The organism is uncultured Dialister sp. (genome assembly GCF_900538805.1).
GTDB lineage: Bacteria > Bacillota > Negativicutes > Veillonellales > Dialisteraceae > Dialister.
Genome location: NZ_UPZP01000003.1, coordinates 1 through 52,937, shown reverse-complemented (window position 1 = coordinate 52,937; position 52,937 = coordinate 1). Strand labels below are relative to the sequence as shown.

Sequence of the window (52,937 nt, the reverse complement as noted above, 5' to 3'; positions counted from 1 at the left end):
CCTTTAGGAGAAAGGTGGTGCTTCAGCACGAAAAGGGGTGCATTTTATCGCCCACAGGGCGGTTTGCCTGTTTTCCTTCGCCCGCCAGGGCGGTTGTAAAGGTTTTATAGAAACTTGCGGCGCAGCCGCCTACCTTCACCCTTTGAACCTTCTGAACCTTTTGCACCTTTTGAACCCTCACGCCCGCAGGGCGTGTCCATAAAGGCGCCCACCACCCCCTCAGCGGCGAAGCCGCTGTCAAACTTTAGAACCCTCAGCCGTGAAACGGCTGTCCCCATTTTCCCCTGCGCCCTTCCCCTATTTGTGTTAAAATAGGAACGGTAAATTCGTTGATTTGTATTTCATTGAGGGAGGCCATTATGCAGATTCATATTATCGATCATCCGCTGATTCAGCACAAGCTCACCATTATGCGTTCCAAGGACACCAGTTCCGGGGAGTTCCGCCGTCTTTTGAAGGAAATCACTCTTCTCATGGGCTATGAACTCACCAGGGATCTGCCTCTGGAAGATGTGGAAATCGAAACGCCCCTGGAAAAGGCCCGGGGCAAGAGGGTAGCTGGCAAGAAGGTGGGTATTGTCCCCATTCTCCGCGCCGGTTTCGGCATGGTGGACGGTCTTCTGGATCTCATGCCTTCTGCCCGTGTAGGTGTCATCGGTCTCTACAGGGACCCGAAAACCGCAAAGCCCGTGGAATACTACTGCAAGCTGCCGGATGTAGAAAACCGCGATTTCATCCTGGTGGATCCCATGCTGGCCACCGGCGGAAGTGCCGTGGCTGCCATCGACATGATGAAGGCCCGGGGCGTGAAGAATATTAAGTTCATGTGCCTGGTAGCTGCTCCGGAAGGGGTGGAAGTGGTAAACGAAGCGCATCCTGATGTGCCCATTTTCACCGCATCCCTGGACCGCCAGCTGAATGAACACAAGTACATTCTCCCCGGTCTTGGCGACGCAGGGGACCGCATTTTCGGAACGAAGTAAATCTGTATCATGAGAAAGCCCGGCGTGCCGGGCTTTTTTCACCCCTGTTTTTGCAGAAGGAGGGATATGCATGCCTTTTTTCATTTCACGGGATGATATTACCACCATGAAAACCGATGCCATCGTGAATGCAGGGAATCGGGAGCTTCGAAGGGGCGGCGGGGTGTGCGGCGCCATTTTCAAAGCGGCCGGCGCTGAGGAGATGGAGAAGGCCCTTCAAGGCCTGGGACCCATCGACACCGGCGATGCGGTGGCAACGCCGGGATTTGCCCTGCCTGCCCGGTATGTCATTCACACGGCAGGCCCCATTTATCACGGAAAAAAGGAAGAGCGGGAGCTTCTGGCATCCTGTTATCGAAACAGTCTCCTGCTGGCGGAAAAAATGCACCTTGCATCCATCGCTTTCCCCCTGATTTCCTCCGGCATTTACGGCTATCCCGTGGAGGAAGCGGAGCAGGTGGCATTGGATGCCATCCTCAGCTTTCTGGAAACCCACGACATGACGGTGTATCTGGTCATCCTGAAGGAAAGGGCCCGAAAGGATATGGTCTACAGCAGGCTGTCCTATTTCCTGAAATCCCATGAGGACATGGAGCCATCATCCGGAATTTCTGTCCCTTCCAAAGCGCCGGCCGTTGAGCGGGATGTCCTATGCATGGATGCACTTCACGATGAAGCGCCGGCGCATAGGACTCGCCGCCGGAAAAAAGGGCGCAGCAAAGCACCTGTCCATGACCTGCCCCTCCCTGCGTCCGAGCCCATTCCCGATGAATTTCTTCGTCCCGAAGAGTCCTTTTCCCATGCCCTTCTCCGTATGATTGATGAGAAGGGGCTCACGGATCCTGAGGTCTACAAGGGTGCCAATCTGGACAGAAAGCTTTTCTCCAAAATCAGGTCAAATGAAAACTACAAGCCCCGGAAAAATACCATCCTTGCCCTGGCTGTTTCCATGGACCTTTCGGTGGAGGAAACGGAAAATCTTCTGGAAAAGGCGGGCTACACCCTATCAAGAAGCCTCACGGGAGACCTCATCGTCCTTTTCTACCTGCAGCGGGGAAAACCGGATATTTATGAAATCAATGAGGCCCTTTTCCACTTCCACCAGCCCCAGCTGGGAAGTGCGTTATAACAAAAGGACTGTGAAAAGATGATTCCCATTTTTTCACAGTCCTTTTTTATGAAATTTCCTATACGGCATGAAGCATAAGCATATACTTCATTTCGCCGCTGGCCCCAGCTGCCAGGGACGAATTGACACAAGGTCTCTCTCCGCCTCATTGTCATTTCGACTGCAGCGAAGTGAAGTGGAGAAATCTCACTCCCGAGTGGGACAAGCCCCATGGTGGCGGGAGATTTCTCGACTCAGAGTTTCAATAGAGCTCATGTACCTTTCCCTTCATATCGACATGCAGCCCCGCTCGAAATGACAGGGAGCAGAAAAGCACCGTCCATCATAGCAGCAGGAAACTGTTTGCGAAAGGTTTCCTGTCCGGCATGAGACGGTGGTGCTTCACCGCGGCAGGAAACTGTTCTCGAAGGGTTTCCTATCCGACATGAAACGATGGCGTACCATTGCGACAGAAAACTATGAGCGAAGGGTTTCCCAACCGACATTAGACTGCTGCGTATCACCGCCACAGGAAACTGCTTCCACTGACCTATTTCATCCCTTTCCGTATGGCTTCCAGGCACTCGTCCACAATGACCATGTTTTTGGCAATGCCCGCCGGGGTGCGCTGGAAGGCGTAGGCGCGGTCTTCATCAATGCCCATGCGGTCTGCCGTTTCTTTCACGTCAATGTCGGCACCGGAGAAGATGAAGGTCCAGCCCATTTCCTTTCCTTTGCTGATGAGCCTATGGATATCCTTCCAGCTGAAGCGGGTACTTGCGTTTTCATAGCCGTCGGTGGTGATGAAGAAAACCACATGGTCCGGGCGGGCATCCTTCGGTTTGTGGGAAAGGAGCTTTTCCATTCTCCGGATACTGAGCCCCACGGCATCCAGCATGGCGGTGCATCCGCCTGCCACATAGTCCTTCATTGTCATCGGCGGCACATGGCTGATATCTTCCCGGTCGTAGACCATATCCATGGTCTGGTTGAAAAGAACGACGGTCAGATAACAGGTGCCGGGAAGCTTCTTCTGCTTTTCAATCATGCCGTTGAAACTGCCGATGGTGTCCGATTCAAATCCCGACATGGAGCCGCTCCTGTCAATAATGCATACCAGTTCTGTCATTTCCTGCTTCATAATTCTCAGTCCTTTCTGAAATATTGGTATCTCTGAAATTATGATAGCAGGAAAAAAGGCACCGGTGGTCGCCTGGAAAGCGACATTTACCGGTGCCTTGAAAGATGATGGGGCCTGTCCGGCATGGGGCGAAAGTTTCCTATTCGACGTGAAACGATGGCATATCATCGTAACAGGAAACTGTTGGCGAATAGTTTCCCATCCGAAATGAAACGATTCCGTACCATCGCAACAGGAAACTGTTGGCGAAGGGTTTCCTATACGGCATGAGGCAGTAGCGTATCATTGCCACAGGGCACAATTCGACCGGGGATTTCTCGACTCTGCTTCCGACCCTCGAAATGACAGGGCGACGTGGTGACGATGGGATTCATATCAGCAGGAAACTGTTTGCGTATGGTTTCCTACTCGACGTGAAACGATGGCGTATCATTGCCACAGGAAACTGTTGGCGAAGGGTTTCCTATACGACATGAAACGATAGCGTATCATTATGACAGGAAACTGGTTGCTAATGTTTTCCCATCCGTCATGAATCAATAGCATAACCTCTCCCCAATTATTTCTTCAATACTGTCAATGTGTGTCCATTGGTCACGATTTTTCCATTGTTGTGAAGGGTGGTGACGGTGGAGTCGGCGGTGAGGTTCCAGGTGGCTCCTTTTTCGATGGTGAGGTCCACGCCTGCGTCTTTGGACGCTCCCTTATCGTTTTCTATCTGCAGGAGGGCGCCTTTCCAGTCGGTGTTTTTGCCAAGGGTCATGGTGAGGTGGGAGATGGAGTCCACCAGTATATTTCCTTCCATTTTCTGGTTCTCTGCAGTGAACACTGCTTTTCCTCCATTGGCTCCTGCCCTGCCCCAGCCACGGGAGGCGCTGTTTCCGGAGACGCAGAGGAAGGCGCCGGCGGGGTCTTCGTTTTTGATTTTCACATTGGACAGGCCGATGGTGCAGGCCGTGTTGGTGACGTAGAAAATGTCGCCTTTATGGGAGAGGAGGCTGCCGCCTTCCATGGAGAAGGAGGAGGTGCCTTCTTCCGCATCGCCGCTCATGGACTGGTAAATCATGACGGTGTGCACGTTTTCTTCCTTGATGGTCTCACTGCCCATGACGCGGGTGTCCGCCATATTTCCTTCAAGGCTGCAGTCCTTCAAATCAATGCTGTTCTTCCCTTCGATGACGGCCCCTTCGGAGCGGAATGCAGAGAGGGCTGCGCCGGTAACGGAAATCCGGGCGGTGGAGTAAATGGCGGGGGAGCCATAGCCGACGGTGCGGAATGTGCCGCCTTTGACCGAAACGGTGCCGCCGCCCCGGTCGGAGCGGATGGCGGCGGAGGAATTGCCGGCGGTGGAAACGGTGACGTTCTCTGCTTCAGTCTCAGCGCCGCCGGTGGTCTGGAGGCCGCCGGAGTTATGGCTTTCTGTGGTAATGGTCACGTTCTTTGCGGAAATCTTCGTGCCCTTGCCGTAGCTGAAAAGGCCGTTGCCGTTGGGAGCGGAGCTGTGGACGGAAGAGTCTTCTATGATCACCTGGGCGCCGTCGGTGGCCAGAAGGGCGGCATTCATGCCGTAGAAATCGCCGCCTTCGGTGCTGGAGGAGTTTCCTTCCTGTTTCATGATTTCCACATTTCTCAGGGTAACGGCGGCGCCGGTAATGCGGAGGGCGTTTTCATCGCTGCCGGTGGAGCCGAAGACCTGGTCCTCCAGTGTGCCGCTTTCCGTCACATTCCTAGCAGCGGTGCCCTGGGTGATGTGGTCCGGAGGATTGAAGCCGTCGGGCGGCGGGTTCATCGGTCCTTCCCCTGCCGGCTTGGGGGGCAGGTTTTCTCCGGAAGGCTGCCCTTGGGAAGAATGATCCGCCGGAACCGCCACTTTGGTAATGGTAATATCTTCCGGACGGTTCTGGAGGTTCCAGGTCATGGCATCGGAAAACCGCTGGGACAGTACATTTTCCTGTTTTTTATCCGCCGCCTGCACGGAGCCGGCGCAGAGGAGAAGAGCACAGGCAAGGGCTGCTGTTTTTGTATATTCCATGGAGATTCCTCCTTATTTTAAGTAACTAACTATGGGTTGTTTCTATTATAGCACACCGACGGCTGCATGCAGTTATGCCCGTTTTTTCCAAACCTTTTTCCATTTCTTTAAAATGATTGAATAGGCAGTCTGCATGTATTCAAACTTTTCGAAGAACTGCCATGGTGGTATACTATTGCATAGAAAAACTTAGATGAAAGGTTGATTATATTGCAAAATCGAAAGAAAGGCCTTCTGGCTGCTCTTGTCTGTTACTGTCTCTGGGGCATCCTCCCGCTGTACTGGAAACTGCTGGAAAGCGCCAGCGCCTATGAAATCCTGGCCCACCGCATTATCTGGTCTCTTCTATTTATGATTATCCTTCTCGCCCTCTTCCGTATGGGTGGCATTTTCCGGGATACCGTGAAGGACCTGATTTCCCATCGTTTGAGGGGAGCCCTCATGATTGCCGCCTCCTTCCTCATCACCGCCAACTGGTGCATTTTCATCTGGGCCGTCACCCATGACCATATCGTGGACTCCAGCTTCGGATACTACATCAATCCCCTGGTGAATGTCTTCCTGGGTGTCCTCCTTTTCCATGAGCGGCTGTCAAAGCTGAAGTGGCTTTCCATCATCATTGCCCTGATAGGTATCATCGGCATGTCTGTAGAACTGGGGCGTCTTCCCCTGGTGTCAGTGAGCCTGGCCTTCACCTTCGCCCTCTACGGCGCTGCCAAGAAAAAGCTCCACATCAATCCCTTCGTCAGCATCACCCTGGAAACCCTTCTGGTAATGCCCCTGGCCCTGTGGTATGCCGGCAGCCTGTATCTTTCCGGAGAAGGCCATTTCCTTATGGGAAACGCCGCTATGAACTGGCTCTTCATCGGCGCCGGCATCGTCACCGCCATCCCGCTGGTTCTCTTTTCCACCGGAGCCAACAACCTCCCCTTAAACGTGCTGGGCTTCTGCCAGTACCTCTCCCCCAGCCTCTCCCTCCTCCTGGGCATCTTCCTCTACCACGAACCTTTCACCACGGTGCAGCTCGCAGGATTCTCCACCATCTGGATTTCCCTGGTGCTTTTCACTATTTCCGACTTCAGGGAACAGAGGTATATGGCGGGAAAGTGAGACAGTGGGACAGTGGACTAGTGGGCTAGTAGGCTAGTGGGCTAGTCGGAGTCACTATCGGCGCGTGCCGAGATTCTTCGCCTTCGGCTCAGAATGACGGCTGGGGGCGGGAAGGTAAGTACGTTACGCAGGCTCCTCCCCCAGAAAGGAGCTGGGCGATAGCCCTGAGGAACACCGAAAATCAGCATAGAATGACGGTGCCCATTGGGAAGCCAGCAGCCGACAGCGGACCACAGATAGCGGATATATGCTACAATATAGACAGCTTCAAATCGTGTTCATTGAAGGAGGTCTTGCTTATGTCTAAGATTCTTGTTGTGTCCGGTCATCCCCGTCTTGCCCAATCCCTGGCCAATCGGACGATCCTTGAGACTTTGAAGGAAAAGGGGCCCGATTTCACCCTGCTTCGTTTGGATGAGGAGGGCTGGGAGCCTCAGGTGGAGAAGGACCAGGCTCTTTTGAAGGATGCGGATGTCATCGTTTTCCAGTTCCCCATTTTCTGGTATTCCTATCCGGCCCTCATGAAGCATTGGGTGGAGGATGTATTTGCCCATGGGTTCGCCTACGGCACGGCAGGAACGGCGCTGAAGGGCAAGAAGTTCCAGATTTCCTTTACCACCGGTTCTCCGGCCAGCGCTTACAGGGCAGGCGGCCCCAATGGCCATGTGATGGAGGATTTCCTCTTTAATTTCCAGCAGATTGCAGCGCTCTGCGGCATGGAGTATGAGGAACCCATTTATACCAATGGCTGTGCCTACATTCCCGGCGTGAGTCCGGAATTTGTGAAGGACCGGGTGATTAAAGACTGTGAGGCCCATGGAGAAAAGCTGGTAGAAAGGCTGAAAGCGCTTTCGAAATAGGACCGTATCGAATCCCTGAAATATAGTACAAGCCGCATGACTGCAGGAGATATCCCGTCCTAGGGAAGCACTGATTAATTCGCAGAATCGAATTTCATATGTATTTTTATCCAATGCGGCGGCATACAGTCATTTGGAAGATTTTCAAGAAAATTCAGGAGTAACAAAATGAGGCTGTGAAAAATGTCAATCATTTTTCACAGCCTTTTTTGTTCATGCTCCTTTGGATTCTGCTTCATGCAGGGATGCAGGGGAGCGATGAGTTTCTATCACTTTTTTCGCCTTCACCGATTCCCACAGTTTGTCTGCCATAGGCGCCCACTGTTTCGCATAGGGCATACATTTGGCGCAGAGTTCGTCTGCCGATTCGGGAGCCAGAAGGTCCGTGGATTTGGCGCCGCAGCGTTTGACCATTTCTGCCAGGGCCGGCGGATTTTCCAGCATGGGGCAGGGACGGAGATGGTTACTGTTGAAGGGCTGTCCTTTGGCGTATTCTTTGAAGAGCGGCTGGGAGAGGCAGGTGAGCAGGTCGTCTTTCTTGATATTGGCGCTGGAGTAATGGATGAATACGCAGGGTTCCACATCGCCGTTGGGGTTGATATGGCAGTAGTTCCTGCCGCCGGCGATGCAGCCGCCGATGTACTGGCCGTCGTTCTGGAAATCGATGGCCATGAAGGGCTTGCCCGTTTCCAGTTCACGGATTTCCCGTACTCTCTTCACCATGTAGGCCCGCTGCTCCCTGGTGGGCAGGAGGTCCAGGGATGCGCCTTTGCCTACAGGCATGTAGTGGAAGTACCAGGTGTACCAGGCGCCTTTGGAAATGAGCATGTCGATGAAATCATCGGATGTGACGGTTTCCAGGTTCTTCCTTGTGTAGCAGATGGATGTGCCGTAGACGATACCGTACTTATGGAGCAGGTCCATGGCGTGCATGACCTTGTCGAAGTGACCTCTGCCCCGGCGGCTGTCGTTCACTTCCCGCCAGCCTTCGATGGAAATGGAGAAGGACAGGTTTCCTGCCTTACATACTTCTTTACAGAAGTCTTCATCAATAAGGGTGCCGTTTGTGAAGGCGTGGAATTCGCAGTCCGGATGCTCATGGCAGAGTTTCAGGATGTCCGCCTTCCGTACCAGCGGTTCGCCGCCGGTCATCATGTAGAAATGGATGCCCAGCGCCTTTCCCTGGGTGACGATTTTATTCATATCATCGTAGGAAAGGTTCAGCGTATGTCCGTATTCGGCAGCCCAGCAGCCTATGCAGTGGCAGTTGCATGCGCTGGTGGGATCAAAAAGGATGACCCAGGGAATATTGATGCCGTATTTCTCCCTGTTTTCCCAGCGTTTCTTATTTCCATAAAAAGCCGCTTCAAATCCCAGGTCCATGACAGCGGTCTTGATGATGTGGGGATTCAGGGTGTCCAGGGCGCGGTTCAGGTATTTCCACCATTTATGGTTGTTGCAGAGAAGCCAGCGCACCTTTTCAAAGGTGGACCGTTCAAACATACCGCCATACACTTTTTCAATCATGTAGGACAGACGGATGAGGGACTTTCTTCGCTCTTCTTCGTCTTTGATGGAAATAATGTGGTCTACCAGTCTGCTTACCGCTTCTTTTTGAACAGCATGTGTCAGTTTCATCGTTATTACCTTCTTTGTGAAATACTGAATTCATGGAAATACAGGTTCCTGCCGCTTCCGGCATGTATCCATCGCCGTTCTCACTTCTTTTTCTCCCTTTCCTGTAATAATTATACATCCGTTTAATTCATAATGAAACCACAATACTTTATTAATGAAATGTTTTAGTTTTTGTCCTCCTGCTATGAAATCATGTCAATCGTTCTCAATATCATTGACAGTCAAAGGGAATTATTCTCAATTATTTCCATCCGATTCCTCTTCTTATGACTTTTATAGTTTAGGCAGATGATATAAAATCATGGTTAAATAGAAAATCGGGGTATAGAATTTTATAATAACTGCCTATAAAAAGATGGCAGGGTTTGCTATTTCTTTTCCTTTTCAGGGCACAAAAAAGAGCCCCTTTTCAGGAGCTCTTTTTTATTGGCGGAGATTATTTTGTAATCTTAGCTACAACGCCTGCGCCAACGGTACGACCGCCTTCGCGGATAGCGAAACGCTGGCCTTCTTCCATAGCGATCGGGGTGATGAGCTTAACGGTCATTTCGACATTATCGCCAGGCATGCACATTTCGGTGCCTTCCGGCAGGGTGATGTCGCCGGTTACGTCGGTGGTTCTGAAGAAGAACTGTGGACGATAGCCGTTGAAGAACGGGGTATGACGGCCGCCTTCATCTTTGGTCAGTACATATACCTGGGCGGTGAATTCGGTGTGCGGATGAACGGTGCCCGGTTTAGCAAGAACCTGGCCGCGAACGATGTCCTTACGGTCAATGCCGCGGAGCAGGGTGCCGATGTTGTCGCCTGCCATAGCCTGGTCCAGAGTCTTTCTGAACATTTCTACGCCGGTTACAACGGTTTCGGTCGGTTTATCCTGGAGGCCGACGATTTCAGCTGCGTCGCCAACTTTAACGGTGCCGCGTTCTACTCTGCCGGTAGCAACGGTGCCGCGGCCGGTGATGGTGAATACGTCTTCGACAGGCATCAGGAACGGTTTATCGGTATCGCGCTGAGGAGTCGGGATGTATTCGTCAACAGCCTTCATGAGGTCGCGAATCTTCTGTTCATCTTCCTTGTTGCCGTTGAGAGCGCCGAGAGCGGAGCCAACGATAATCGGCACATCATCGCCCGGATAGTCGTAGGAGGAGAGGAGATCTCTGATTTCCATTTCAACGAGGTCGATCAGTTCGGGATCATCGACCTGGTCAGCTTTGTTCAGGAATACTACGATAGCCGGAACGCCTACCTGTTTAGCCAGGAGGATGTGTTCACGGGTCTGGGGCATGGGGCCGTCAGCTGCGGATACTACGAGGATAGCGCCGTCCATCTGAGCTGCACCGGTAATCATGTTCTTTACATAGTCAGCGTGCCCTGGGCAGTCAACGTGTGCATAGTGACGTTTTTCGGTTTCATATTCAACGGTGGAGGTGTTGATTGTGATGCCACGAGCTCTTTCTTCCGGTGCTTTATCGATGGAAGCATAGTCGAGGAAGTTTGCTTTGCCTTCTTCAGCCAGTACTTTGGTGATAGCAGCGGTCAGGGTTGTTTTGCCGTGATCGACGTGGCCAATGGTGCCGATGTTAACATGCGGCTTTGTTCTTTCGTAATGAGCTTTTGCCATTTTGGTTTCTCCTTAAAAATTATTTATTTCCGAGTCTTTCTTCCGTAATCTTCTGGGAAATAGCCTTCGGAACTTCTTCATAGTGGTCGAATGTCATGGTGAAGGTACCACGGCCCTGGGTGGAGCTGCGGAGAGCGGTTGCATAACCGAACATTTCAGACAGCGGAACGAAGCCTTTGATTCTGGATTCGCCGTTTTCTGTTTCCATGCCTTCAATGCGTCCACGGCGGGAGTTGAGACCGCCGATAACGTCGCCCATGTAATCTTCCGGAACATCGACTTCTACGCTCATGTATGGTTCGAGGAGGACAGGATCCGCTTTCTTGGCACCGTCTTTGAATGCCATGGAACCTGCAACTTTGAAGGCCATTTCGGAGGAGTCGACATCATGATAGGAACCGTCGTATACAGTAACCTTGATATCAACCATCGGATATCCGGCTACAACGCCGTCCTGCATAGCAGCTTCGACGCCGGCCTGAATCGGGTTGATGAATTCCTTAGGAATGACGCCGCCAACGACTTCATTTGCGAATTCAAAGCCCTTGCCTGCTTCCATCGGTTCAAGACGGAGCCAGCAGTGGCCGTACTGACCATGACCGCCGGTCTGACGAATGAATTTGCCTTCGGATTCGACAGATTTACGGATGGTTTCACGGTAAGCAACCTGAGGTTTGCCTACGGTGCAGTCTACGTTGAATTCACGACGCATACGGTCGACGATGATGTCCAGATGGAGTTCGCCCATACCGGAAATGATAGTCTGGTTAGTTTCCGGGTCTGTGTGTACTCTGAAGGTCGGATCTTCTTCTGCCAGTCTCTGGAGGGCATTGCCCATCTTTTCCTGGTCAGCTTTGGTCTTCGGTTCAACAGCAACGGAAATAACGGGATCCGGGAATTCCATCTTTTCAAGGATGATCGGGTTGTCCGGGTCGCAGAGTGTATCGCCGGTGGTAACATCCTTGAAGCCTACTGCAGCGGCAATGTCGCCGGTGTAAGCTACATCGATTTCCTTACGGTGGTTAGCATGCATCAGAAGGATACGGCCAACACGTTCTTTCTTGTCCTTTGTGGAGTTGAGAACGTAGGTGCCCTGGTGCATTTCGCCGGAATATACGCGGAAGTATGCCAGTTTGCCAACGAATGGATCTGCCATGATCTTGAATGCCAGGGCTGCCAGCGGAGCGCTGTCGGATACCGGGCGTTCTTCTTCTTCGCCGTCCAGGGATGTGCCCTTTACCGGAGGAATATCCAGCGGGGACGGGAGGTAATCAATGACAGCATCCAGAAGCATCTGGATACCTTTGTTTTTGTATGCGGAGCCGCAGAATACGGGGAAGAGCTGGCATGCCAGTACCTGCTTACGGATGGAAGCTTTGATTTCATCGATGGAAATTTCTTCGCCTTCCAGGTACTTTTCAGCCAGTTCATCGTCGCCGTCACAGGCAGCTTCGATAATCTTTTCACGGTATTCTTCTACCATGTCTTTCATATCATCGGAAACAGGTTCCTTATGATATTCTTTGCCGTCATCGCTGTCGTAGATTTCAGCTTCTCTTGTCAGCAGGTCAATGATGCCTTTGAAGGTATCCTGGGCGCCGATGGGGAGCTGCATAGCAACAGCCTTGGCATGAAGACGGGTGTCGATGGTCTTTACTGCATGCAGGAAATCTGCACCGACTGTATCCATCTTGTTGATGAATGCGATACGGGGAACATGGTAGTGGTCTGCCTGTCTCCAAACGGTTTCAGACTGGGTCTGAACGCCATCCTTAGCACTGAATACAGCTACGGAACCGTCGAGTACGCGCAGGGAACGTTCAACTTCTACAGTGAAGTCTACGTGCCCTGGGGTGTCGATGATGTTGACACGATAGCCTTTCCAGTGGCAGGTGGTAGCAGCAGATGTAATGGTAATACCGCGTTCCTGTTCCTGAGCCATCCAGTCCATGGTAGCTGCGCCATCATGAACTTCGCCGATCTTGTGGTTTACACCGGTATAATACAGGATTCGTTCCGTGGTTGTTGTCTTACCTGCATCAATGTGTGCCATGATGCCGATGTTTCTTGTTTTTTCAAGCGGAAATTCTCTGCCCACGATTGTTTCTCCTTATTAAAATTACCAGCGGTAATGAGCAAAAGCCTTGTTGGCTTCAGCCATTTTATGAGTATCTTCTTTCTTCTTTACTGCTGCGCCCGTATTGTTGAAAGCGTCCATGAGTTCTCCTGCAAGACGTTCTTCCATGGTACGTTCGCTGCGCTGGCGGGCATAGTTGACCATCCAGCGGATACCCAGAGTCAGACGGCGGTCTGCCCTGACTTCAACCGGCACCTGGTAGTTGGCGCCGCCTACACGGCGGGCACGAACTTCCAGAACCGGCATAACATTATTGAGAGCCTGTTCGAAAATTTCGATTGGTTCTTTGTTGAGCTTGCTGTGGCAGATGTCAAATGCGCCATAAACGATTTTTTCAGCGACACCCTTTTTGCCATCCAGCATAACCTTGTTGATGAAACGGGTTACTGTCTTGTTTCCATACACGGGATCCGGCAGCACGTCACGTTTCGGAACAGCACCTTTTCTCGGCATTGTTAATTTCCTCCTTAAAACGTTCTTTGTTAGTCACATTAGTGAAATGGTAAATCAATTATTTCTTTTCGCGCTTAGCGCCGTATTTGGAACGGCCCTGCTGACGACCGGATACACCTACGGTATCGAGTGCGCCGCGGATAATGTGGTAACGAACGCCTGGAAGATCCTTAACACGGCCGCCTCTGATGAGGACGACGGAGTGTTCCTGCAGGTTATGGCCTTCACCAGGAATGTAAGCAGAAACTTCGATTCCGTTGGTCAGGCGTACACGGGCTACTTTACGAAGAGCAGAGTTCGGCTTCTTCGGGGTAGCTGTGTAAACTCTGGTGCAGACACCACGTTTCTGTGGGGACTGTTTCAGAGCCGGGGTCTTCGCTTTGGTAGCCAGAGTCTGGCGGCCTTTACGAACCAGCTGATTAATTGTCGGCAATATGGGCACCTCCTTTCTTCAAGAGTAAATTTATAATTGATCCTCCAGGGCATAGCCCCGAAAGATATTACCGGGATTTAAGAAGAGCGGCGGATGCGGCCTTCACTTTGATACCGCAGGCACGGCCTATCTCTTTTTTAGTGAATCCCTGTTCCACAGGAATTCCTGACGACTGGCAGGCTTCCATGAGGGGATTTGAAATTCTTTCATCGCAGTCAGAAGCAATAAATACACATGCCGCTTCCTGCTTCTCAATAGCCCGCTCAGTTTCTTTCATTCCGACCACAAATGTGCCGGATTTCAATTCTTCCAGTGTCATTCATTCTCACCTGATTTGCAGCACACTAAATCCACGCAACATTGGAATTATATCATTACAAGCCTTCCATGTCAAACTTTTTATTGCCTTTTTTCTCCGTATTTATGCATAACTTTTTTACCACGGTTCCTGGCGTGTCATTTGATTCAAAATCCCCCGTTCGAGACGATAGAAGCTAGCTGATAGAAGATAGATGATAGATGATAGAATGGTAACGACAAGAAACAAGCAGCAAGCCTCCCCCCATGTCTATGATACAATAAAAACAGCACCATTCCATATCGTTATCGTAAAAAGAAGGAAAAACTATGTCCAAATATACAAACATCGTGGTCTACTGCGGTTCCCATTTCGGAAACAATCCAGCCTTTGCCTCCCTGGCCGGAAGGCTGGGCGAAGCCCTGGGGAAAGGGGGCTTCCATATGATTTACGGCGGCGGCACCGTAGGCCTCATGGGCCTTGCCGCCGATGCTGCCATGGCCGCAGGCGGCAGAGTCACCGGCATCATCCCCCAGGTGTTCATTGAAAAGGAACAGGCCCACCGGGGCATTACGGAGCTTTTGGAAGTGCCGGACATGATTACAAGGAAGCAGAAAATGATAGAAGCCGGCGATGCCTTCATTGTCCTTCCCGGAGGCATAGGCACATTGGAAGAACTTTCCGACACCTTCAGCCACTACCGCATCTACAAAGCTCCGCAGGACCGACCGCCCATCGTCATTGCCAACATAGATGGCATATACGACCCCCTGAAATTCCTTTTCAAAAACTGGCTCACCCTTGGCTTCATCGAAAAGGAAGACCTTGCTTCCATCCATTTCTGCCGAGCCCTTACTGAAATCATGGAAGTGCTCAAGGGTTGATGATTAATTTTATATATGTATATAAGGGATTGCAAAGAAGTGATTTACATTTCTTTGCAATCCTTTTTGTATCCCCGCTCTTCGGTTATTTCCATAGTATCCTATTCATTTATCTATGAATTTAATGGAAAAATGGCACAAATTTCTATAGCTTTAAACGGTCGTTTTAAAGTTCTCCGATTGTCGTATTTATCGAAGAGTGTTAAAATATAACTGAACGAATCAATCATATGATTATAAACAACAGTACATCTTTCGTAACACAGTACTTTTTAAATGTTTTTTAATGGTCTGCGGTACTGCCGCCGGCCTTGGGAGGTATTTCATGAAACCAGTCATTCATGTAGGAATCGATGTGGGCTCCACCACGGTGAAGGTGGCTGCTTTATCGCCTTACCTGAAGCTTCTTTTCGGGCGGTACCAGCGCCATATGTCCGATATCCGGAGCGCCACCATGTCTCTTTTGAAAGAGCTTGAGCAGAAGTTTTCCGGTTACCGCATCACCGCTTCCATTTCCGGCAGCGGCGGCATGGGGCTGGCCAAGCTCATGGGTCTTCCTTTCTGCCAGGAAATTCTGGCGGAAACGAAGGCGGTTCAAACCTTCCATCCCGACACCGACGTGATTATCGAACTGGGCGGGGAAGATGAAAAAATCACCTATCTTAGGAACGGCGTGGACCAGCGAATGAACGGCGCCTGCGCCGGCGGCACCGGTGCCTTTATCGACCGCATGGCTTCCCTCCTTTCCGTGGATGCGGCAGGACTGGGGAAGCTGGCTTCCAGGGCAGAGCGGATTTATCCCATTGCCTCCCGCTGCGGTGTATTTGCAAAGACCGATATCCAGGCCCTTTTGAACGAAGGCGTTTCCCATGAGGATATTGCCCTGTCCGTTTTCCAGTCCGTGGTGAACCAGACCATTTCCGGCCTCACCTGCGGCCGTCCTGTCCACGGCAAAGTGGCCTTTCTTGGCGGCCCCCTCACCTTCCAGCCCATGCTGCGTGAGCGTTTCCAGAAAACCCTGGACATTGCAGATGAAGACATGATTGTACCGGAGCACGGGGAACTGTATGTAGCCATCGGCGCCGCCGTGTCCGCCCGCCACGACCGTCCCATGGATCTGGACAGCTGGCTCTCCAAAGTGGAAAATGCAAAGGACGTGGACCTTGGCACTTCCAAAACCCTGCCGCCCCTTTTTGCCAATGAAGAGGAATACCGGGAATTTACAGAGCGGCACAGCCGCTTCCATGCGCCCCGGGGCGATATTTCCAAAGCCAAAGGTTCCGTATGGCTGGGCATTGACGCCGGCTCCACCACCATCAAGGCGGTGCTTCTGGACAAAGAGGGCCGCATTCTGTATGAATATTACAGCAGCAACAAGGGCACACCCCTGGCAGGGGCGAAAAAGATTCTTTCCGACCTGTACAGCAAACTGCCGGAAGGGGTCACCATTGCCGGTGCCGGCGTCACAGGCTACGGCGAAGAGCTCATCAAAAGGGCCCTGCAGGCGGACGTGGGAGAAGTGGAAACCATGGCCCACTATCGGGGCGCCAAGCATTTTCTTCCCGACGTGACCACCATTCTGGATATCGGCGGACAGGACATGAAATGCTGCCGCATTAAGGACGGCGCCGTGGATGACATTCTCCTGAACGAAGCCTGCTCCTCCGGTTGCGGTTCCTTCCTGGACACCTTTGCCCAGTCCCTGGGCATGGATATCAAGGAGTTTTCCCGCATTGCCCTGAAAGCCCCCCATCCGGTGGACCTTGGCTCCCGCTGCACCGTATTCATGAACTCCCGGGTACGGGAAGCCCAGAAGAACGGCGTATCGGTGGCAGATATTTCCGCCGGCCTTTCCTACTCCGTCATCAAAAATGCCCTCTACAAGGTTATCCGCCTCCGCAAGGCGTCGGACCTGGGAAATAAGGTAGTAGTGCAGGGCGGCACCTTCTACAACGACGCCGTACTCCGGGCGCTGGAAAAACTGCTGGACTGCCATGTCATCCGTCCCGATGTGGCAGGCCTCATGGGAGCCTACGGCATCGCCCTCATTACGAAGGACTCCTGCCCCGAAGGCCATGTATCCTCCCTGGTGACGCCGGAGGAACTGAAATCCCTTACCTATACCAATGAAATGAAGCGCTGCCCCGGCTGCGGCAATCACTGCATGATTACCCTCACCCGTTTCAACGACGGCCGTGCCTTCGTTTCCGGCAACCGCTGCGAAAGGGGCGCTGCCATCATGCTCACCGGCAAGACGGCACCCCACTCCACACTGCCAAACATTTACCGCTGGAAATACGATAAGATCTGGCACCGCCGCCCCCTGTCCCCGAAAGACGCCAAGCGGGGCACCGTAGGCATTCCCCGCACCATGAACATGTATGAAGACTATCCCTTCTGGCATGCCTTCTTTACGAAACTGGGCTACCGGGTCATGCTTTCCAGCGAGCAGCTCCGGGACATTCCTACGGAAGCCATGGAAACCATTCCATCCTATTCCGAATGCTTCCCGGCCAAGCTGGCCCATGCCCATGTGTACGACCTGGCCAAAAAGCACGTGGACTTCATCTGGTACCCCTGCATCGACAAGGGCCCCGACGAAGGCAGCACCAACAGCTACAACTGCCCCATGGTGGCTTCCTATCCGGAAAACATCCAGGCCAACATGGACGAAGTGCTTTCCCGGTACAAAGCCAAGCTGTACCATCCATTCCTGCCCCTTCACTCCAAGGCCATTTTCGGCAGGCTGAAGAAATTCTTCAAGCCCCTGGGCATTCCGGGAAGTGAAATCGAATCCGCCATTTACGCCGGACAGGCGGCGGAAGAAACCTACCGCCGCGAACTGTACCAGGAAACGAAACGAATTCTTGCGGAAATCAAAGAAAAGCACCTCATCGGCATCGTCCTTGCCGGCCGTCCCTACCATGTGGACCCCACAGTGAACCACTCCATCCCCGACCTCATCAACCAGCTGGGCATGGCGGTGCTCTCCGAAGACGGCGTATCCATGGTGGGCGGCCAGTTCCCGAATCTCCGCGTCATGAACCAGTGGACCTGGCACAGTCGCCTCTACAAGGCCGCCGACTACGTCACCCGCCACGACAACCTGGAGCTGGTGGAACTGAATTCCTTCGGCTGCGGTCTGGACGCCGTGGTGACAGACCAGGTGCAGGAAATCATGAATAAGAGGGACCGCCTCTACACCTGCCTCAAAATCGACCAGAGTCTGAACCTGGGTGCCGTGCGCATCCGTCTGCGCTCCCTGAAATCCGCCATCAAGGAAAGGGTGGAGGAAAACACAAAGGCAGAGCCCATCCTTTATCCGAAATCCGCCTTCACCGAAGACATGAAGAAGGACTTCACCATCCTGGTGCCGGAAATGTCCCCCATCCATTTCCCCCTCATCGAAGCAGCTGCCAGAAGCGGCGGCTACCATGTGAAGGTGCTTCCGCCGATTCGTGCAGACATTGACGAAGGCCTCTCCTCCGTCAATAACGACGCCTGCTATCCCGCCATCATCACCATCGGCTCCCTCATGAGAGCCCTGAAATCAGGAGAATACGACCTGAACCGCACAGCGGTCATGATGTCCCAGACCGGCGGCATGTGCCGTGCCTCCAACTACATCGGCTTCATACACAAGGCCCTGGACGAGGAAGGCCTCTCCCAGATACCGGTAATTTCCCTCAACACCCACGGCTTTGAACCCCAGCCGGGCTTCAAATTCACCCCGGGCCTGGGTATCAAGCTCATCCAGGCCGTGGTGTACGGCGACGCCCTGCAGCAGTGCCTCTACCGCACCCGCCCCTACGAAAAGGAACCGGGCAGCGCAGAGACCCTCTACCGCTCCTGGCAGAAAAAGGCGGCAGAAGCCATCCTGAAGGGCGAATCCTTCCATCAGTACAAGAAGAATATTTCATCCATCATCAAAGACTTCGACCGCCTGCCCCTCTCCGACGTGCCCCGCCGGCCCCGCATCGGCATTGTCGGTGAAATCTACGTGAAATTCAGCCCCATTGCCAGCAACGACATCGTCCACGCCATCGAAGCCAACGGCGGCGAAGCGGAAACCAGCGGCATGCTGGACTTCTTCCTCTACGGCTCCCTGGACAGCCATTTCCAGCGAAAGGAAATGGACGGCACCTTCAAGGACGACCTGAAGGGCACCTTCACCCGCTACCTCATCGAATGGTACAGGAAGCCCCTGGAAAAGGCGCTGAAAAACTCCAAGCGCTTCCATGAAATCACCAGCATCGGCAAACTGGCCAAACGGGCCTCCCAGTACCTTTCTCTGGGCAACCGGGCCGGTGAAGGCTGGTTCCTCACCGCCGACATGATCGACCTCCTCTACCATGAATGCCGCGGCGTGGTATGCCTCCAGCCCTTCGCCTGCCTGCCCAACCATATCACCGGCGAAGGCATGATTCACAAACTCCACAGCGCCTATCCGGAAGCGGTGTTCCTGGCCCTTGACTGCGACGCCAGCGCCAGCGAAGTGAACCAGGCCAACCGGCTGAAACTGATGATGAATGCATTGACCGAAAAGAAAGAAACACAGGACGACCTGTCCTTTGTTAGAAAGACCATGAACATCAGAAAGGGTACCACATTATGAGTGCAAGAAAATTAACAGGAAAAGGTGAAAAAGTCCGTGAAAAAATGATTGCCACCACCGTGCACATCCTCCAGCAGCAGGGATTCAAGAAAGCCACAGTCCGCACCATTGCCAAGGAAGCCAACGTAAACATCGCCTCCGTGCGCTACTACTTCGGCTCCAAGGAAGAACTCATCGGCTGCGCTCTGGAATACATGATGGGCAATCTGGAAAATATCGTTTCCTACCTGGATGACACCCGCTTTACCGCCAGGGAGCGGATGAAGAAATACATCCTCGCCTACTTCCACCTGGCCCGCCAGCACCCTGCCCTCTTCCGTTCCATCTCCAACCCCTCCAGCGAAGACGCCAAGGACACCTACTTCATCTACCTCTCCCTCCTCCACAGCCAGTGCTGGGAAAAGGTCATTCGCAACGTGGCGGAAATCACGGGATACACCAATGAAAAGGACCTGGAACTCAAGGCCATGCAGATTTTCTCGGCCGTGGAATTCCCCATCATCCTGGAAAGCAACCGCAGCAACTCCTTCATCTCCGGCTACACCGACGCCGACACACTGGACCGCTACGTGGATATCCTACTGGACAACCTGGACGAAAAGAAGGAAACCAACCAGTATTTAAAGGAAATCCTGCAGGGAGCGAAATAAAAGGGCCCGCATTGCGGGCCCGGGTTCAGAGGGTTCCGCGCCCTTTGGGCGCGACAGGTTCAGAAGGTTCAGAGGGGGAAGGTTCTTAAGATTGACGGCCCCTACGGGCCGAAGGTTCTAAGGTTTGACAGGCGCTCCGCGCCTGAGGGTTGTGGTGGCGGCTGCCGCCGCAATTTGATAAGAGCCGCTTTGCGGGCCCCGGTTCAGAGGGTTCAGAGGGGGAAGGTTCTTAAGATTGACGGCCCCTACGGGCCGAAGGTTCTAAGGTTTGACAGGCGCTACGCGCCTGAGGGTTGTGGTGGCGGCTGCCGCCGCAATTTTATACGGCCCGCCAAAGGCGGGCCCGGGTTCAGAGGGTTCCGCGCCCTTTGGGCGCGACAGGTTCAGAAGGTTCAGAGGGGGAAGGGTTGACGGGGCTTTGCCCCGAAGGTTCTTAAGGTTCTAAAGTTTGACGGGCCTTGGGCCCGAGGGTTGTGGAGACCGCTTCGCGGCAATTTTATAGGGCCCGCTTTGCGGTGGCACTATGGACGCTAAGCATAGTTTCATATATGCAAGGCAGTCGGCGGTAAGCGGACTGCCTTCCCCTGTCCCCCTGTCCCCCTGTCCCACTGTCCCACCAGCCCCCCAGCCCACCAGCCCACCAGCCCACCACCCCACCAACCCACCAACCCCCCAACCCCCCAACTCACTAGCTCACCAGCTCACCAGCCCACCAGCCCACTAACTCACTAACTCACTAACTCACTAACTCACTAACTCACTAGCTCACCAGCTCACTAGCTCACTAACTTCGAAAGGACACCATGAAATCCTATCCTGTTTTTCTCTTCGACCTGGACGGTACCATTTCCGAATCCGCTCCGGGTATTGTGAAGGCCGTGCAGTATGGCCTTTCTTTTGTGGGTATCCATGAAAGGGATCCCCGAAAACTTGAAAGCTTTATCGGCCCGCCGCTCAATGTGCAGATGAAGAAGCTCTATCACATGAGTGATGAGGACATCGTTACGGCGGTAAACCGGTTCCGGGAGGTCTATGAAACGAAGGGCATCCTGGACTGCCGTCCCTATCCGGGGCTTGACGCCCTTTTGGAAAAGGCGGTATCCCAAGGCCATACCCTGGCGGTGGCTTCCAGCAAACCGGAGCCCTTTGTGAAGGAAATCATAAGCCACTTCGGCTTTGCCTCCTATTTCTCCGTCATCTGCGGCAGCGACATAGGAGATGAATTGAAAAAGCGGGCCACCAGGGACCAGAAGGCCCGGATAATACAAAAGGCCCTCGCCCTTCTGGAGAAGAAAGGATTTTCCCCTTCTTTCCTTGCCGGCAATACGGTGATGATAGGAGACACCTTCTACGATATAGAAGGGGCAAAGGAAAACCACCTTCCCTCCGTCGGCGTCACATACGGCTATGGCAGCCGGGAGGAACTGGAAGAGGCAGGAGCCTATGCCATTGCTTCTTCCACGGAGGAACTCTCTTCTATCCTGCTTTCATGAAATAAAAAGACTGTGAAGAAATCATCTCTTCACAGTCTTTTTATTCTATGAAAGTCCATCAGTCCTTCCTTCATGGGAGCGCCGCTTTTCCCGGTACATGCGGTGTTCCGCCTCCTTCATGCCCCGCAGCAGGGCGGAGGCGTTCGGCATCCATTCGCCGCCGGCGGCGGCGTGGATGGAAAGGGCTTTGGCCTTCTCCTTCAGGCGGGCGAAGGTTTCTCCGAAATCTTCTTTGCTTATATCCTCCAGAAAGGCCACAAATTCATCACCGCCCAGGCGATAGATATCATCGGTGGGGCATACGGATTTCATCATGGCTGACATATTCCTAAGACGGCTGTCACCCACGCTGTGGCCGTAGGTATCATTTGTCTGTTTCAGGTTATTCAGGTCCATGTAGATAATGCCCAGGGGCCGGTTTCCTGCTTCCAGGGCGGAAAGGCGGCTGTTCATGGCATTCCTGTTATGGACGCCGGTTAAGATGTCATTTTCGCTGAGATAGCGGAGGCGCCCCATGAGGTCATGGATATCCTTTTTCAGGGAAAGGTATACCGCCATATTTTCCAGAAGAGCCTTCAAATCCGCCGTGTCCTTTGTGCCGTAATTGTCCACGCCCAGCCAGCCGGACAGGTTGTGGTCATGGTACATGGGCGCTTCCATGAGGGAGTGGATATTCTGCTTCTTCAAGCAGTCATAGGTAATGTAATCCGTATGGCGGATGGCTTCAATGTCCGGAATGATGACGCTGCTTTCTGTCTTCAGGTACCGGTCCCATACGCCGACGTATTCTTCATAGTTCAGATCCTGGAGATGGTCCATTTCCGGCTTTACCCCTTGCCTGCACCATTCAAAGGTATTGGAAATCCGATCGTCCTTCTTTTCAAATATGTACACCCTGTCGCAGGACACAAGGCTGCCGATTTCACGGAGCACCCGGTTCACCGTTGCTTCATAGTTGGATGCGGTCAAAAGCATGCGGGTGAGGCGGAGGATCTGGTGCTCCGTGGAAATATGGACGGGCTGCTGCTTTGCTTCTTCGCTGCTGCCCAGGAGCATGAGGACGCAGCTTCCCCGCCAGGGGCCCGGCGCCACGATGTAGCGCACCGTTTTCTGTATGCGGGCCACATACTTTTCTCCGTAAACCGTATGATTTTCATAGGCCGCTTCATAGGTCTTCTGTGCCCAGGTATAGTTTTCCTGGTTCAGGAGGTTCGTGAAATGGCGGCTCAGTTTTTCATCTTCCCTGAGGCCTGTGGCCCGGCTGCAGGCTGCATTGTGGTAGCGGCAGATGATTTCTGATATGCCGCCGTCAACTCCCATGGGCACATCCAGCAGGGCATAGGGGAGGGGCAGTGCATCAAAGAGGGCGTCCTTATCCATCCACCGGTCCATTTTGTCCCGGTATCCATCATCACCGCTGCGCATCATGCCCACGGCCTCCCTTATGAGGCGGCCGGTGGTAATGCCGTCGGAGCCGTAGGTGATGATGATTTCTGCTGTCACGGTGCAGCTGTTGCCTTCCACTTCATGAATACCGGAAACCGCTCTCCTCAGTTTCCGGCACAGGGCAGTCACTTCCGTCTGGTCCTCATAGTGGAAGAGAATGACGAAACCGGCGCCGTCCAAGCGTCCTACGGTGCCTCTGGTGCCCATGATGCCGCGGATTTTATCGGCCGATGCTTTCAAAAGGCCGTTGGCCGTCTTTTCCCCATAGGTATGAAGGATTCGCCGATACTGGGGAATGGCCAGGAAGAGCATGGCATAGTCGCTGCCGAAGCTGCGATAGGCCTCCTGGCAGCCGATGAGGGATTCGATGACGCCCCGGCTGTTCATGACGCCGGTCACCTTATCCGTCACCGTCACCGGCTGGCGGCCGGTATCCTTTTCCAGCTGTTCCGCATCCTCAAACCACCCTAGAACGCCGATAATTTCCCCGTCCCTGTAAATGGGCGCTTTGCCATAGACCACGGTTTTCACCATGCCTTTCACAATGATATCCGTGGGCTGGTTGACTAAAGCACCGCCGGAAAGGACATGTTTTTCCACTTCCCTGATTCCATGGCTGTCCATAAGCCAGCCCATGTCCGGCGATGTTTTACCTCTGATGTCATTGACGGAAGAAAGGCCGGTGTACTTGAGGAATGTCCGGTTGGCTCCCTGGTAGCGCCCTTCTCGGTCTTTCCAGAAATAGGCCCTTCTGGTGCCGTTAATGACGGCATCCCATAGGTCCCTTGCCTGGAAACCATCCTTCTCCCCTCTGCTTTCTTCCACTGCAGAGCCGCAAAGTTCTTCAGGGAAATCGGACTTATTTCCGGAAATCCGGTGAATGCAGTGGAGCACCTGTCCGTAATGGGTCCGGGGAATGGGAAGCAATGTGTGAATCATCCAGATGAACCGTCCGTCCTCCACCCGGGTGCGGAAGAAGCCGGAAAGGAAGCCGGTCTTTGCCTTGCGGATACGCTTTTCCAAGGTATCCATATCCATGAAGGCCAGATACCTTTCATAATCGTCGGCATAAATGGAGCACAGGGCAAAGTGGCGGTTATAAAGGCGGGCATGGGAAATTTTTTCATGCTCCGACCAATCTCCGTCGCTTACAGCCAGAGGCTCCAGGGTGTCCTTTTCCCGGTCCTGGAGGAAAATGCCGTCATACACGGCATACACATTATGAAGTACATGGTACACCCGCTGCTGCTCCTCATGGGTCATACTGCCGGTAATGTCGGACATCCTGATTTTCACGCAGGCTTCACCGTTGCACTGGGCAATACAGCGGCCAGCGGCCTTCATGAACTGATTCCGCACAAGGTAGACAATCTCATGCATCTTTCCGTCGGCCACGCATTTGTCCAGACACTTCCGAAACGAGGCGGAAAGCTCCAGGGTGGGGTCATTGATATACTGCTCCGCTTCCTTCAGGTCCTGGTCCCCCAGGGAACGGATCATGGCAAGGTAGGCTTCATTGGCGAAGAGATACCGGATGGTATGGCCGTCATAGGCCAGGAGAGCCATGGTTTCATCGGTCTGGAAATTGACCATGCCGATGGCATCATAGTAAGCCTTCCAGGCCCTGGTCTCAATCTTCAGTCCCTCCTTCATGCAGTGTTCCAGGCTTTCCTCATAGGGCATGGGCTTTCCGAAGAAATAACCCTGCACCTTTTCGCAGCCTTTGTTCTTCAGAAACTCAAACTGTTCCTTCGTTTCCACCCCCTCCGCCAGGCTGCGGGTGCCGATTTTCTTGTCCATGGAAATGATGGAGCTGATAATGTTTCTGGCCCTTTCGCTAGAGCTTCCCAGAAAGGCCATGTCGATTTTCAGCACGTCAAAGGAATAGTCCTTCAGCAGGTTCAGGGAAGAATAGCCGCTTCCGAAATCATCCATCCAGATTTCATAGCCCGCCTTCCGGAACCGCCGGAGGCCCTGCCGTATGTGAGCGTCCCTGGCAGTGAGCAGTCTTTCCGTGATTTCAATATGAATCATGTCCCGGGGCACATTGTACTCCAGCACCCGGTTCTCCACTTCCTGGAAAATATCACACTGCAGGAAATCCAGGCGGGACAGGTTCACCGATACCGGCACCACCGGACGCCCCTCATCCATGCAGCGGGCAAAATTCACACACACCTGCCGAATGATTTCCAAATCCAGCTTATGAATCTGCCGGCTGTCCTCCAGGGCGGAAATGAAATCCGCCGGCTGGAGAAATCCCTTCTCCGGATCCTCCCACCGGGCCAGGGCCTCCATGCCGCAGAGGGCGCCGGAAACGGTCCTCACAATGGGCTGGTAATAGGCTTTGATATATCCTTTTTCCACGGCTTCGTCCATATGGCGGGACACATAGTCCTTCAGCTCCACCTTCTTGTCCAGGTCGGCGGTGTAATAGGCCATGAAACGGTCAGCGCTGTCGTGGATGCTGTCACAGGCAATCTTCACCCTGGTCACTGCCTGGCTGGGGTCGGCTCCCCAGCAGCCAAGCTGGTAAATGCCTGCCTTGCAGTCCACCTTGGCGGAAGGGCGGATGGAGAGGATACGGCTGTGGGCCTCTCTGATCTTTTCCTCCAGATTCCGGTTCTCCGCCAGCACCATGAAATGATCCACATCAATGCGGGAAATCACATGGCCCGAAAACACTTCCTGGAGGCAATGGCCAATCTGCTGAAGGAAGGCGTCCCCCTCCGAAATACCATAGGTCACATTGAAAAGCTTGAAATGAACCACATCAAAAAACAAAAGGGCATACCTTTCCGGATGGCCGCTGTCCTTCACAATCCTCTCCGCCTCCGCCAGGAAGCGCCGCATGCCTGGAAATCCGGTGATGTGGTCCATCTCATAGGCCGGCAGCCGTTCATCCAGCGCCGTCACAAAAAGGAAGACCAGAGGATTTCCTGCCTCGTCCCTTCCCCTCTGGCCCACCATATCCACCTGCCGCCGGCTTCCATCTTCTGCGGAAAGAGAACAGGCCAGGCTGAACCGTCCGCCGGACACACGCATCTGGTCCGCCATATCCTTTTCCACCGCCGCATCATCCTTTTTGAGAAGCCCCGGCAGCCTTCCACCGGTAAGCGCTAGAAATTCCTCTTCATTCCTGCAGCCAAGGATACAGTAAAGTTCTTGATTTCCATATACAATTTCCTTTTTCTCATCATCCCGGTATGCCATGACACCGCCGGGGAAAAGGTCACTCAGTGCCTGCATGAAAGATGTTTTGTGTTCCATCCTGTTTTTCACTCTATTCCAGCCAATTCTATTTCCTGATTCCGGAAATCGAATCATAATCATTCTAAAAAATTTATAAGCTTTTGCTGGTACATAATGTATACCTAAAACCATTTAAAGTCAATTCATATATTTTACAGGTAAATACTGCTTTCGGCGGCTAAGAAGAAACATACTCCCATGAAAATAAAAAATGGGGCTGTGAAAAAATGTTTAAGCATTTTTTCACAGCCCCTTTTCCGCTTCGTTTATAGATTCAGAAAACTGCAAAAAATGACTGTAAGCTGTTCCCCGCATTGTCATCTCGAGCGGAGCTACATGTCGATACGAGAACAAAGGTATTCGGCTCTATTGAGACTCTGAGTCGAGAGATCTCCGCCCCAATGCGGCTTGTATCATTGGGAGAGGGAGATTTCTCCACTCCGCTTCGCTTCGGTCGAAATGACAATGAAGCGGCGTGAGTGTTTGTGTTAATTTATTCCTTGCAGACCAGTGATAAGGCGTCTGTTGCCAAATTGTCTAACCATCCGGGGAGAAATCAATCATTTTTTCACAGCCCCATTTCCATTTCCTTATATCTTTTTCAAATCCTCATCAATAATGCGGCTCTTCAGGTCCTGCAGCTTATCCGACAGGTTCACTTCCATAATGTTCGGATTCAGGAGCCTGGTGTATTCCGGCCACAGAGTTTCCATCTGTCTGTTGGCATAGGCAATGGTTTCATCAAGGCTCGGAAGCGGAGCTGCCTCTCCGTGAAGGATGACAGGCTGTAACATATCCACGCAGGTATAGGTGCCGGCCTTCAGTTCCTTCTTCCTCCACTTGGCGGATTCCGTGACCAGGGTGAAATCGCCGCCGTCCGGGAAGGGCTCGTCTGCCAGGCACACCAGATCCGTAATCATCTTGCCGGTGCCTTTCTTATAGAAACGGCGCACCGCCTTGATGCCGGGGTTTGTCATCTTGCTCACATCATTAGAAATCTTCATCACCGGTTCAAAGGCGCCGTCCTTTTCACGGGCGCTCATCTTGAACACCCCGCCCAGGGCGGAGGTGCCGTCGGCGGTAATGATTTTTGTGCCCACGCCCCAGCTTGTGACGGTGCAGCCCTGTTCCTTCAAAGACTGGATAAGGTATTCGTCCAAATCGTTGGAACCGGAAATAATGGCATCCGGGAAACCGGCTTCTTTGAACATGCGGGACGCCTCCCGGGACAGGTATCCCAGATCCCCGCTGTCGATGCGGATGCCGTATTTTTTCGGAAGCTGTCCCTTAGCCTTCAGTTCCTTGAACACCCGGATGGCATGGGGCACGCCCATTTCCAGCACATTATAGGTATCTGCCAGAAGGATGAGGTTGTCATGGTACTGCTTCACATATTCCTCAAAGGCCTCCAGCTCCGTGTCAAAGCTCATGACCCAGCTGTGGGCCATGGTGCCCAGCACGGGAATGCCGAAAAGCTTCCCTGCTTCCACATTGGAAGTGCCGTTGAAGCCGCCGATCATGGACGCCCTGGCTCCCCAGAGACCTGCTGAATGGCCCTGGGCCCGGCGCAGGCCGAACTCCATCAATGCATCCTTCGGCGCCACTGTCCGCACGCGGCGGCACTTGGTGGCAATGAGGCTCTCATGATTCATAATCATGGAAAGCCCCGTTTCCAAAAGCATGGCTTCCGTGGTGGTGCCTTCAAACCGGAGAAGCAGCTCCCCCGGGAAAGCCACCGTGCCTTCGGGCATGGCATAAATATTTCCGGTGAAATGGAAATGGGACAGATAATCCAGGAATTCCGGATAAAAAATATGAAGGCTTCGGAGATATTCTATATCCTCAGCGCTGTAGGTAAAGTTCTTTACAAAATCCACCAGATGGGACAGCCCTGCCACCACGGTATAGCCGCCGTTGAAGGGATTCACCCGGTAAAAACGGTCAAAAACAACCTTTCTCTCATGCATGCCCTTCTTGAAAAGAGCATTGGTCATAGTGAGCTGATACAAATCAGTTACAAGTCCATTGGATGCCATAATATCCCCCTTTATTTTTTCATTGTCAAGACAATGGATAGATTGAATCCATTATAACACTTTATGCCGTTAGCATCACATTAAATCGTACTTTTACAAATCAGGGGAATCAGGCATGAAACTGTATTCCCAAAGGTGCCTGTCATTCCAAAGCCAGCTCCTTCTCCCTTCCCTCATTCCTGTCACGAAGGTACACGGAGCCCCCGTGAAGGCTCAAAACTGCCATATCCTCTTTGTCCACCAGGCCCATGTCCTCAATGTCATCCCGGCAGGCCTTCAGCATGGAGTCTTTCGTTTCCTTTTCCGTTTCCTCCTTCAGCCAGCCCCGGATGGAAATCCAGGACTTATCCGGATGCACCGCACTGATTTCCACATGGCGGTTCACCGTGATTTCATGATACAGATGGGACGACCGGGCCAGAAGGAAACAGAGCTTTCCCTCCACCTCGCACACCCCGCTCATGGGCCGCACCCGGGGCTCCATGCCGTCCACCGTGGCCATATAAAATACTTCGCATTCCCGTAGATATTCCAGTACCAGCTTCACAGAATCCATCATTAATTCCTCCGTTCACTCCATTTTTCTATCATTATTGTACACGCAGGGAAGGGGAATGGAAAGGTGTTAAAGAAAGTTGACGGCCCCAAAGAGCCCGAAGGTTGTGGATTGCCAATGGGGGCCACAAAGTGGTCCGGGTTCAAAGGGTTCAGAGGGTTCAGAAGGTTCAAAGGGTGGTGGTATCGCCCTGTCGGGCGATGAGTATAAAGTCAGCGTTACGGGATTACCTTCCCGTCTCCATCTGTCATCCTGAACGCCAGCAGCAGAATGACCGGTAACCAGTCCACCAGCCCACTAGTACACCAGCACACCAGCACACTAATGACCACGCAAAAAACTTCCTGGAATCCAAAAGCGGGGCGCGTCATAAGCCGCTTCAGGCTTTGCCTTTGCATTGCCTTTAAGGATTTCAGGAAGTTTTTTATTTTTTCAGCCGGCTGATGGAGAAGGAAGGAGAGGACATTCCCTGCTCTTCCGCTTTCCATGGATGGGCCCCAGCGAAATCTATTGAGCATGATTCCCTGTTTCTTCGCTTCTCTATCCACATAGTCTAAAAAGGCCTTGAAAATTCTTAAAATGACTGTAAGCGGCTCACCGCATTGTCATCTCGAGCGGAGCTGCATGCCGACGTGAGGGCAATGGTGTCTGCGCTCTATTGAAACTCTGAGTCGAGAGATCTCCCACCGCAATGGCTTATTTCTTTCCGGAGCGAGATTTCTCCGCTCAGGCTTCACTTTCGTCGAAATGACAATGGAGCAGGAAGGAATTCATTCTTTATTAAGAGGGGCGCTCGGAAGAATTTACAGCGTCTCAATCATTTCTTCGCAGCCCCTTACTCCTCCTTCAGCGCCTCTTCTCTATCGGAAAGGATTTTGACCTTCACGTCCGGCAGGTGGGTGAGGACGTCGATGACGGTGTCCCTGGTGTCTTTGGTGGAGTTAATCTGGCAGGTGGCTCTTTTGGCGTTCAGCGTGGTCAGCACTCCCAGGTATTCGTAGCCTTCGATAATGCGGTTGATGTAGTTCACTTCTTCCGGCGGGATTTCGATGTATACCCTTGTATCTTCCGTCATTTCTTTGCGCGCCTCCTCAGAATGGAGAAGGCAGGAAGGACTGCGTCTCCTGTCATGGTGAGCTCTTCCAGCGGATGCGGCGCCTTGTCCACTTCTTCTCCCTCTCCGTTCACCAGTTTTGTAATTTTGATGAGCCCCACGTCACCTTTAGGCGTCAGGTATTCCAGGATTTCTCCCACTTTGAAATGGTTTCTCTGCTGCACCCGGTTCGTGCCTTCTTCTACGCGGGCCGGAAGGATGAGGCCTACGAAATCATAGGGCTGGTCCGGCTGGGATTTCACGTATTCCTGGGCGCTGTGATCCGGGTTCTGGAAGGCAAAGGCGGTGGTGTAGGGACGGTGGGATACCTTTTCCAGTTCTTCCCTCCATTCCGGACGCACCTTGTAGGCGCCGCCTTCGGCGTAGTAGGCGTCGATGGCCTTCCGGTAGGCTGCCACCACGGCGGCCACGTAGTACACACTCTTCATGCGGCCTTCGATTTTAAGGGAGGCAGCGCCCCCTTCGATGAGTTCGGGAATGTGGTCAATCATGCAGAGGTCTTTGCTGTTGAAGACATAGGTGCCGTGCTCATCTTCCTCCACCGGCCAGTACTGGCCGGGCCGGGATTCTTCCATAACGGCGTAGCGGAAGCGGCAGGCCTGGATGCATTCGCCCCGGTTGGACTGTCTTTTTCCGTTGGTGAAGAAATTGGAAAGAAGGCAGCGGCCGGACCAGGAAATGCACATGGCGCCGTGGCCGAAGACTTCCAGATCAATGTCCACTTTTTTGCGGATTTCCGCCATTTCCTTCACCGACACTTCCCGGGCCAGTACCACCCTTTCGGCGCCCAGGTCCTTCCATACCTTCACGGTGCGCCAGTTGGCAGAGCTTGCCTGAGTGGACACGTGGATGGGAAGGTTCGGCGCCACTTCCCGGCAGAGGGAGAAGACGCCCAGGTCGGAAATCAAAGCAGCGTCCACATGGATGCTTTCCAGATATTTCAGATAGTCGTCCAGTCCCTCCAGATCTTCATTCCGGGGAATGATATTTACCGTAACATACACCTTTTTCCCCATGCTGTGGGCATAGGAGACCGCTTCCTTCAGCTCTTCCATGGAGAAGTTGCCGCCATAGGCACGGAGGCCGAAGACCTTGCCCGCCAGATATACCGCATCCGCCCCGTAAAGGAGGGCCATTTTCATTTTTTCCATTGTTCCCGCCGGAGCGAGAAGTTCCATTTTTTTCATGTATGTTCCTTTCTAACGGAAACGGCCAGACCGTCTCCTTCTACATATATATGAGTTTCATATTTCTCATTCACATAGTCCAGGTACTCCCGAAGCCGCATGACCAGAGTGCGGTAGCGGTGAGGCACGGGGCCTTCCTTTTCCACCAGCCCCCGGAAAAGGACGTTATCCGCCGCAATGACCGCCCGGTCCGACAGAAGAGGTTCGACAGCCCGAAGTTCCCTAAGGTACTGTCCCTTAGGTCCGTCAAGGAAGAGGAAATCGTAGGGGCCGGAAAGGGTGGGTATCACTTCTCCCGCATCTCCCAGATGGCAGTGCACACGGCCGGAAAGGCCCGCCCTTTCCATGACTTCCTTCGCCCTGTGATGGCGCTCTTCGTCAAGCTCCACCGTATCGATTTCCGCCTTCGGAAACCGCTCCGCCATAAGAAGGGCGGAGTAGCCGATGGCGGTGCCTATTTCCAATATGCGCCGCGGCTCAGCCAGCGCTGCCGAGCGAAGGAGAAGCTCCCGCTCCGGCCCCCGGATAATGGGCACATGATTTTTCTCCGCATAGTCTTCCAGTTCCTTTTTCAAAGGCTGCCAGTTATTTGCCATAGATATTCTCCGTCTCCGCCTGATGCTCTTCATAGGATTTCGTGAAAACGTGATGGCCGTCGGCCTGGGCTACGTAGTACAAATACTCTCCCGGCTTAGCCTCCAGCACCGCTTCAATGGCATCCATGCCGGGGCTTCCGATGGGTCCCGGCGGCAGGCCGTTGTGGGTATAGGTGTTGTAGGGGGAATCAATCCTTGTATCCGCAATGGTGAGCTCCTCCTTCGGGCTGCCCAGGGCATACTGGATGGTGGCGTCAATCTGGAGGGGCATGCCGATTTCAAGACGCTTCAGCATCACCGATGCAATGGGCACCTGGTCTTCCTTGAAACGGGCTTCCCTTTCCACCATGGAGGCCAGGGTCATCAAAGCATGAAGGGTCAAATGCTTTGCTTCCGCCTTCTTCCGGATGTCCGGCGTCAGCATGGAGTCGGTCCGCTTGTACATCATATCGCATATCTGCCGGGCCGTATACTCCTTGGGAATATTATAGGTGTCCGGGAAAAGGAATCCCTCCGCCTTTACCGGCACCGGCAGGGGACCGTACTGGTATTTCAAAGGGCCGTAGGAAGCAGCTTCCTTCTCAAAGTCCTCCGCCCCCTTCACGCCTGCATCCTTTAGAAGGGAGGAAATTTGGCGCACCGTGTAGCCTTCCGGCACCGTCACGAAGACGGACTCCGTCTTGCCCGACCGGAGCTCCGTCATGGCTTCCTTGATGGTGAGGCCCTGTTTCATCTTGTAAGTCCCGCTCTGGAGACTTTTGCCGCTTCCGAGAATGTGGGAATAGAGCCTGAAAAGGGTACTGCTCCGGATGATGCCCTTCTTTTCCAGGGTATCCGCAATATCCCGACCGGTGGAATTTCTGGGCACATCCACCATGGCGCTGCCATGAAGGTCCACCCTGTCGAAGGCATAGAAATAAATGCCTGCCGTAAGGAGGATCAGGAAGGCAAGACCGCCGGCCAGGGCGGACCATTCTTTCCGGCCCATTTTCTTTAAGGAAAAGGGCGCTCTTTCCGGTTCTCCGGACTCTTCTGTCTTTCTTTCTTGCAAATTGCACCTCTCAAACAATGTCAAGGGAAGTAAAATGTGGAAATCTCTTTCTGAAAAGATTATTCTATAATTATATCATATTGTATAAAGAGCCTTCAGCACTAATCTATAGAGGCTGATAACAGGCATTGATGCAAAGGAGCATACCCATGATAATCAAAGGAATCACCGCACAGATTACAAGAACCATTACAGAAGAAGATACCGCAGAAAAGGTAAAGAGCGGGTCCCTCCCCGTGCTGGCCACGCCGGTGCTGTCGGCGGCCATGGAAGAAGCGGCCGTAAAAGCCCTTGCCCCCTTCCTTTCCGGCCATGAAACCACCGTAGGCGGTTCCATTTCCCTCATCCACAAAGCGCCCACCCTGCCGGGGCATACTATCACCGTCACCGCCACGGTGACGGAAGTCAGGGGAAAGAAGATTTCCTTCCACATCACCGCCTCCGATGAAAACGGAGATATCGGGGAAGCGGACCATGACCGCTTTCTGGTGGACAGCGTAAAGTTTATGGAAAAGGCGGAGAAAAGGAATGAAAGAAGGGAGTAAGGAAATTTCCATCCGCCAGGCATCACCGGATGACGTCGCCGCCCTTCTTGCTATTTACAAGCCCTATGTGGAGAAGACGGCCATTACCTTTGAATACGAAGTGCCTGCGCCGGAAGAATTCAAAGAACGCATAGCCCATACCCTGGAGAAATATCCCTACCTTCTGGCAGAAGAGGAAGGCCATATCCTGGGTTATGCCTACGCCGGTCCCTTCCATCCCAGAAAGGCCTATGAGCACTCGGCGGAGCTTTCCATCTATCTTGCCCCCAAAGCCCGGCACCGGGGAATCGGGAAAAAACTCTATGCCCGAATGGAAGAGATTCTCCTGAAGCAGCAGGTGTTCAACCTGTACGCCTGCATTGCATTTACAGAAAAAGAGGACCCCTTCCTTCCAAAGGACAGTCCTCTTTTTCATGAACATATGGGATTTAAGACAGCAGGCCTCTTCCATCACTGCGGATATAAATTCCACCGCTGGTATGACATGGTGTGGATGGAGAAAATGATAGGAAAAAGACCTGAGAAACCTGGAGATTTTGTGGCATTTCAGGGGCTGTAATGCAATGTCACCCACATGCAAAGGTTCAAAGGGTTCAGAGGGTTCAGAAGGTTCAGAGGGTTGTGGTGGCGCCCTATCGGGCGCATTATAAAATGGTGCCGAAGGCTCCTGCATTGCCTCCACGGAGTGGGCTTTATAAGTTCCCTTTGAACCGGTCCGGAAGGCGAAGCCATTCCCGGGCCGAACCGGCCGCCTAGGGAAGCGCTGATTAAATCGTTATCGGATTTCATTCTTGGATTTTTATTCAATGCAAGGAATCAGTCGACGCGAATAGCGAGCTATTTAAGGAGACTGATGACGCAGCATTGGATAAAAATACATATGAAGTTCGATTCTGCGAATTAATCAGTGCTTCCCTAGGGCGAAGCCCGGTGGCAGCCTGCCCCCTTGACCCCGACTGCGCTCAGGATGACGGCCTCCGGCAGGAATCAACACTCGGTCAGAGGACAGCAGCGAGGGAGGATAACTGCCCCACTGTCCCACTAGCACACCAGTACACTAGTACACTAGTACACTAGTACACTGTCCCACCTATTCTCCCTTCAGCACCCCCGTACCATCAAAGGCGGGAATGAACATTTTGTCGGAGCTGGCTTTCTGCTGGACGTAGCCGTCTTCGATGCCCAGTTCTTCCATATAGCTTTCGCATTCTTCGTATTCCTCATCCGTAATGGGCCGGTTGATTTCAGGGTACTCCGCCGCCCTGCCGCAGGGGACGTACTGGCGCATGAGGCTGAAGAGCACTTCGCCGGGAGCGAAGGTTTCCGCCACATATTCCAGCACTTTCTTCGTATTTTCCACCTGTCCCGGCAGGATGAGGTGGCGGATGAGGACGCCCTTCTGCAGGATGCCGTCACTGTCCATTTCATAGGGCCCTGTCTGGCGGTACATCTGCTCAATGGCAGCCGTGGCTTTTTCGAAATAGTCCGGCGCATCGCTGTACTTAGCCGCGGCGCGGCGGTCGGCGTATTTCAAATCCGGCAGCCAGCACTGCACTTTTTTCCGAAGGAAGGCCACGGTGTGCACGCTTTCGTAGCCGCCGCAGTTATACACCACCGGCACGGGAAGCGGGTCCCGGAGGCTCTGGAAGATGGCGTGGGTGTACTGGGTAGGGGTCACCAGGTCAATGTTATGGGCGCCCTCTGCTATGAGTTCGAAATAGATTTCCCGAAGTCTCTCCACCGACACTTCGATGCCCTTCCTCATTTCCGATATTTCATAGTTCTGGCAGTACACGCAGGACAGGTTGCAGCCTGCAAAGAACACGGTGCCTGCGCCGCGACTGCCGGCGATGCAGGGTTCCTCCCAGTGGTGGAGGGCAGCCCTGGAAATGACGGGAAGCATGGCTGACCGGCAGTAGCCCACATTTCCTTTGTCCTTCACCGACAGTTTTCTTTCTATTTTGCATGCCCTGGGGCATATGTTGCATATACTCATGATGTACTCCTTTTTCGCCGGCTCTTTGCCGGTATCTTTTTATTGTAGCACACAGGGTCTTCCTTTTCCTCATGGAAGAATGACATATCCGCATTCCATAAATCCATAAATTTCATTGATTCAATCTGGTAAAAATCTTATAATAAAGGCGTAAAAATCGTTCTGCCCGGATAGGGCAGGAAACTTTTCAATTCGAAAGGAGTTTTCTCATGGAAAACAACGCAGGTCTCATGGAGAGGATTTTCCATCTCTCGGAAAGTCATACCACCGTAAGGACCGAAATCATGGCAGGAATTACCACCTTTATGACCATGGCCTATATTCTTGCCGTCAACCCCAGTATCATGAGCACCACAGGCATGGATAAGGGAGCCGTCCTTACCGCCACGGCGCTGGCAGGCTTTCTGGGCACCATGTTTATGGCGGTTTTCGCCAATTACCCCTTTGCCCTGGCACCGGGCATGGGGCTGAACGCCTTCTTTGCCTTCACCGTGGTGAAGCAGATGGGCTATTCCTGGGAAATGGCACTGGCTGCGGTTTTCGTGGAAGGTATCATTTTCATCATTCTTTCCCTCACCAATGTCCGTGAAGCCATCTTCAACGCCATCCCCATTAACCTGAAGAAAGCGGTGTCCGCAGGCATCGGCCTTTTCATCGCCTTCATCGGACTGGGCAGCGCCCAGATTATCGTGGCCAATCCTGCCACCAAGATTTCCCTTTTCTCCTTCAAAGGAGCCATGGCAGCCGGAACCTTCCATACCACCGGTATTACGGTGGTGCTGGCCATTATCGGCGTCCTTTTCACCGCCATCCTCATGGTGAAGAAGGTAAGGGGCAACATTCTCTGGGGCATCCTTTTCACCTGGCTTCTGGGTGTTCTTTGTGAAATCTCCGGTCTCTACGTACCGGATCCTTCGGTAGGCGCCTTCAGCACACTGCCCAATTTCTCCGGCGGCCTTGCTTCCTTTGAACCGAAGAGCATCGCCCCCATCTTCATGCAGCTGGATTTCTCCCAGATCGGCACCTTCAATTTCGTAGTGGTGCTCCTGGCTTTCCTCTTCGTTGATATTTTCGATACCATCGGCACCCTCATCGGCGTGTCCTCCAAGGCAAACATGCTGGATGAAAACAACAAGCTGCCCCATATCAAGGGCGCCCTCATGGCTGATGCCGTAGCTACCTCCGTAGGCGCCGTGCTTGGCGTTTCCACCACCACCACCTATGTAGAAAGTGCCTCCGGCGTTTCCGAAGGCGGCCGCACCGGCCTCACCGCCGTCACCGTGGCAGTGCTCTTCCTCCTTTCCATGTTCCTTTCCCCTATTTTCATGGCCATTCCTGCCTTTGCCACGGCACCGGCCCTGATTATCGTAGGTTTCCTCATGTTTACCGCCGTCACGGGCATTGACTTCGATGATCCCACCGAAGCCATCCCCTGCTACTTCACCATCATCGCCATGCCCTTTGCCTACAGCATTGCAGAAGGCATTTCCTTCGGCACCATCACCTACACCCTGATTAACCTGCTCACAGGGCACAGGAGCAAGGTAAGCGTCCTCATGATGGCATTGACCGTGATTTTCATTCTGAAGTATATTTTCCTTTGATTGTTTCAACTCCGGCCTGCGCCATGCGGCGCAGGCTTTTCTATTGAAAGGAATCCCCTATGGCCTATTTTCTCATGTTCTTTGCCATTGCCATGGAACTCACCGGCACCACCTTCCTTAAAATGTCCCATGGCTTCACCCTCATCCTGCCCACCGCGGGCTGCCTCATTTCCTACGGTCTCTGCTTCTTCTCCTTCTCCCGGGCCCTCACGTCCCTGAACCTGGCTCTCGCCTATGCCACCTGGAGCGGCGTGGGCATCCTGGCCACCACATTGATTTCCTGGTTCTTCTTCGGCGAAAAACTGACAGCCACCGGAATCTTTGCCATCTTCCTCATCATCGCAGGCTGCATCCTGCTCAATCTCTTCGGTGCAGAAAAATAAGGAGATATTCATGAAATATAAATCCATCCTTCTTGCTTTATCCTTCACCATCACCTGCCTTCCCGCCTATGCCGCCGTGCCGGATATCACCGCCGACGCCGCCGTCATCATGGACGCCGCCGGCGGCCGGTTTCTCTATGAAAAGAACGGGACAAAAAAGGAATATCCCGCCAGCATGACGAAAATCATGACCTGCATCCTCTCCATAGAAAAAGGAAATCCCTACAAAACGGTGTCCGTCAGCTCAAACGCGGCGGACGTGGAGTCCACCGCCCTCACTGGCGGGGAATGGCTTTCTCTTGGAGACCTTCAAAACCAGATGATGATGCTTTCCGACAACGGCGCCGCCACGGCCATTGCGGAAAACACCGCCGGCAGCCTTCCCGCCTTTGCGGACATGATGAATGAAAAGGCCAAGGACATCGGCATGACCGGCACCCATTTCGTCAATGCCAACGGCATGCCTGATGAAAATCACTACTCCACCGCCGAAGACATGGCCCGTCTTGCCCGGTACGCCATGGAAAATAAAACCTTTCGCCGCATCGTTTCCACAAAGAGGAAACAGATACGCTATATCCGGCCCGCTGAAATCTTCACCTGTGAAAACAGCAATGAACTCCTCTACACCTACCCCGGAGCCACAGGCATCAAGACCGGCTGGACCCGCGCTGCCGGAGGATGCCTGGCCGCTTCCGCCATCAGGGATAACCATGAACTCATCGTTATCGTCATGCATTCCAGGGATACGGACAGCCGGTTTGCGGAGGCCGCTGAGCTTCTGGACTACGGGTTTGAACTGATAAAAGAAAAAAGGACCGACGGGAAATAGCCGAAGCCCTATCCGGCAGCCAGACAATCAGACTTCCGGCTTCCGGCTTCAGACTACGGGCGGGACTCTGTCATTTTGAGCGAAGGGCAGCAGCGGGCAGCCTGCTGTCATTTTAAAAGTCCAGAAGAGTGCATGGGTAATGGAAAAGTCCGAGAAAAATGATTCACATTTCTTTTCGGACTTTTTACATCATTGCTTCCTTAGCCGGGCATCACCGGCTCTACTCCCCCATCATTCCACAAGTACCATGCCGTACACCGATACTTCCTTCACCGGCCCGGTGAGAACCCGGGTGTCGAAGCCGTTGTCACGGGCCAGGGCAAATACGTCGATACCGCAGGCTTCCAGGGAAGGCCGGGCAGATTCAGGGTGGATGCAGTGCTCCAGATTGCACACTTTGCACAGGCCGCAGCGTCCGGCCTTCAGGGCAAAGGCTTTATAGTAATTTTTCATCATCGCCGCTTTTTCCACCTTCAGCAGGATATCCAGCAGGCCATTGGTGAGGCGGATGTCGAATTCCTGCCAGTCCCTGCACTCCTCCAGCTTGATGGGCATTGTGTGCTTCACCAGGATGCCCAGGGTGTATTCATTGAGAAATTCATTCATCTGTGACAAATCCGGCGTGTATGGCGGGCAGCAGAGACATTTTCCGTACTGGGGACAGCCGAACTGGCATTTCATCCTTGGCCATACGCCCCGCTTCACCTTTGTCACGTCCACCATTTTGACGTCCGCCGCACCGGCCTTCCGTGCTTCCTTCATCAGTTCCACCATATCTTCTCTATTCATAATGATCTCCCTCCTATGATTTCCATGAAGTTTCTATGATATGATTGTATCACGTTCTGCCCTAGGAAAGCACTGATTAATTCATAGAGTTTCCTTTTATAAGAATTTTTATGCACTGCTTCGTCATGGGCTTCCTTAAATAGCTCGCTATTCGCGTCAGCCCATTCCTCGCATTGCATAAAAATTCAAGAATAAAAGCAAACAATGATTTAATCAGCGCTTCCCTAGAAATCGGTTGCTCTTCTCTATCCGGTTTATTAAAATAGATAAAGGAAATCTTTTTGTAAATCTCATATTTCATGAGTTTAAAATCATATTTTCTCAAAGGAGTCTTTATGAAAAAAGTCCTCATCTCTTTATCCCTCCTTCTATCCCTGGGCTTTACCGCCTCCGCCGCCCTGCCGGAGGAAGGGGTGTACCTTGACAAGGATGGCAGCCCCATTACGGAAGAGCAGATGGTGCCGCCTTCTGTGAAATCGACTAAAATGCTGCCCCAGTCCGCCGCCGTCCATGACGCTCTCTCCCAGCTGCCCCACTCCGCCGCCACGGTGCTCATCATTTCCATCAATGAAGACGGCGCCGTAACCCATGAGGAAGTGTCCGAAAGCTCTTCCTCCCTCATTCTGGACCAGTACGCCGCTTCCTCTGCCGAATCCTGGACCTTCCGTCCCGCCCGCCGGGGAGAGAAGGCGGTGCCCTTTACCGTCCGCATTCCGGTCCGCTTCGTTTCCGCCATGATCTCCGTGCCGCCAGCACCGGAAAAACAGGTGATGGCGGATATGACAGACAAGGAGCAGCAGGCCGCCGAAAGGAGCGGCCACCCCACCTTTTCAGTGAAGCTGTCCATTGACGGGGAAGGGAAAATGACTGCACCGCCGGAAGTGCAGAAGGAAGGGCTTACCCTCAGCGATTCCGATTTCAAAATCCTTTCCCGCTACATAGAACGCTCCCTCCGCCAGTGGACCTTCTCCCCCGCCAGAAATCCCGATAATGAGGCCATAGAAGCGGAAACTGCGATTTCCATAACGGTGTAAAAAAGAGGTTTCCTGTAGTAGTGATACACTTTGGGCAAGCCTGCCGACAGGAAACTATTGGCAAAGGGTTTCCTACTGAGGTGAAACACTTTGGTATTCATGCCGACAGGAAACTATTGGCGAAAAGTTTCCTACTATGGTGATACACTTTGGTCCAGCATTCCAACAGGAACCTATTCGCGAAAGGTTTCCTACTGAAGTGATACACTTTGGTTAGGCATACCGACAGGAAACTATTCGCAAAAGGTTTCCTACTGTGGTGATACACTTTGGGTAGGCATACCGGCAGGAAACTATTGGTAAAGGGTTTCCTACTTTGGTGATACACTTTGGTCAAACATGCCGACAGGAAACTATTCGCGAAAGGTTTCCTATTGAGATGATACACTTTGGGCATTCATACCGACAGGAAACTATTCGCGAAAGGTTTCCTATTGAGATGATACACTTTGGGTAGGCATGCCGGCAGGAAACTATTCGCGAAGAGTTTCCTACTTTGGTGATACACTTTGGTCAAACATACCGGCAGGAAACTATTTGCGAAGGGTTTCCTGCTGTGGTGATACACCTTAGCCAAGCATACCGACAGGAAACCACATAGAAAATGGCAGTGACGAAATGAAAATCATTCCTTCACTGCCCTTTTGGCATTCATTCCTTACACTTTCACTGCCCTGTATTTCCCGTCTTCCACCTTGAGGAGCACCAGGTCCACCTCCGGGTCGCCGGAGTTATTGAAGGTCATGGGGCCTGCGGCGCTTTCAAAGTTTTTGATGTTAGCCAGGGCGTCCCGCACCTTTTTGGAGTCCGTGGTGGTGCCTGCGTTTTCCACGGCCTTTGCTGCCAGTTTGGCAGACACATAGGCACAGGCGGCAAAGTTGTCAGGGTCATGGTTGTATTTGGCCCGGAAGTCCTTCACGAATTTCCTGGTGGCTTCGGAGTCCCTGTCCGGGGACCACATGGAGGAGACGTACACATTGTCTGCGGCGGGGCCTGCGATTTTCACAAGCTCCGGCGACATGAAGCCGTTATCTCCCAGCACCGGCTGGTTCATGCCCATGTCCCGCATTTTCTTCAGGATAAGTCCCCCTTCCTGGTAATAGCCTGCCACCACCACGGCGTCGGGATTCCCGTTGTGGATTTTGGTAAGCTGGGCGGAAAAGTCGGTGTCCTTGTCTGCAAAGGTTTCGGTGGCCGCGATTTCCACGCCCTCATCTTCCAGCGCTTTCTTGAAGGTTTTATAGGCGGACACCTGGTGTTCATTATTATTGGAGTAGAGCACCGCCACCCTCTGATAGCCCAGAAGCTTATGGGTTTTCTGAACGGTCTGGGGGATATTCTTTGATTCAGGCACGCAGTTCCGGAACATGTAATCACCGATGTCCATGAGCCCTTCCGCCGTGGTAGCCACGCCTAAAAGCGGAATCTTCGCCTGCTGGAAGAGGGGCCCCACCGCCTTGTATTCACCGGAAATGAGGGGCCCCACCACGATGACCTTCTTTGCGGCAATCAGCTTCTGTGCCGCAGACACCGCCTGCTGCACATTGCCCTTGGTGTCCACCATTTCCACGTCCATGTGGATTTTTCCTTCCCTGTTGATTTCCTCCACCGCCATGTCGAAGCCTTCCTTTTCCGCCAGGCCGTAGGAAGCCACGCCGCCGGAAACGCCGTTGATAAAGCCCACCTTGGCCGTCTTTCCGCTTCCGGCGCCTTCGCTCTTTCCGCCGCAGCCGGTCAGTCCTGCACATGCAGCTGTCATCATGAGGCCGAGGCCTGCCAGTTTGAGTCCTTTTTTCCAATCCATCATCTTTTTCTCCTTTGAAATGGAATAGCACATGTGCAATCTTCACTCTGCGGGGATACCCATCAAAAAACGCCTCTGCCTGAAATATCAGACAGAGGCGCATCGCGCGGTACCACTCCGGTTTATCTCTCAGCCGCCATGCATAAGAAGAGGTAACAAAAAGCCCCTGTCCACCACGGGACAGGGGCGAATTCGCGGTACCACCCTGCATTATACTCTGAAGGCCTGTCCTGTAACGGGGACTTACGTCCTGATTTACGGAAAATTCTTTCAATCAGGAAGCTCACGAGTGATAGTCCGCAGATTTTCCGCACCGGCTTTCACCATACGCCGGCTCTCTGAAGCTTCCTGTCTGTTTCCTTCTCGTTCACAGCATGTACTGGTTTGAATGTGCCTATGATGATACCGAATCTCTTCCCATCCGTCAATAGGGAAAACAGGAAATTGCCATTTCAGCATACATGGCGTCATGAATGATTTCTGTAGATATTTTTTATTTGCTTCACAAAGTACCTTGCATTGCAAAGTACTTTGTGATATATTGTTAGCAGCAGGAAATGACCATCAGTCTACAAATTAATGAAGAGACCGATGCATTGCCTTATGCAGAACCCCTGATTCCTCAGAAAGGAAAAGCCATGAACATCCAACTGAAAAAAGGCGTCATGGAAATTGTGGTTCTATCCATGCTCAGGCGGAAAGACTACTATGGTTATGAGCTGGTCACTGAGATTTCAAAGTACATTGAAATGTCGGAGGGCACCATTTATCCCCTATTGAACCGGTTCAAGAAAGACGGCCTGGTAGATACCTACCTGGCGGAATCACATAACGGTCCTCCCCGAAAATATTACCGCATCACCGACGCCGGACGGGAGGAATTCAAAGAATCCCTCAAGGAATGGACCGAATTTACAAAAGCCGTCAAGAAAATACTGGAAGAAGGAGGCGATACCCATGAATGAAACAGAATTTTTAGACCTGCTCAGATACTATTTCCGCAATGCCAGGGCAGAAGAAGTGAAGGAAATCCTGGCAGACTATGAATCCCACTTTGAAGAAGGGAAAAAGCGGGGCCTCTCGGAGGAAGAAATCGCCAAAGAGCTGGGCAGTCCCAAAGATATTTACAATTCCTTCCAGTCGGAAGGCGTGGTGAATGAAAAAACAAAGGGAAGCCAGCTGCAGGACAGGGCCAAGGAAATGGCCCAAGGCGCCCAGGAGAAAGTGGAAAAGACCTGGGCGGAAGTAAGCCCCAGGCTTCCCGCCGCCGCAGAAACCACAGCCCGCATGACTGCCCGCCTCCTCACCGCCGCCGGTATCATCATGGCCATTGTGGTGCTGGCTGCCGCGGGACTGGTGATTGGTTTCTTCTCCACCAACCTGGTTCCCTTCCACGGCATGGCGCCGCTGCCCCGCTTCAGCTTCCTCACACTGGCCTCCATCGGAAGCTTCGGCATTTTTACCGCCCTTTCCATCTATCTCATCGCCAGGGAAGGCAGCCGGGCCATTGAAAACAGTTTCCGCCAGCTCAGTGCAAAAGGCGGTGAACCGAAATGAAGAAAATCCTCATCTCCGTGGTGCTCGCAGTCATTTCCCTTATCATCGGCACCTTTTCCTTCATAATCAATGACCTCCCCTCCTATCACCGCTGGATGGCGGACAACGGCCCTAAAATGATGGAAAATTTCAAAGGCTGGTCGAAGGATCGGAAGGATTTCAAAAACGGGCCTGCCAATGACAGAATGCGGGAAGACTTGAGAAACCACCATGACCAGGACAGCATGGGCCCCGATAGAAACATGCCCGGTGACCATCAGGATAACCCAAAGGGAAATAAACGCGAGGCACCTGATAAGAATAGCTAATCTGTCCATCGTGGCTGGAGAATACCAGCTCCGCCATTGATTTATATATATCCCCAGAATAGGATGAGGGAGTTTCAGGGAAGCTCCCTCGGAAACAAGTTTACAGAATTTGAAAGGAAGGTTCCATTATGAAAAAGTTAAATGCACTCATCGCCGCTTCCATGACAGGCCTGGCACTGGCCGGCGGTTTCTTCTTTGCCGGCACCGCTTCCGCCGCTGATTACGACCATCCGCCGAAAATCCAGCAGGACCAGGGACAGCATCCCCAGGTTCACAGGGAAAAGAAGCACGTAGAAAAGAAGCAGAAGGTCCATAAGGACAAAAAAGACCGAGAAGAACTGAAAGATAAAAAGGACCAGGGACAGCAGCGCAAACTGAAACCCTGGGAAGAAAAGTACTATGAACAGCATCCGGAAGCCAGAGAAAGGGATGCCCAGAAAGGCAATCCGGAAAAGAGAAATGTACAGGACGATGACGGCATTACCTGGCACCGCCTGTAATGAAATACTCTGAAAAGCCTGTTTCAAAAGAGGTTATACTATGAGAAACCTGAAAAGAACAATGTTAGCCGCAGCCCTTTTGATTTCCATCTCCGCAGCAGGCGCTGCGATGGGAAATGGCGTATCCGCCGCTTCCCTGGAAGCCAAAGAGCCCGCCGGCCCCGTATCAAGCACAGGCCGGGACTACCACATCGCCTTAATCAATGCGGACCGTTCCAATGGCCCGGTCATCCACAGGCCCATGAAGGAAGAACTCCGGCCGGAAAAACCCGCCGCCCCTTCCGATGAAGTGAAGGACCGCAAAGGAGGTGAAGATTTCAGGGACAGCCGCTCCGCCCTCCAACGCAGCGATAAGGATGATGACCATCCCTATGAAGGCCGTCATGAACGCCGTTTTGACAAGGATGACAGAGACGGAGACCATCACTACGATGGAAGCCATCAGCGCCGTTTCGGCAAGGACGACAGGGACGGAGACCACCGCTGCGATGAGCGCCATCAGCGCCGTTTCGACAAGGATGACAAAAGCGGAGACCATCACTACGATGGACGCCATCAGCGCCATTTTGACAAAGACCACAAAGACGGAGACCACCGCTATGATGGACGCCATCAGCACCGTTTCGACAAAGACGACAGGGACGGAGACCATCACTACGATGGACGCCATCAGCGCCGCTTTGACAAAGACGACAGGGATGGACGCCATCACTACGATGGACGCCGTCATGATAGAAATGGAAGAGGCCCTGTTCCGCGGGTGCCGGAAGACGCACAATTCTAAGGAAGCACTGATTAATTCATAGAGTCTGTTTTTATAAGAATTTTTATGCACTGCTTCGTCATGGGACTCCTTAAATAGCTCGCTATTCGCGTCATCCCATTCCTCGCATTGCATAAAAATTCTAGAATAAAAGCAGACAACGATTTAATCAGCGCTTCCCTAATTTTACCTTTATCATAACCCAATACCCTCTGGCAAAAGAGCAGGATTCCCCTCCTGCTCTTTTTCTGTGCCCCTTTATAAAAACTTTAAAATTAATTAATTGCACCGTCGAAAGAGGCCGATATAATAGTATCAATCCATAGATTTATCCCGTTTCAGCCGGACAAAATCGCCAAACCGTCCCCTTTTCTGTGTTATAATATACATTGGCATACAGCCTGACCTGGAGGATTATTATGATATCAATTGTGACGCCTGTCTATAATGAAGAAGGCAATGTAGTTTACTTCCACGATGAAGTGACGAAAGTCATGAAGGACCTGGGTATGGATTATGAAATCATCTACGTCAATGATGGTTCCCGGGACCGTACGGATGAGCTGATTCATCAGCTGGCAGACCATGACCCCCACGTGCGGGCTCTCACCTTTGCCCGGAACTTCGGGCACCAGATTGCCATTACCTGCGGCATGGACTTTGCCCGGGGAGATGCGGTGATTACCATGGATGGAGACATGCAGCATCCGCCGGCCCTCATTCCCAAACTCATTGAAAAATGGCAGGAAGGCTATGACGTCGTACAGACCATCCGCACCGCCACCGAAGACGCCGGATTTTTGAAGAAGCTCACCTCCGCCGGCTATTATGCGGTGATTAACTCCATTTCCACCACCCGGGTGGTACCGGGAGGCTCCGATTTCCGTCTCATGGACAGGAAGGCCCTGGATACCTTCCTGAAATTTCGGGAACACAGCCGGTTCATCCGCGGCATTGTAGGAGGCCTTGGTTTCAAGCAGGCCGCCATTGAATTTGAAGCGCCCGCCCGTCATGCAGGGGTCTCCAAATTTTCCATGAAGAAAATGCTTCATTTCGCCATGGACGGCATCATCACCAACTCCACCATTCCCCTGCGCATTTCCTTCTACATCGGACTTCTAGCCGCCTTTGCAGGATTCCTGCTGATTCTCCACGTGCTCTACTGCGTCATCACCGGACAGGCCGTCCCCGGCTGGGCCACCATGACTATCCTGATTTCCATCTTCGGAAGCCTCAACCTCATGTGCCTGGGCATCCTGGGCGAATACATAGGCCACGTATTTGAAGAAACAAGGAACCGTCCCCTGTACTGGCTCTCGGACGACACCGCCGCTCACGGGGACAATCCCTATCATCAAACCCACGAACATCGGGGCCAAGACCGATGATTCCCTGATTTCCAATTTCATAAGGCAGAAGGCAGCGGGATTTCCCGCTTCTTTTGAGTGACTGCCTCCTGCCGGGAAGGATATAGTTATGAGTAATACCCCCTTTTTTGAAAGCGAACTTTTTGAAGAGCTGAAGGAAGACCTTACCCAGTCTTCCCGTTTCACCGCCACCTACCGCATTGCGGCTCCGGACTACGAAGAAGCCAAGAAGCTGGCCTTCGGCATCTGCGTAGAACAGACCGTGGAATGCCCCTACGAACTGGTGGAAGGAACCCCCATCGGTGACACCATCGTAGGCCAGATGGAAGACCTGAAAAAGGCTGAACCCGGCGCCTATTACGCCACCATTTCCTATGACCCTGCCGCCGTGGGAAATGAAATGGCAGAGCTTTTGAATATGCTTTTCGGAAATACAAGCCTCCAGCCCGGTATCAAACTCATGTCCTTCGACCTTCCGGAATCCATGTATGACAACTACCCCGGCCCCCGCTTCGGCCGCACGGGACTCCGTGACCTCTGCGGCGTACCCCGGGGCCCCATCCTCATGAGCGCTATCAAACCATTGGGCAGAAGCCCCAAGGAACTGGGCAAAATGGTGTACGACCTGGCCCTGGGCGGCTGCCCCATCATCAAAGATGACCACAGCCTCATGAACCAGGACTACGCGCCCTTTGAAGAAAGGGTGCTCCAGTGCGTCATGGCCCTTGCCGATGCCAAGGAAAAGACAGGAAAAAAGAGCATGTACATCGCCAACTGCACCGCCGACGGTCTCCAGTTCCTGGACCGGGCCTACAAGGCCAAAGAAATCGGTGCCGACGGCATCATGGCAGCCCCTGCCATCACCGGCTTCACCCTGATTCGCGACCTGGCCAGGGATCCGGACTTTAATCTTCCCATCTTCCTCCATCCCTGCTTCTCAGGCCCCCAGGTTCTTTCCAAAGATTCCGGCATTTCCCCCTTCTGCTACTACGGACAGCTCTCCCGCCTCGCCGGCGCTGACGCCGTCATCTTCACCAGCTTCGGCGGCCGCTTCTCCTTCTCCCGGGAAACCTGCACCAGAATCTGCGAAGGCACCAATGAAAAAATGGCCTACCTCCGCTCCATTTTCCCCATTCCCTCCGGCGGCATGAGATGGCAGCTCTTTAAGGACATGTACAAAACCTATGGTCCCGACACCATTTTCCTCGTCGGCGGCGCCCTCCAGACCCAGGGTCCAAACCTCACGGAAAATGTGAAATTCTTCCTACAGAAACTGGAAGAAGCACAGCAGTGAGACAGTGAGACAGTGGGACAGTGGGACAGTGGGACAGTGAAACAGTGAAATGCCCCACTGTCATTTAAAGAAAGCAAGAATAAGAAAAAAGACTGTGAAGAAATGGATGCATTTCCTCACAGTCTTTTTTATGTTATTTTCCGAAATCAGGGTCCTTCAGGATATCCTTGTACATTTCAATGTACTTGTCGGGCCTCCAGTCCGTTCCATCCACAGCGGGGTTATGCTTAAAGGCATAGCGGCTTGCCAGGGACAGGTCCACGGTGGCGGTGAACATTTCAATTTCCGGTGCATCTTCATCGGTGAATTTCCGGCCTGCGTAATAATAGAAGGACCAGGGATGCTTCTGTCCCGGCCCGATGATGGAACTGCCGCCCCAGAAATAATTATCCACGTCCAGACCGCCGATATTGGCAGAAGCAATGTAAATGCCGTTCTGGATGACAGAAGCTTCCAGGGTGGGAGAGCCGAAATAGGGGCCGTGGCACTTGGCCAGGGCGGTGCTGTTAATCAGGAGCCGGCAGCCCTTGGCCACATAATAGCGGGTCAGTTCAGGGAAGGCGTAATTATCATAGCAGATGGCGCAGCCAATGGGACCCCATTCGGAATGGAGGATGAAGGGCTTGTCCCCTCTGGTGGCCCAGTTCGGTTCCGGAGCGGGCAGATGCATTTTATGATAAGCCCCTTCCAGTCCCTTCGGAGAGAAAATGGCCAGACCATTATAGATGATATCCGGATTCTTGTCGTCCCTGATGGGCATGCCGAAAATCACATACATGCCCAGCTTCTTTGTGAGCTCCGCCACCTCCAGAGTGCTCGGCCCCGGCACCGTTTCCGCCAGCTTATACTGCATCTTTTCCTTGAAAGGCTTATCTGCTTCATCGTCGTAGCCGGTGAGGCTCATTTCCGGGAATATGACAATCCGGCTTCCTTTGCGGTAAGCACATTCGATATATTCTTCAATCCGTTTCAGGTTGGATGCCTTATCGCCCCAAACCGGATGAAAAGTGACCACAGAAATCGTACAGATATCCTTCATAGCAAAACCCTCCTTGAAAAAACAAAAAGGTGCCTACAGGGAAAATCCCTATAAGCACCATTGCTTCATGCCTCAAGTATAGTTCGCAGGAAGCATAAAGTCAACATCTGTCTTTTGTTAGGTAAGCCGGATTTCAGGAGGCCATGGTGGTCTTGACCCTTCCTGTTCCCATTTCCTTCTTTTCTTCCTTCACTTCCCATTTCTTCTTATCCACTTCATTCCTCCAGCGGAGCACTGCTGCAATGATAAAGGCCAGGGCCAGCATGGCGGAGAAGAGGTGAAGGGTGGCTGCGTAGCCGCCGGTGTTTTCCTTCATGAAGGCAAGAATGAGGGGACCGGCCACACCGGCCATGCCCCAGGCGGTCAAGATGGAGCCGTGGATGGAGGACAGCTGCTTTACGCCGAAAATGTCGGACAGGTAGGCCGGCATGCAGGAGAAGCCGCCGCCGTAGCAGCTGATGATGAGAAGAACCAGGGCCTGGAAAATGAGGCCTCCTGTGGTAATGGAAAGCTGGTAGAAAGCCCATACTTCCAGGGCAAAGAACACCATGTAGGTAATGCCGCGGCCAATCCAGTCAGAAACGGTGGACCACACGATACGGCCGCCGCCGTTAACGATACCGATAATGCCCACCAGGGAAGCAGCCTCTACCGGTGTCATGCCGATGACTTCCTGGGCCATGGGAGAAGCCACTGCCAGAAGTCCGATGCCGCAGGTAATGTTGGTAAAGAAAATCCACCAGAGAGCAAACCATTTCCAGGTATGCATGGCTTCCTTCCTTGTCATCTGGGGACCTACCACAGTTCTCTTATTCCCCTTGGCAGCTTCCCGGCGAAGCACCTCTTCCAGCATCACAGGAATTTCACCCTTCTTCGGCGGACGGAGATAGGAAGCGGAAAGGGAAATAATCACCGCATAGGCAATGCCCAGGATAAGGAAATTGGCAGTCAAACCATAGGTGTCAGTGAGGAAACGCATGAGCGGTCCTGCCACCAGAGCAGCAAAGCCAAAGCCCATGATAGCCAGGCCTGTGGCAAAGCCCCGGTGTTCAGGGAACCATTTCACCAGAGTGGAAACAGGGGTGATGTACCCGGTGCCAAGGCCGATGCCGCCAATCATACCGTAAAAGATGTAGAGAAGCAGAGCCGAATGGACATGAACCGCCAGCGCCGTGCCCAGAAGGCCGGTGCCGAAGAAGGCCGCCGACACCAGACCGGAGCGGGATGGCCCCATCCGTTCCACCACGCCGCCCAGAAATCCTGCAGACAGTCCCAGAAACAGGATGGCAATAGAAAAGGCCCAGGTCGTTTCCGAAAGGGAAAGACCCATAGCCGCCATGACCGGCTTCGTCAGTACACTCCATGCATACACACTGCCGATGCAGATGTGGATGCCCACAGCTGCCAGGGCAATAAGCCAGCGATTTTTCTTTTTCATGTAAATCCCTCCATAAGCAGTAAGCAATGAAGGGAAACCGGAGACGCAAAGACCGCCTGAGTAGGTTTCCCTGCCCAGACGGTCGGCTGATTCAGAAAATACCGGTTCACGTGGTCAATTCCACATTTCTCCGTCAGTTCCGGTATCTCTTTCTTTTGTGCATACAGGATAGCACGGAAAGAAAAGTATGTCAAGGAAATTCTATATTGCTTAGTGGGATGGTGGGCTGGTAATTCAGTGGGACAGTGGGACAGTGGGACAGTGAGACGGCTGTCAGCTGACCGCTATCCGCCGCCTCTCTTCCCGCCGGACACCGTCATTCGGGGTCGGTCAGCTGACAATAGAAAAGCCTTTTTATGGGCAGGATAAGGGCCAATTTCAGCAGTCGCATTTATACTGGCGCCGAAGGCGCCATACCTCGCCAGCGCAGCGATACTTTATAACTCCCAGAGCGGAGCCCGGAACCCGTCCGGAAGGCGTCAGCCGATTCCGGACAGAACCTTTGGGGCCCAGGGCCAGAGGCCCGGTGGCCCCATCAACCTTCGCCCGCAAAGCGGGCGTCAACCTTCGGGAATACATTTTCCCACCGTCAGGACGCTCAAGGACTTAATCCACCTTCACCAGCCTTGCCCTGAAGGCAATGTCCCTTGATGTATTCATGCTGTCGAAGCGGATGCGGTAGGAATTGTTCTTTTCATCCACCTCTTCAATGGTACCTGCCCCAAAGACCGTGTGGCGCACCCGGTCGCCCGGCTGGAAATGTCCCTTTTCACCGTCATCCTTCAGGTAGGCGCTGGTTCTTTCCACGTAGGCCTTTCCTGCGGTCCAGAGGGATTCATTCACCTCAGGCCGGAAGGAAAGGTACTTCCTGTCTATGTCCAGAATGAAGCGGGAAGGGAAACGGGGCGTACCGTCAAGGTTTGTCCCCTCCGCCTCTGTCAGGTAAAGGCGGTCCTCCGCCCTCGTCATGGCCACGAAGGCAAGGCGCCTTTCTTCTTCCATACCGTTCTTCGTCCTGGTTTTCCGGGAGGGGAAGATGCCCTCATTCATGCCGCAGAGGAAGACCACCGGAAATTCCAGACCCTTGGCGGTGTGCACCGTCATGAGCCGCACGGAATCCTTCTCCGGGCCCCTATCCATATTGGAAAAGAGGGCCGCATGCTCCAGATAGTCGGAAATGGATGTTTCTTCTCCTGCCGACGCTTCGTACTCAAAAATGGACTGCTTCAGCTCCGCCAGGTCGTCCAGCCTTTCCTGGCTCCCTTCGGTGCGGAGCATTTCCTCATAGCCGCTTTCATCCAGAATGGCAGACAGCACTTCCGACACCTGCCTGCCCATGCTGTCTTTCGCAAAATACTCAATGAGCTCTATGAAATCGGCGGCCTTTGTCTTTTTGAAAAGGGGATCCTCCATATTCTGCTTCAGCGCCTCATAGAGGCTCATGTGCCCTTCCTCCGCCTTTTCTGTGAGGAAATCCATGCGGCGCTTCCCTATATTTCTCTTCGGCTTATTCACGATGCGGCGGAAGGCCATGTCATCCTTGAAAGCAATCATGCGGAGATAGCAGAGGGCGTCCTTGATTTCCATGCGGTCGAAAAACTGGGCGCCGCTGTAAATCACATAGGGAATGTCCGCCTTCAGCAGTGCCTCCTCCAGATTCCGGGTGACATAATGGGCCCGGTACAGAATGGCCATGTCCCCGTATTTCCTGCCTTCATCATGGAGCCTTTTGATTTCCAGGGCCACCGCTTTGGCCTCTTCTCCGCCGTTTGCAGCGGGCATGCAGGTCACGGGCTCCCCCTTTTCCTTATGGGAAATGAGATCCTTTCGGATGCGGTTCTCATTCTTGTCGATGAGGGAATTGGCGGCATCCAGGATTTCCGGCGTGGAGCGGTAATTATCATCCATAATGATGGTCTTCACATGAGGGAATTCCCTGTCGAAGTTCAAAAGATAGCGTACATCGGCGCCGCGCCAGGTGTAAATGGTCTGGTCCGGATCTCCCACGATGAAAAGGTTGTTGTGGTAGCCGCAGAGGGCCTTCATGAGCTTGTACTGGAGCGGGTCGATGTCCTGGAATTCGTCAATCATAATGTACTCCAGCCGCTTCTGCCACTTCAGACGGATTTCCTCATTTTCCTCAAAAATAAAAAGGGTGAACTTGATGAGGTCATTGTAGTCCAGGGCAAAGCATTTCTTTTCCTGGTACAGGTAGCCATAGAAAATGATATCCTCCACGGTAAGCGCTTTGTGGTACTTTTCGTAGAGCAGGGACAGGGGCATGGCAATCATGTCTTTGTAATACTCCGGCCGCCACACGCACTTTTTCATTTCAATCATGTCCCGGGCCTTATTAAAGGGCATATCCCGAAGGGTGAGTCCCCGCTCCTCATAAATCATCTGCAGCATGTCATCAATGTCCGAATTGTCGATGACAAGGAAATTTTTCGGATAGGACACCGCATGGCTGTCCTCCTGCAGCACCGACACGCAGAAACCGTGGAACGTATTGATGTACCCCGTATCGTTATCTCCGGTGAGGCTGTGAATGCGCCGCGCCATCTCCCGGGCGGACTTATTCGTAAAAGTGACGCAGAGAATATGCCCCGGCAGAACGCCCAGCTCATTCACCAGGTAGGCAAACCGGTAAGAAAGGGCCCTGGTCTTCCCGGACCCCGCCCCTGCAATAACCCGCACATACCCTTCCGTAGAAGTAACCGCTTCTTTCTGCTTATCATTCAGCTCATTCCATAAAGTATCCATGGCTGCCCTCCGAACTTATATTCTAAGCTTATTATACAATAGGATGGGATAGATGAAAAGGGTTCTATGGGCGGCTTCGCCGCCCGGGTTCAAAGGGTTCAAAGGGTTCAGAGGGTTCAGAGGGTTCAAAGGGTGGTGGTGTCGCCCTAAGGAAGCACTGATTAATTCATAGAGTCTGCTTTTATAAGAATTTTTATGCACTGCTTCGTCATGGGACTCCTTAA

Annotated in this window: 43 protein-coding genes, 1 riboswitch and 1 other annotated feature; of the genes, 21 read left to right on the top strand and 22 right to left on the bottom strand. The window is 52.8% G+C overall.

Annotated elements, in window-relative coordinates:
- Positions 1-359 precede the first annotated feature (359 nt).
- Positions 360-983 carry a uracil phosphoribosyltransferase gene (upp, locus tag QZQ29_RS00810; RefSeq protein WP_296958542.1) on the top strand — a complete coding sequence of 208 codons (624 nt, stop codon included), beginning with the start codon at positions 360-362 and terminating at the stop codon, positions 981-983.
- A gap of 70 nt (positions 984-1,053) precedes the next feature.
- Positions 1,054-2,112, top strand: a complete 1,059-nt coding sequence (locus QZQ29_RS00805; protein ID WP_296958540.1) for a macro domain-containing protein — start codon at positions 1,054-1,056, stop codon at positions 2,110-2,112.
- Between the two features lie 529 nt (positions 2,113-2,641).
- Here the strand turns inward: QZQ29_RS00805 and QZQ29_RS00800 are convergent.
- Together QZQ29_RS00800 and QZQ29_RS00795 are read right to left on the bottom strand one after the other, a co-directional pair.
- A complete protein-coding gene (locus QZQ29_RS00800; RefSeq protein ID WP_296958538.1) occupies positions 2,642-3,220 on the bottom strand; it encodes a VWA domain-containing protein in 579 nt (192 codons plus the stop codon).
- Positions 3,221-3,791: 571 nt separating this feature from the next.
- Positions 3,792-5,264: a hypothetical protein gene (locus QZQ29_RS00795; RefSeq protein ID WP_296958537.1), complete on the bottom strand. Its 1,473-nt coding sequence runs from the start codon at positions 5,262-5,264 to the stop codon at positions 3,792-3,794.
- A 210-nt stretch (positions 5,265-5,474) separates the two neighbouring features.
- Here QZQ29_RS00795 and rarD point away from each other — a divergent pair, with 210 nt between their 5' ends.
- Together rarD and QZQ29_RS00785 are read left to right on the top strand one after the other, a co-directional pair.
- Positions 5,475-6,374, top strand: a complete 900-nt coding sequence (gene rarD, locus QZQ29_RS00790; RefSeq protein WP_296958535.1) for an EamA family transporter RarD — start codon at positions 5,475-5,477, stop codon at positions 6,372-6,374.
- A gap of 299 nt (positions 6,375-6,673) precedes the next feature.
- Entirely contained in the window at positions 6,674-7,234 is a 561-nt protein-coding gene (locus QZQ29_RS00785; protein ID WP_296958533.1) for an NAD(P)H-dependent oxidoreductase, read from the top strand.
- A 213-nt stretch (positions 7,235-7,447) separates the two neighbouring features.
- On the opposite strand, the gene QZQ29_RS00780 is transcribed toward QZQ29_RS00785, so the two are convergent.
- The 6 genes from QZQ29_RS00780 to QZQ29_RS00755 all read right to left on the bottom strand — a co-directional run bounded on the left by QZQ29_RS00780 (position 7,448) and on the right by QZQ29_RS00755 (position 13,838).
- Positions 7,448-8,872, bottom strand: a complete 1,425-nt coding sequence (locus QZQ29_RS00780) for a radical SAM protein (protein ID WP_296958531.1) — start codon at positions 8,870-8,872, stop codon at positions 7,448-7,450.
- Between the two features lie 436 nt (positions 8,873-9,308).
- Positions 9,309-10,496 (bottom strand): elongation factor Tu, encoded by a 1,188-nt coding sequence (gene tuf / locus QZQ29_RS00775; RefSeq protein ID WP_296958529.1) that lies wholly within the window; start codon positions 10,494-10,496, stop codon positions 9,309-9,311.
- A gap of 19 nt (positions 10,497-10,515) precedes the next feature.
- Positions 10,516-12,594 (bottom strand): elongation factor G, encoded by a 2,079-nt coding sequence (gene fusA / locus QZQ29_RS00770; RefSeq protein ID WP_296958527.1) that lies wholly within the window; start codon positions 12,592-12,594, stop codon positions 10,516-10,518.
- Between the two features lie 21 nt (positions 12,595-12,615).
- Positions 12,616-13,086 carry a 30S ribosomal protein S7 gene (gene rpsG / locus QZQ29_RS00765; protein ID WP_008860287.1) on the bottom strand — a complete coding sequence of 157 codons (471 nt, stop codon included), beginning with the start codon at positions 13,084-13,086 and terminating at the stop codon, positions 12,616-12,618.
- A 58-nt stretch (positions 13,087-13,144) separates the two neighbouring features.
- A complete protein-coding gene (rpsL, locus tag QZQ29_RS00760; protein ID WP_008860286.1) occupies positions 13,145-13,519 on the bottom strand; it encodes a 30S ribosomal protein S12 in 375 nt (124 codons plus the stop codon).
- Positions 13,520-13,586: 67 nt separating this feature from the next.
- Positions 13,587-13,838, bottom strand: coding sequence for a ribosomal L7Ae/L30e/S12e/Gadd45 family protein (locus QZQ29_RS00755; RefSeq protein ID WP_296958525.1), 252 nt, complete (start codon positions 13,836-13,838; stop codon positions 13,587-13,589).
- A gap of 308 nt (positions 13,839-14,146) precedes the next feature.
- Between QZQ29_RS00755 and QZQ29_RS00750 the strand changes: the two genes are divergently transcribed.
- The 4 genes from QZQ29_RS00750 to QZQ29_RS00735 all read left to right on the top strand — a co-directional run bounded on the left by QZQ29_RS00750 (position 14,147) and on the right by QZQ29_RS00735 (position 21,459).
- Positions 14,147-14,701: a TIGR00730 family Rossman fold protein gene (locus QZQ29_RS00750; protein ID WP_296958523.1), complete on the top strand. Its 555-nt coding sequence runs from the start codon at positions 14,147-14,149 to the stop codon at positions 14,699-14,701.
- 325 nt (positions 14,702-15,026) lie between these two features.
- Positions 15,027-19,316 (top strand): acyl-CoA dehydratase activase, encoded by a 4,290-nt coding sequence (locus QZQ29_RS00745; protein WP_296958521.1) that lies wholly within the window; start codon positions 15,027-15,029, stop codon positions 19,314-19,316.
- Positions 19,313-19,966, top strand: a complete 654-nt coding sequence (locus QZQ29_RS00740; RefSeq protein WP_296958519.1) for a TetR/AcrR family transcriptional regulator — start codon at positions 19,313-19,315, stop codon at positions 19,964-19,966. Before QZQ29_RS00745 ends, QZQ29_RS00740 begins: the two co-directional genes overlap by 4 nt.
- A gap of 803 nt (positions 19,967-20,769) precedes the next feature.
- Positions 20,770-21,459, top strand: coding sequence for an HAD hydrolase-like protein (locus QZQ29_RS00735; protein ID WP_296958517.1), 690 nt, complete (start codon positions 20,770-20,772; stop codon positions 21,457-21,459).
- A 45-nt stretch (positions 21,460-21,504) separates the two neighbouring features.
- Here QZQ29_RS00735 and QZQ29_RS00730 read toward each other — a convergent pair whose 3' ends face one another.
- The 8 genes from QZQ29_RS00730 to mltG form a co-directional block, all read right to left on the bottom strand.
- On the bottom strand, positions 21,505-26,175 hold the full coding sequence (locus QZQ29_RS00730) for an EAL domain-containing protein (RefSeq protein ID WP_296958515.1): 4,671 nt from the start codon (positions 26,173-26,175) through the stop codon (positions 21,505-21,507).
- Positions 26,176-26,747: 572 nt separating this feature from the next.
- Positions 26,748-28,193, bottom strand: a complete 1,446-nt coding sequence (locus QZQ29_RS00725) for a nicotinate phosphoribosyltransferase (protein WP_296958513.1) — start codon at positions 28,191-28,193, stop codon at positions 26,748-26,750.
- A 142-nt stretch (positions 28,194-28,335) separates the two neighbouring features.
- Positions 28,336-28,752: a pyridoxamine 5'-phosphate oxidase family protein gene (locus QZQ29_RS00720; protein ID WP_296958511.1), complete on the bottom strand. Its 417-nt coding sequence runs from the start codon at positions 28,750-28,752 to the stop codon at positions 28,336-28,338.
- 215 nt (positions 28,753-28,967) lie between these two features.
- On the bottom strand, positions 28,968-29,237 hold the full coding sequence (locus tag QZQ29_RS00715) for a hypothetical protein (protein ID WP_296958509.1): 270 nt from the start codon (positions 29,235-29,237) through the stop codon (positions 28,968-28,970).
- Positions 29,238-29,584: 347 nt separating this feature from the next.
- Positions 29,585-29,824 carry a DUF4911 domain-containing protein gene (locus tag QZQ29_RS00710; protein WP_296958508.1) on the bottom strand — a complete coding sequence of 80 codons (240 nt, stop codon included), beginning with the start codon at positions 29,822-29,824 and terminating at the stop codon, positions 29,585-29,587.
- On the bottom strand, positions 29,821-31,050 hold the full coding sequence (locus QZQ29_RS00705; protein WP_296958507.1) for a U32 family peptidase: 1,230 nt from the start codon (positions 31,048-31,050) through the stop codon (positions 29,821-29,823). The genes QZQ29_RS00710 and QZQ29_RS00705 overlap by 4 nt, the downstream gene beginning before the upstream one ends.
- Entirely contained in the window at positions 31,047-31,646 is a 600-nt protein-coding gene (locus QZQ29_RS00700; protein ID WP_296958505.1) for an O-methyltransferase, read from the bottom strand. Before QZQ29_RS00700 ends, QZQ29_RS00705 begins: the two co-directional genes overlap by 4 nt.
- Complete coding sequence (mltG, locus tag QZQ29_RS00695) at positions 31,636-32,697, bottom strand: endolytic transglycosylase MltG (protein ID WP_296958504.1); 1,062 nt, start codon at positions 32,695-32,697, stop codon at positions 31,636-31,638. Before mltG ends, QZQ29_RS00700 begins: the two co-directional genes overlap by 11 nt.
- A gap of 149 nt (positions 32,698-32,846) precedes the next feature.
- Here mltG and QZQ29_RS00690 point away from each other — a divergent pair, with 149 nt between their 5' ends.
- Together QZQ29_RS00690 and QZQ29_RS00685 are read left to right on the top strand one after the other, a co-directional pair.
- On the top strand, positions 32,847-33,242 hold the full coding sequence (locus QZQ29_RS00690) for a thioesterase family protein (RefSeq protein ID WP_296958502.1): 396 nt from the start codon (positions 32,847-32,849) through the stop codon (positions 33,240-33,242).
- Positions 33,226-33,801, top strand: a complete 576-nt coding sequence (locus QZQ29_RS00685) for a GNAT family N-acetyltransferase (RefSeq protein WP_296958501.1) — start codon at positions 33,226-33,228, stop codon at positions 33,799-33,801. Before QZQ29_RS00690 ends, QZQ29_RS00685 begins: the two co-directional genes overlap by 17 nt.
- A gap of 531 nt (positions 33,802-34,332) precedes the next feature.
- Here the strand turns inward: QZQ29_RS00685 and QZQ29_RS00680 are convergent.
- Complete coding sequence (locus QZQ29_RS00680) at positions 34,333-35,238, bottom strand: radical SAM protein (RefSeq protein WP_296958499.1); 906 nt, start codon at positions 35,236-35,238, stop codon at positions 34,333-34,335.
- Positions 35,239-35,447: 209 nt separating this feature from the next.
- Here QZQ29_RS00680 and QZQ29_RS00675 point away from each other — a divergent pair, with 209 nt between their 5' ends.
- From QZQ29_RS00675 to QZQ29_RS00665, 3 genes are read left to right on the top strand one after another with little or no spacing between them, the layout of a single operon-like run.
- Positions 35,448-36,842 carry an NCS2 family permease gene (locus tag QZQ29_RS00675; protein WP_296958497.1) on the top strand — a complete coding sequence of 465 codons (1,395 nt, stop codon included), beginning with the start codon at positions 35,448-35,450 and terminating at the stop codon, positions 36,840-36,842.
- 59 nt (positions 36,843-36,901) lie between these two features.
- Positions 36,902-37,225 carry a multidrug efflux SMR transporter gene (locus tag QZQ29_RS00670; protein ID WP_296958495.1) on the top strand — a complete coding sequence of 108 codons (324 nt, stop codon included), beginning with the start codon at positions 36,902-36,904 and terminating at the stop codon, positions 37,223-37,225.
- 10 nt (positions 37,226-37,235) lie between these two features.
- Positions 37,236-38,057 carry a D-alanyl-D-alanine carboxypeptidase family protein gene (locus QZQ29_RS00665; RefSeq protein ID WP_296958494.1) on the top strand — a complete coding sequence of 274 codons (822 nt, stop codon included), beginning with the start codon at positions 37,236-37,238 and terminating at the stop codon, positions 38,055-38,057.
- Positions 38,058-38,288: 231 nt separating this feature from the next.
- Here QZQ29_RS00665 and QZQ29_RS00660 read toward each other — a convergent pair whose 3' ends face one another.
- A complete protein-coding gene (locus tag QZQ29_RS00660) occupies positions 38,289-38,846 on the bottom strand; it encodes a DUF2284 domain-containing protein (RefSeq protein WP_296958492.1) in 558 nt (185 codons plus the stop codon).
- A gap of 335 nt (positions 38,847-39,181) precedes the next feature.
- Here QZQ29_RS00660 and QZQ29_RS00655 point away from each other — a divergent pair, with 335 nt between their 5' ends.
- Complete coding sequence (locus QZQ29_RS00655) at positions 39,182-39,880, top strand: TonB family protein (RefSeq protein WP_296958491.1); 699 nt, start codon at positions 39,182-39,184, stop codon at positions 39,878-39,880.
- A gap of 658 nt (positions 39,881-40,538) precedes the next feature.
- Here QZQ29_RS00655 and QZQ29_RS00650 read toward each other — a convergent pair.
- Positions 40,539-41,687, bottom strand: a complete 1,149-nt coding sequence (locus QZQ29_RS00650) for an ABC transporter substrate-binding protein (protein ID WP_296958489.1) — start codon at positions 41,685-41,687, stop codon at positions 40,539-40,541.
- A gap of 176 nt (positions 41,688-41,863) precedes the next feature.
- Positions 41,864-42,064 (bottom strand) — a binding site (T-box leader).
- 258 nt (positions 42,065-42,322) lie between these two features.
- On the opposite strand from QZQ29_RS00650, the gene QZQ29_RS00645 reads away from it, so the two are divergent.
- The 7 genes from QZQ29_RS00645 (at position 42,323) to QZQ29_RS00615 (ending at position 47,473) form a co-directional block, all read left to right on the top strand.
- On the top strand, positions 42,323-42,649 hold the full coding sequence (locus tag QZQ29_RS00645; protein WP_296958487.1) for a PadR family transcriptional regulator: 327 nt from the start codon (positions 42,323-42,325) through the stop codon (positions 42,647-42,649).
- Positions 42,642-43,241: a DUF1700 domain-containing protein gene (locus QZQ29_RS00640; RefSeq protein WP_296958485.1), complete on the top strand. Its 600-nt coding sequence runs from the start codon at positions 42,642-42,644 to the stop codon at positions 43,239-43,241. The genes QZQ29_RS00645 and QZQ29_RS00640 overlap by 8 nt, the downstream gene beginning before the upstream one ends.
- Positions 43,238-43,549, top strand: coding sequence for a hypothetical protein (locus QZQ29_RS00635; RefSeq protein ID WP_296958483.1), 312 nt, complete (start codon positions 43,238-43,240; stop codon positions 43,547-43,549). Before QZQ29_RS00640 ends, QZQ29_RS00635 begins: the two co-directional genes overlap by 4 nt.
- A 128-nt stretch (positions 43,550-43,677) precedes the next feature.
- Positions 43,678-44,049 (top strand): hypothetical protein, encoded by a 372-nt coding sequence (locus QZQ29_RS00630; protein ID WP_296958482.1) that lies wholly within the window; start codon positions 43,678-43,680, stop codon positions 44,047-44,049.
- A gap of 40 nt (positions 44,050-44,089) precedes the next feature.
- The gene (locus QZQ29_RS00625; RefSeq protein ID WP_296958480.1) at positions 44,090-44,833 is read left to right on the top strand and encodes a hypothetical protein; all 744 of its coding nucleotides are present in this window, start codon (positions 44,090-44,092) and stop codon (positions 44,831-44,833) included.
- 398 nt (positions 44,834-45,231) lie between these two features.
- Positions 45,232-46,200, top strand: coding sequence for a glycosyltransferase family 2 protein (locus QZQ29_RS00620; RefSeq protein WP_296958478.1), 969 nt, complete (start codon positions 45,232-45,234; stop codon positions 46,198-46,200).
- A gap of 88 nt (positions 46,201-46,288) precedes the next feature.
- A complete protein-coding gene (locus tag QZQ29_RS00615; RefSeq protein ID WP_296958476.1) occupies positions 46,289-47,473 on the top strand; it encodes a RuBisCO large subunit C-terminal-like domain-containing protein in 1,185 nt (394 codons plus the stop codon).
- A gap of 133 nt (positions 47,474-47,606) precedes the next feature.
- Here the strand turns inward: QZQ29_RS00615 and QZQ29_RS00610 are convergent, their stop codons facing one another.
- The 3 genes from QZQ29_RS00610 to QZQ29_RS00600 all read right to left on the bottom strand — a co-directional run bounded on the left by QZQ29_RS00610 (position 47,607) and on the right by QZQ29_RS00600 (position 52,713).
- Positions 47,607-48,512 carry a carbon-nitrogen hydrolase family protein gene (locus QZQ29_RS00610; RefSeq protein ID WP_296958474.1) on the bottom strand — a complete coding sequence of 302 codons (906 nt, stop codon included), beginning with the start codon at positions 48,510-48,512 and terminating at the stop codon, positions 47,607-47,609.
- Positions 48,513-48,645: 133 nt separating this feature from the next.
- Complete coding sequence (locus QZQ29_RS00605; RefSeq protein ID WP_296958472.1) at positions 48,646-49,950, bottom strand: OFA family MFS transporter; 1,305 nt, start codon at positions 49,948-49,950, stop codon at positions 48,646-48,648.
- Positions 49,951-50,015: 65 nt separating this feature from the next.
- Positions 50,016-50,101: riboswitch (ZMP/ZTP riboswitch) on the bottom strand.
- A 455-nt stretch (positions 50,102-50,556) separates the two neighbouring features.
- The gene (locus QZQ29_RS00600) at positions 50,557-52,713 is read right to left on the bottom strand and encodes a 3'-5' exonuclease (RefSeq protein ID WP_296958469.1); all 2,157 of its coding nucleotides are present in this window, start codon (positions 52,711-52,713) and stop codon (positions 50,557-50,559) included.
- Positions 52,714-52,937 lie beyond the last annotated feature (224 nt).

Bases quoted from the DNA above. Each gene is read 5' to 3' on its own strand.
- QZQ29_RS00710 (WP_296958508.1), bottom strand. From the start codon at position 29,824: ATGACGGAAGATACAAGGGTATACATCGAAATCCCGCCGGAAGAAGTG.
- QZQ29_RS00625 (WP_296958480.1), top strand. From the start codon at position 44,090: ATGAGAAACCTGAAAAGAACAATGTTAGCCGCAGCCCTTTTGATTTCC.
- QZQ29_RS00650 (WP_296958489.1), bottom strand. From the start codon at position 41,687: ATGATGGATTGGAAAAAAGGACTCAAACTGGCAGGCCTCGGCCTCATG.
- QZQ29_RS00610 (WP_296958474.1), bottom strand. From the start codon at position 48,512: ATGAAGGATATCTGTACGATTTCTGTGGTCACTTTTCATCCGGTTTGG.
- QZQ29_RS00750 (WP_296958523.1), top strand. From the start codon at position 14,147: ATGTCCAAATATACAAACATCGTGGTCTACTGCGGTTCCCATTTCGGA.
- QZQ29_RS00665 (WP_296958494.1), top strand. From the start codon at position 37,236: ATGAAATATAAATCCATCCTTCTTGCTTTATCCTTCACCATCACCTGC.
- rpsG (WP_008860287.1), bottom strand. From the start codon at position 13,086: ATGCCGAGAAAAGGTGCTGTTCCGAAACGTGACGTGCTGCCGGATCCC.
- QZQ29_RS00720 (WP_296958511.1), bottom strand. From the start codon at position 28,752: ATGATGGATTCTGTGAAGCTGGTACTGGAATATCTACGGGAATGCGAA.
- QZQ29_RS00660 (WP_296958492.1), bottom strand. From the start codon at position 38,846: ATGAATAGAGAAGATATGGTGGAACTGATGAAGGAAGCACGGAAGGCC.
- QZQ29_RS00640 (WP_296958485.1), top strand. From the start codon at position 42,642: ATGAATGAAACAGAATTTTTAGACCTGCTCAGATACTATTTCCGCAAT.
- QZQ29_RS00715 (WP_296958509.1), bottom strand. From the start codon at position 29,237: ATGGAAAGCGGAAGAGCAGGGAATGTCCTCTCCTTCCTTCTCCATCAG.
- QZQ29_RS00800 (WP_296958538.1), bottom strand. From the start codon at position 3,220: ATGACAGAACTGGTATGCATTATTGACAGGAGCGGCTCCATGTCGGGA.
- QZQ29_RS00670 (WP_296958495.1), top strand. From the start codon at position 36,902: ATGGCCTATTTTCTCATGTTCTTTGCCATTGCCATGGAACTCACCGGC.
- QZQ29_RS00605 (WP_296958472.1), bottom strand. From the start codon at position 49,950: ATGAAAAAGAAAAATCGCTGGCTTATTGCCCTGGCAGCTGTGGGCATC.
- QZQ29_RS00700 (WP_296958505.1), bottom strand. From the start codon at position 31,646: ATGGCAAATAACTGGCAGCCTTTGAAAAAGGAACTGGAAGACTATGCG.
- QZQ29_RS00630 (WP_296958482.1), top strand. From the start codon at position 43,678: ATGAAAAAGTTAAATGCACTCATCGCCGCTTCCATGACAGGCCTGGCA.
- QZQ29_RS00805 (WP_296958540.1), top strand. From the start codon at position 1,054: ATGCCTTTTTTCATTTCACGGGATGATATTACCACCATGAAAACCGAT.
- QZQ29_RS00635 (WP_296958483.1), top strand. From the start codon at position 43,238: ATGAAGAAAATCCTCATCTCCGTGGTGCTCGCAGTCATTTCCCTTATC.
- QZQ29_RS00745 (WP_296958521.1), top strand. From the start codon at position 15,027: ATGAAACCAGTCATTCATGTAGGAATCGATGTGGGCTCCACCACGGTG.
- QZQ29_RS00675 (WP_296958497.1), top strand. From the start codon at position 35,448: ATGGAAAACAACGCAGGTCTCATGGAGAGGATTTTCCATCTCTCGGAA.
- tuf (WP_296958529.1), bottom strand. From the start codon at position 10,496: ATGGCAAAAGCTCATTACGAAAGAACAAAGCCGCATGTTAACATCGGC.
- QZQ29_RS00735 (WP_296958517.1), top strand. From the start codon at position 20,770: ATGAAATCCTATCCTGTTTTTCTCTTCGACCTGGACGGTACCATTTCC.
- QZQ29_RS00795 (WP_296958537.1), bottom strand. From the start codon at position 5,264: ATGGAATATACAAAAACAGCAGCCCTTGCCTGTGCTCTTCTCCTCTGC.
- QZQ29_RS00655 (WP_296958491.1), top strand. From the start codon at position 39,182: ATGAAAAAAGTCCTCATCTCTTTATCCCTCCTTCTATCCCTGGGCTTT.
- QZQ29_RS00725 (WP_296958513.1), bottom strand. From the start codon at position 28,193: ATGGCATCCAATGGACTTGTAACTGATTTGTATCAGCTCACTATGACC.
- QZQ29_RS00785 (WP_296958533.1), top strand. From the start codon at position 6,674: ATGTCTAAGATTCTTGTTGTGTCCGGTCATCCCCGTCTTGCCCAATCC.
- QZQ29_RS00615 (WP_296958476.1), top strand. From the start codon at position 46,289: ATGAGTAATACCCCCTTTTTTGAAAGCGAACTTTTTGAAGAGCTGAAG.
- QZQ29_RS00740 (WP_296958519.1), top strand. From the start codon at position 19,313: ATGAGTGCAAGAAAATTAACAGGAAAAGGTGAAAAAGTCCGTGAAAAA.
- QZQ29_RS00755 (WP_296958525.1), bottom strand. From the start codon at position 13,838: ATGACACTGGAAGAATTGAAATCCGGCACATTTGTGGTCGGAATGAAA.
- QZQ29_RS00645 (WP_296958487.1), top strand. From the start codon at position 42,323: ATGAACATCCAACTGAAAAAAGGCGTCATGGAAATTGTGGTTCTATCC.
- QZQ29_RS00690 (WP_296958502.1), top strand. From the start codon at position 32,847: ATGATAATCAAAGGAATCACCGCACAGATTACAAGAACCATTACAGAA.
- upp (WP_296958542.1), top strand. From the start codon at position 360: ATGCAGATTCATATTATCGATCATCCGCTGATTCAGCACAAGCTCACC.
- QZQ29_RS00705 (WP_296958507.1), bottom strand. From the start codon at position 31,050: ATGAAAAAAATGGAACTTCTCGCTCCGGCGGGAACAATGGAAAAAATG.
- QZQ29_RS00780 (WP_296958531.1), bottom strand. From the start codon at position 8,872: ATGAAACTGACACATGCTGTTCAAAAAGAAGCGGTAAGCAGACTGGTA.
- QZQ29_RS00685 (WP_296958501.1), top strand. From the start codon at position 33,226: ATGAAAGAAGGGAGTAAGGAAATTTCCATCCGCCAGGCATCACCGGAT.
- QZQ29_RS00620 (WP_296958478.1), top strand. From the start codon at position 45,232: ATGATATCAATTGTGACGCCTGTCTATAATGAAGAAGGCAATGTAGTT.
- QZQ29_RS00680 (WP_296958499.1), bottom strand. From the start codon at position 35,238: ATGAGTATATGCAACATATGCCCCAGGGCATGCAAAATAGAAAGAAAA.
- QZQ29_RS00730 (WP_296958515.1), bottom strand. From the start codon at position 26,175: ATGGAACACAAAACATCTTTCATGCAGGCACTGAGTGACCTTTTCCCC.
- QZQ29_RS00600 (WP_296958469.1), bottom strand. From the start codon at position 52,713: ATGGATACTTTATGGAATGAGCTGAATGATAAGCAGAAAGAAGCGGTT.